Origin of the sequence: Oerskovia jenensis (assembly GCF_016907235.1) — a bacterium.
GTDB classification, from domain to species: Bacteria; Actinomycetota; Actinomycetes; order Actinomycetales; family Cellulomonadaceae; genus Oerskovia; species Oerskovia jenensis.
The window spans coordinates 1,092,784-1,148,943 of the sequence record NZ_JAFBBO010000001.1 but is presented as its reverse complement, the minus strand read 5'-3'; the positions used below and the strand labels follow the sequence as shown (position 1 = coordinate 1,148,943).

Sequence of the window (56,160 nt, the reverse complement as noted above, 5' to 3'; positions counted from 1 at the left end):
CGGCTCGGTCTCCGTGTCGTCCGTCGGTCCGGTCGGCTCCGACGGACCGGGGCCCTGGGAGCCCTCGGCCTCGCTGAAGATGTCGGCCAGCGCCTTGTCGAGGTCGCTCTGCTCCTCCTGGACCTCGGTGCGCCGCGTCTGGTACCCGGCAGGGTCGTCGAGGTCGAGCGGGCTGGGCAGCAGGTCCGGGTGGTCCCACACACCGTCACGGGCGTCGGGTCCGCCCTGCGCCGCGATGAGCGCCCACAGCGTCGCGGCGTCGCGCGAGCGCCGCGGCCGCAGCTCCAGCCCCACGAGCGTCGAGAAGATCTGCTCGGCCGGGCCGCCCGCGGCGCGTCGGCGGCGGAGCATCTCGCGCAGCGGCACGGCGTGCGGGAGGTGGGGGAGCGCCGCCTGCGCGCTGACCTCGTCGACCCACCCCTCGACCAGGGCGAGCGCGGTCTCGAGCCGCAGCAGGGTGGCCTTCTGCTCGTCGGTGTTCTGCAGACCGAACACGCCACCGGACAGTGCCTGCTGGAGTGCTCCCGTGTCCGTCACGTCGATGTCGGAGAGCTGCGACTCGAGCGCGTCGAGGTCGATCGTGATGCCGCGGGCGTACGCCTCGACGAGTCCGAGCAGGTGCGCGCGGAGCCAGCTCACGTGCGTGAAGAGGCGCGCGTGGGCCGCCTCGCGCAGCGCGAGGAAGAGCCGGATCTCCTCGACCGGGGCGTCGAGCCCCTCGGCGAACGCGGCGACGTTCGTGGGCAGGAGGGCCGTCGCGGGCTCGTCGAGCAGAGGCAGGCCGATGTCCGTGACCCCGAAGACCTCGCGGGACATGGTTCCCGTGGCCTGACCGATCTGCATGCCGAACACCGCGGAGCCGAGCCGCCGCATCATCTGCGCGGGGTCGAAGTCCGCCCCGAGCGCACCCGTGGGGAGCCCGGGGAGGCCGAAGCCGGCACCGGGTCCCTCGTCCCCGCCGGGGAGCTGGTCGCGCAGCACGGTCGAGAGCGCGTCCGCGACGGACGCGGCCACGGGGGCCGCGAGCGCGTTCCACGCCGGGAGCGTCTTCTCGACCCACTCGGAGCGGCTCCACGCGTAGCGCTTGCCGCCCGCCGGTGGCAGGTCGGTGACGGCATCGAGCCACAGCTCGGCCACCGACAGGGCCTCGGTCGCGGACCGGACCTGCGCCGGGGTCAGCGACGGGTCGCCCTCGGCGACCGCGACCTGGCGCGCGATGTCGTGCGCGACGTCCGTGTTGACCGGGCCGTCGCCCGAGCTCGCGAGGAGTCGCTGCACCTGCGCGAGGACGTGCTTCATCGTGGCAGGGTCGTTGCTGAGTCCGCTGCCTGCAGCCAGGGCTGCCGGGTCGAGGCCGCGGGCACGCAGCTCGCGCAGGGCCTCGTCGGCGTCCGCGCCGAACATGGAACGCAGGAGCTCTTCCCACTGCGCGTCGGGCTGGTCGCCCGCGCCGGAGGCGAACTCGTCGGGCGGTTGGCTGCTCATCGGGGTCTCCTCGGGATAGCGTCAGGAATCACCGTAACCACATTCGCGGACGGACGAGGGGGGTCGAGGCATGTCGGAGGGCCCGGTTCGCTCACGGCGCAGCGCGGACGACGCTCGCACGCCGACCGAGCCTGTCGAGCGCCACGTACCCGGGGAAGGCTCGGGCGAGGCGGCACCCGGCGCCGTCGTCGTCGTCGGCGAGGGGCGCGTCGCCGCGCTCCTGCGCGCTGCGCTCGGCGGCCGCGGGCCCGAGAACGCGCCCGCCGAGGCCAACGACCTGTCGGCGCCGTGGGTCGAGGGGGCCCGGACGCTCGTGGTCGTCGCGCCCGCCGGGGAGTTCGGCGTCAGGACCGCCAAGGGCGAGACGAGGCGTTCGCACCTGGTCGAGCAGGCGCAGCACGTCGGACGGGCTGCGGTGCGGCACGGGATCGAGCAGGTCGTGGCCGTCACGTCCGCGACGGTGCACGGCGCGAGCGCCGATCGTCCCGACATCGAGGACGACGACCCGGTCTCGCCCGACGCGGCGGGGTTCGTCGCGGACCTGGTGGCGTTCGAGGAGGCCCTGGCCGCGGCCGTCGACGACCAGTCTGCGGAGCACCGCAGCGCGGGGTCGCCGTCGGTCCGTCTCGCGGTGCTGCGGCCCGCGATGGTCGTCGGTCCGGGTGTCGACACGATCCTGACCCGGCACTTCGAGGCCCCGCGGCTCCTGACCGTCAAGGGCAGCGACCGCCCCTGGCAGCTCCTGCACACGGACGACCTGGCCTCGGCGGTCCGGGTCGTCGAGGCGCGCGGCCTGTCCGGGACGTTCACGGTCGGGGCGCTCACGGACGGCGAGCCCGACGTCGTGACGCCCGCCGAGCTCGTCGAGCGCACGGGGCTCGCGAACGTGACGCTGCCCGCGGCGACCGCGTTCGGCGCCGCCGAGCGCCTGCACCGGGTGGGCGTCCTGCCGTCCCCGGCGAGCGACCTGGCCTACGTGGTGCACCCGTGGACCGTCACGGCCAGCGGCCTGCGCGCCGCCGGGTGGAAGCCGACGTGGTCGAGCGCCGAGAGCGTCGACGTCCTCATGGAGGGCGTCCGGGGGCGGATCGCGCTCGTCGGGCGCCGGGTGGGCGGCCGCGACGCGGCCGCGCTCGGGGCCGCGGGAGCCGCGGTCGCGCTGCTGGGCACCGCGGCGATCTGGCGTCAGGCCCGACGGCGGTGAGTCACCGTCCGTCGTGACGTCCCGTCCCGCGCCCGTGCGACGTCGCCACGCGAGGCGGACCGGGCCGCTCGCGGTGAGCGACGCCGTCGGGCCGCGGGCTCCCGACGGACAACCAGCGGACGTCCAGGATTCTCGGGGATGATAGCGACGTGACAGAACCGTTCGCGCCCCGAGACCCGCACGAGCCTGCGGCCGCAGCCGACCCGTTCGGCCCCGCACCGGACGAGGACTACACGCCCCCGCCCGTGACGCGCCGCTCGCTCACGCTCGGCATCTCCGTGCTGGCCACGACCCTCCTGGTCGCTGGCCTGGCCGTCATGCCCGCGCCGTACGTCGTGCGTTCGCCGGGACCCACGCAGGACACGCTCGGCGAGCAGAAGGGCCAGGACCTCATCCAGATCGAGGGCGCCGAGACCTACGACTCGACGGGGGAGCTGCTGCTCACCACGGTCTCGGTCGCGGGCGGACCCGGCTACCCGGCGAACCTCGTCCAGGTCGTCGAGGGGTGGGCCGAGACGTCTCGTTCGGTGCGTCCCGTCGAGGAGACGTTCCCGCGTGACGTGACCAAGGAGCAGAGCGAGCAGGAGAGCCAGCAGGAGATGCTCTCCTCGCAGGAGACGGCGACTGTCGCGGCGTTGACCGAGCTGGGCTACGAGGTGCCGGCGACCCTCACGATCCAGGGCGCCGCGAAGGGCACGGGCGCCGAGGGGGTCGTCGAGGCCGGGGACGTCATCACGACCGTGAACGGCAAGGACGTCGTGACGTACCAGGACCTCATCGACGAGCTCGCGACCGTGACGCCGGGGGACGACGTCGTGCTCGGCGTCGAGCGGGGCGGCGAGAGCGAGGACCTCACGATCACCACGCAGGACGTCGACGGCAAGGCGGTCCTCGGGGTCTTCATCGACCCGGCGTTCGAGCTGCCGATCGACGTCACGATCCAGATCGAGGACATCGGTGGTCCCAGCGCGGGGACCATGTTCGCGCTCGGGATCATCGACCGGCTCACGCCCGAGGACGAGGCCGACGGCACCGTGATCGCGGGGACCGGGACCATGAGCGTCGAGGGGAACGTGGGTCCCATCGGCGGCATCCAGCAGAAGCTCTACGGCGCCGTGCGCGACAAGGCCACGTGGTTCCTCGCGCCCGCGGCGAACTGCGACGAGGTCGTGGGCAACGTGCCCGAGGGGCTCAACGTCGTCAAGGTCTCGACGCTCTCCGAGGCCCGCGACGCGATGGTCGCGATCGGTGCGGGCGAGGGCGAGAGCCTGCCGACGTGCTCGTGACGCGGCGGTCGCCGGTCCGCCGGGGTGCGCCCGGGCGCTGAGCCCGGCCCCGGACCACCGGGCGACCGACCCCGCGACCACCTCACGACGCTGCACGACCCGAGGGCCGGACGACCACGTCGTCCGGCCCTCGGGCATCTCCCTCGTGCACGCTCCGCGCGCCGCACGCGCTCCCGCGCACGGCGCCGGGCGCCTACTCGAACGTCGCACGCAGCCCGTCGACGAGGCCCGGCACCAGGTCCGGGCCGAACGCGACGTCGTCGCCGTCGTCGTTCGCCCGCGTGCGGACCGCGCACCACGGGGTGCCGTCGCGCAGGACGCCGACCGCGAGGCGCACGTCCTGGCGGTCCGGGTGCGACGACAGGTACGCGAGGGCTGCGGCGGGGTCGGTGGGCAGCCCCTCCTCGGCCGACGGCGGCAGGATGACCCGCTCGGCGACGATCGCGGCGCCGTCGACCGTGTCGGGCCACGAGATGCCCGCGAGCAGGTCCTCGAGCGTCTCGACGTCGGGCAGACCCTCCTGCTCGACCGAGACGAGATGGTCCGGGATGCCGCGCGCCGCGGTCACGACCTCGGGCGGGAGGCGGTCGGCCAGGCCGGGGTCGGCGGCCATCGCGTCGGCCGTGCGGACGAGCGCGAACACGCGCGGGGGAGCGTCCCAGCCGTCGGCGGCGACGTGCGCCTCGACGTCGCGCACGGCGTCGGCGAGCGCGAGCTGCGCGAGGGGGACGATGGGGGCGGGGGCGTCGTCGGGGACGCCGTCGGCGGATCGGGACGTGCTCGGGGCGGGCTGGTCGGGCGCGGGGGAGGTCGTGTCTGCCATGTGCCCAGCATCGCAGGCCCGACGGCGTCGGCGCAGTCGGCGGGTCCGGGTCGGGTACGTGTGGGAACCTGGAACCGCTGTGGGCCGTTGACGAGATGGACGGCCTGTGGCCTGACCCTGTCGAGACCGTGGACCACCTGTGAATCGGGTGGTCGTGGGCTCGGCCCGGACAGGTTCCGACGCCCGACGACCTGACGCTCGACCGAACGCAAAGAGGTAAGCCCACCGTGTCATTCGCCGCAGCGCCACGACGCCCTTCGGGGTCCGAGGCCGGCTCCCGCAGACGACGCAGCCCGCTCGGCATCGCCGTTGCCGTCGTGGCTGCCCTCGTCCTCCTGCTGTTCCTGCTCGCGCAGTTCTGGACCGAGGTCCTCTGGTTCACCCAGCTGGGCTTCGCCGACGTCCTGTGGACCGAGTGGGGGACCCGCGCAGCGCTGTTCGTGGGCGGCTTCCTGGTGATGGGTGGACTCGTCTTCCTGTCGCTGTCGCTCGCCTACAGGTCGCGCCCCATCTACGCGCCCTCGACGCCCGAGCAGGCCACGCTCGACCAGTACCGCGAGGCGATCGAGCCGCTGCGCAAGGTCGTGACGATCGCGGGCCCCGCACTCATCGGCTTCTTCGCCGGCGCGGCGGCGTCGTCGCAGTGGAGCACGGTGCTCCTGGCCCTCAACTCGGTGCCGTTCGGCACCAAGGACCCGCAGTGGGGCCTGGACATCTCGTTCTTCGTCTTCACGCTGCCCGTGCTGCGCTTCGCCGTGGGCTTCCTCATGGCCGCGGTCATCATCGCGGGTATCGGCGCGCTGGCGACCCACTACCTGTACGGCGGGCTGCGCATCGGTGGCGGCGCGGGCAGCGGCCCGCGCACGACCAAGGCGGCGCGCGTGCAGCTCTCGGTCACGGCCGCGGTGCTCATGCTGCTCATCGGTGCCAACTACTGGCTCGACCGGTACTCGCTCCTGACCACGACCGGTGACAAGTTCGACGGCGCCTCGTACGCCGACGTCAACGCCGTCATCCCGTCCAAGGCGATCCTGACGGGGGTCGCGATCCTCGTCGCGCTGCTGTTCGTGGCGACCGCGGTCCGCGGCAACTGGCGGCTGCCCGCGATCGGCGTGGGACTCATGGTCGTCTCCGCGATCGCGATCGGCGGGATCTACCCGGCCGTCGTCCAGCGCTTCCAGGTCAACCCGAACGCGCAGGAGTTCGAGGCCGAGTACATCCAGCGGAACATCGACGCGACCAAGACGGCCTTCGGGCTCGACGGGGTCGAGGCGGCCAACTACGACGCGAAGACCCAGGCGGAGGCCGGTGCCCTGCGGGCCGACGCCGACACCACGGCGTCCATCCGCCTGCTCGACCCGCAGATCGTCAGCCCGACGTTCCGCCAGCTCCAGCAGAACAAGCAGTACTACAACTTCCAGGAGACCCTCTCGGTCGACCGGTACATGATCGACGGCCAGAGCCGCGACACCGTGATCGCGGTCCGCGAGCTCAACCTCGAGGGCCTCGGTGCGAGCCAGCGCAACTGGGTCAACGACCACACGGTGTACACGCACGGGTACGGCGTCGTGGCCGCGTACGGCAACCAGATCGGCCCGGGCGGCCAGCCCGCGTTCTACGAGGGCGACATCCCCTCGGTCGGTTCGCTGCCCGAGTACGAGCCGCGCATCTACTTCAGCCCGGACTCGACCCAGTACTCGATCGTCGGCGCCCCCGAGGGCACCAAGCCCTGGGAGTTCGACTACCCGGACGACGACGCCGGCGGCCAGGTCAACAACACGTTCGGCGCGGAGGACGGGGCCGTCGCGGGCCCCAGCGTCGGCTCGTTCGGCAACAAGCTGCTCTACGCCCTGAAGTTCGGCTCCGAGCAGATCCTGTTCTCCGACCGCGTGACGACCGACTCCCAGATCCTGTACGACCGGTCGCCGCGTGACCGCGTCGCCAAGGTCGCCCCGTACCTGACGCTCGACGGCAAGGTCTACCCCGCTGTCGTGGACGGCCGGGTCAAGTGGATCGTCGACGGGTACACCACGACGAACTCCTACCCGTACTCGGCCTCGCGCCCGCTCGACGAGGCGACGCAGGACACCCTGACGGTCAACTCGCAGTCGGTCGCGGCGCTCGCGCCCCAGCAGGTCAACTACATCCGCAACTCGGTCAAGGCCACGGTCGACGCCTACGACGGCTCGGTCGACCTCTACGCGTGGGACACCGAGGACCCCATCCTCCAGGCGTGGGACAACGTGTTCCCGACGTCGCTCAAGCCGATCTCCGAGATCAGCGGCGACCTCATGAGCCACCTGCGCTACCCCGAGGACATGTTCAAGGTCCAGCGTGCGCTGCTCACGAGCTACCACGTCGACGACGCCCGCGAGTTCTTCTCCGGTCAGGACTTCTGGAACGTCCCGCGCGACCCCACGGTGCGTGGGACCGGCACCAAGCCGTACCAGCCGCCGTACTACCTGACGCTGCAGATGCCCGGTCAGGAGAACCCCGCGTTCTCCCTCATGACGACGTTCATCCCGGGTGGCAACTCCGACCGAGAGATCCTCACCGGGTTCCTCGCGGTCGATGCCGAGGCAGGGAGTACCGCCGGCGTGAAGGCCGAGTCGTACGGCAAGCTCAGGCTCCTCGAGCTGCCACGCAACGCCACGGTCCCCGGACCGGGGCAGGTGCAGAACACGTTCGACTCGGACCCGACGGTGTCCAACGAGCTGAACATCCTCAGCCGTGGCAACTCGACCGTGATCCACGGCAACCTGCTCACGCTCCCCGTGGGCGGCGGACTGCTCTACGTGCAGCCCGTGTACGTGCAGGCGTCCGAGGGCACCAAGTTCCCGCTGCTGCGCAAGGTGCTGGTCAGCTTCGGCGACCAGGTCGGCTTCGCCGACACGCTCGACGAGGCCCTCAACCAGGTCTTCGGCGGCGAGTCGGGTGCCTCGGCCGGTGACGCCGGTGGTGAGGTCGCGCCGGTCATCCCGACCGACGGCGAGACGCCGCCGCCCACGGACGGCACCGACACCGGGACGGGCACCACGCCGCCCGTCACGGAGAACCCCGAGGCGCGCGCCCAGCTCGACCAGGCGCTCCAGGCCGCCAACCAGGCGATCAAGGACGGTCAGGCCGCGCTCGCCGAGGGCGACTTCGCCGCCTACGGCGAGTCGCAGGAACGCCTGCAGACCGCGCTCGAGTCGGCCATCGCCGCCGAGGAGTCGCTGGGCACCGAGACGCCGTGACGCGGGGGTGACCGCTCACCTCCAGAGGTGAGCGAGGAGACGACGGACGCCGCTCCTGACCTGAGGGTCGGGGGCGGCGTCCGTCGTCCGTGCCGAGGCCGAGAGACGCGCTCGCCGGGGTCGCTGCGCGCGCCCACCACGACGACGGCTTGTCATTTCTGGTACATCAGACGAACATGGGTCCTCATGACCAGTGCAACCGTTTGCAGCAACGCTTACATCGTCGAGGGAACGCTCGGCGCACTGCCGACGGTGACGCTCGTCCACCCCTCCGGAGCGGAGCTCACGGTCGCCCTGCGCGGCGCGACCGTCCTCGCCTGGCGGGCCCCCTGGAGCCGGTCGTCTGCGGCGTCGCGCGACCTCGCCGACCTCGTCGACGGCTACGCGACCGAGCAGGCGCTCCTCGCCCAGGACGCGACGCGGTCCGGCCTGATGTTCCCCTTCGCGAACCGCATCGCGGACGGCACCTACGTGTTCGACGGCGCCACGCACCACGTCCCGCCGGTCGCCCCGGGAGAGATCCAGACCATGCACGGGTTCGCGCGCGTGCTCGACTGGGAGGTCGTTCCGGACGACGAGGGTGCCCCGCACGGCACCGATGGCGTCGACGGGACAGGCGCCCCCGGTGCCGCGCGCAGCCCGGGCGACGCGACCGAGGCGGAGCCCGTGGTCCTGACCCTCTCGACCGAGGTCCGAGGCGCCGACGTCGCCGGCTACCCGTTCGACCTCGAGACCAGGATCCGCTTCGCGCTGACCGAGCGCACGCTCGACGTCACGTGGACGTACCGCAACACCGGGAGGCGCGCGGCGCCCGTCACGGCCGGATGGCACCCCTACTTCCGCGTCCCCGGCCACGACACGATCGACGGCCTGGAGCTGTACGTCCCGGCTCGCGCGACGGTCGCGACCGACGCGGGCCTGCTCCCGCTCGACGGTGAGGCGGCCCGGGTGGTGCGTGACGCCGTCGGGCCGGTGGCTCTTGCCGGGACGTGTCTCGACACCGCCTTCACCGACCTCGTGACCGACGCGGACGGGCGCGCGAGGACGCGCGTCCTCGACCCGTCGACCGGCGAGGGCCTCGAGCTGTGGCAGGAGCGCGGCAACATGCACGTGTACACGGGCGACGGGCTCGACGAGCGGGCGCGCGCCTCGATCGCGCTCGAACCCGTCGAGAGCCTGACGAACGCGTTCAACCGCGAGGACTGCGCGCAGGACGTGCGCCTCGCGCCGGGGGAGGAGCGCGTGTTCCGTTTCGGGGTCGGGATCGTCGCTCCGCACCGCTCCTGACCGCGCCAGGGCGCCCGATTTGGCGCCCTGGCTCCCGTCCCGTAAGGTTGTGTTTACCGACGCGGGGTGGAGCAGCTCGGTAGCTCGCTGGGCTCATAACCCAGAGGTCGCAGGTTCAAATCCTGCCCCCGCTACAAGGGAAGGCCCGGTTCAGCAGAAATGCTGAACCGGGCCTTCGTCATTCCCTGGGAGAGGCCTGTTCCGACGCCGGCCGGTCAGGCGGGTGGACGGTCCGCGCGAGGCGGAGCGGCACGGGACCGGGCTGCCAGGACGGCGCTCCGCCCGGACAGGTGTGACGTGCCCGACAGGCGTCCTGGTCAAGGCTCGGGCGAAACGTCGCGTAGAGTGGTGTTCACCGACGCGGGGTGGAGCAGCTCGGTAGCTCGCTGGGCTCATAACCCAGAGGTCGCAGGTTCAAATCCTGCCCCCGCTACAAAGGAAGGCCCGGTTCAGCAGGAATGCTGAACCGGGCCTTCGTCATTCCCGGGACCACGCCGAGGGCGCAGGGCGCACGGGGCCGCGTCAGTCGGCGAGAGCGAAGCCCGTCGTCCACTGGGTCGCGCCGGAGCCTGCGAGCGTCATCTGGACGAAGCCGAGGGCCTCGAGCTCGCGGGCGCGCTTGAGCGACCCGGCGTCGACGCCCTTGAGGCCGCCCGCGCGGACGAGCTCGACGAGCGTGGCCTTGGCGTCGTTGTCGTCGCCCGCGACGAGCACGGTGGTCGACTGGTCGGCGACCTTGCCGCTCGCGAGGGTCGAGGCGAAGTTCGTGTTGAACGCCTTGACGACCGTGGCGGTAGGGGCGAGCGCGGCGATCTGGGCGGCGGCCGAGGAGTCGGCGGGCACGACGAGCGAGTCGAACGTCGCGAAGTCGACGGGGTTGGTCGGGTCGACGAGGACCTTGCCGTCGAGCCGGCCGGCGTACTGCGCGAGGACCTCGGGAACGGCCGGGTAGGGGAGCGCGAGGACCACGAGGTCGCCCGTGATCTCGTCGCCGACGACGCCCGAGGTGAACGTGTCGCCGCTGCCGAGCGCGGCGGCCTTCTCGGCGTCGCGCGCCAGGACCTGGACCTGTGCGCCGGCGTCGAGGCCGATGCGCGCCACGCCTGCTGCGATGTTCCCTGCGCCGATGATCGTGATGCTGGTCATGAAGTCCTCCGGGGCTGCGACGCCGGTACCGGACCGGCGCGATTGGTTGTCGATACAACTAACGTAGACCCGCTTAGTTGTCGTGTCAACCATTGTCGGTAGACTGGTCCCATGACCGACGACGTGCGATGGCTCTCCCCCCGCGAGCTGCGGACCTGGATGCGCCTCCAGGCCGTCTCCGAGCTCCTCCCCGGCGTGCTCGACGCGCAGCTCCAGCGCGACGCGCAGCTCACCCACTTCGAGTACCTCGTGCTCGCGATGCTCTCCGAGGCGCCCGACCGCACGCTGCGCATGACGGACCTCGCGCTCAAGACCAACGCGACCCTGCCCCGCCTGTCGCACGTCGTGAAGCGCCTCGAGGGTCGCGGCTACGTCGAGCGCTCGCCCTGCCCCGAGGACCGCCGGGCCACGCTCGCGGTCCTGACCGACGCCGGGTGGGACAAGGTCGTCGCGACGGCCCCCGGCCACGTCGACACGGTGCGCGAGCACATCATCGACCGCCTCACCCCGGAGCAGGTCGACCAGCTCGACCAGATCGCGCGCTCGATCCTCGAGTCGCTCGACACCGAGGGGCGCCTCGACGCCCTCCATCTGCCCGAGGACTGAGCGTCGGCGCGACGCTGCGACGGTGTGACGCGCCCCACCGTCTCACCCTGCGTCCCGCCCATGTCTCACCGCATGGGACCGGCGTAGAGTCGACCTCCGGCGAGTCCCGGCAGCACGCGTCACCCGCGGCCGTCCGGAGCCGCCTCGTCACCCTCCTGACCCCGGAAGGTCCTCATGCGCCGCCTGAACGCCGTGCTGCCCGTCGCAGCCGTCTCGACCGCCCTGCTCCTCGCGGGCTGCTCCGCCGACGACTCCTCGAACGACGCCGGATCGGCCGGCTCGACGCCCACGTGCGAGCCGGGCGCGCTGCCCACGCACACCGACGGCAAGCTCACGGTCGCCGCGGGCGAGGCGTACTCGCCCTGGTACATCGGTGAGCACGACAGCGGCGAGGGCTTCGAGTCCGCGCTCGTCTACGAGGTCGCCGACCGGCTCGGGTACGCCGCGGACGACGTCGAGTGGGAGCTCGTGACGTTCGAGCAGATCGTCAGCCCCAGCATCAAGGAGTTCGACTTCGCGGCCTGGCAGACGTCCGTCTCGGACGAGCGCCGCAAGGCCGTCGACTTCTCGAGCCCCTACCTCACGACGCGCCAGGGCGTGATCGTGCAGGAGGCCGGCCCGTACGCCTCGGCCACGACGCTCGACGAGCTCAAGGACCTGCGCATCGGCGTCACGGCCGCCCAGACGAGCCTCACGCTCGCGAAGGCCGCGTTCGGCGACGACGCGAACATCGTCCCGTTCAACGGTGCGGGCGACGGCATGACGGCCCTGCAGTCGGGCACGATCGACGTCATGGTCATGGACGTCGACCAGGGCGTCGCGGCCTCGACCGAGTACTTCCCCGACTCCGTCGTCATCGGCACCCTGCCGGACCAGGGCACGGTCGAGCAGTACGGCCTGGTCCTGGACCTGGGCTCGGTGCTCACCGACTGCGTCTCGGCCGCGGTCGACTCGCTCGAGGAGGACGGCACGCTCGCCGAGCTGCGCACCACGTGGCTCAAGTCGGACGACATCCCCGAGCTGGGCTGAGGTGAGCGGGGGCGCGTCGGGCGTCGCACCGCCCGAGGACAGCAAGCCCGACGGCGGCGCTCACCCCGGGACCGCAGCCTGGACCCCGTCCCCGCTCGCGGTGGCGAGGGACTCCTATCGGCGCGCGCGGCGCCGTCGGGCAGCGTGGGTGTCCACGGTCTCGACCGTGGTCGTGGTCGCGGTCCTGTACGTCGTGGTGACCACGGCCCCCGGGTGGGAGCGCACGCGCGACGCGTTCTTCTCCCCGGCCAGCGCGTGGGACTCGCTGCCCGCGATCGCCGAGGGGCTGTGGCTCAACCTGCGGGTGTGGGTCGTGGCGTCGGTCGTCGGGATGGTGCTGGGGATGACGCTCGCCGTGATCCGCACGAGCCGCATCCCGGCGCTGTTCCCGCTGCGCGCGTTCGCGGTCGCGTACGTCGACGTGTTCCGCGGGGTGCCGCTGCTGCTCGTGCTGCTGCTCGTCGGGTTCGGGCTGCCGGCGCTGCGCCTCGAGTGGCTCCCGACGTCGGGGGCGTTCCTCGGCGCGCTCGCGATCATCCTCACCTACACCGCGTACCTCGCCGAGGTGTTCCGCGCCGGGATCGAGTCGGTGCACCCGTCCCAGGTCTCGGCCGCACGCTCGCTCGGGCTGACCCGCGCGCAGACGACCCGCACGGTCGTGCTGCCGCAGGCCGTGCGCCACGTGACCGCGCCGCTCGCGAGCAACCTCGTCTCGCTCCAGAAGGACTCGGGGCTCATCTCGATCCTGGGCGCCGTGGACGCGATCCGGGCCGCGCAGATCGCGGCGTCGGGCAGCTACAACTTCACGCCCTACGTCGTGGCGGGCGTCCTGTTCCTGCTCGTCTCGATCCCGCTCACGCGCGTCGTCGACGTCTACTCGGCGCGCCAGGGCTGGCGCGGGTCGCTCGCGACCGTGAGCGGGGCGGGGGCCATCCGATGAGCCACCTGCTGTCCCTGCGCGGGATCCGCAAGACGTACGGCGAGCGCCTCGTGCTCGACGGGATCGACCTCGACGTCGACGAGCACCGCTGCGTCGTGCTCGTCGGGGCGTCCGGGTCGGGCAAGTCGACGCTGCTGCGCGTCGTGAACCTCCTGGAGGAGATCGATGACGGCGAGATCCTGCTCGACGGGCAGGACGTCGCCGACCCGCGCCTCGACGCGAACGCCGTCCGGGCGCGCATGGGCCTGGTCTTCCAGTCGTACAACCTGTTCCCGCACATGAAGGTCATCGACAACGTGACCCTCGCCCCGCGCCTCGTGCACAAGCGGGGTCGCGCCGAGGCGGAGGCCGCGGCCGAGGTCATGCTGCGCCGCGTCGGGCTCGCGCACCGCATGACGGCCTACCCCGACCAGCTCAGCGGCGGGGAGCAGCAGCGCGCGGCGATCGCGCGGGCGCTCGTGTCCTCGCCCGAGCTCCTGCTGCTCGACGAGGTCACCTCGGCGCTCGACCCCGAGCTCGTGGGCGAGGTCCTGGACCTGCTCGCGGACCTGCGCGCCGAGGGTGTGACCATGCTCGTCGCGACCCACGAGATGGGCTTCGCGCGCGAGGTCGCCGACGAGGTCTGCTTCCTGCACCAGGGCCGTGTGCACGAGCGCGGCACGCCCGAGCAGGTCCTGGGCGACCCGCAGCGCGGACGGACCCGGGAGTTCCTGCGCCGGTTGCGCTGACCGGGCCGCGGAGACGCCGCCCTTCCGTGCGGGCCGCACGGCGCGCATCATGGAAGCAGGTTCCTCAGCGGGGAGGCACGACATGTTGGCAGCGGTCGGAGACAGGATCATCCGGGCCTCGGGGGTCGTCGGCGGTGCGGTCCGCGACGGCATGGTCGTCGAGGTCCAGCACGAGGACGGCTCACCGCCCTACCTGGTCGAGTGGGCCGACACGGGCGAACGGACGCTCGTCTACCCGGGCCCCGACACCATGGTCCGCGCCCCCGTCGAGGGCGCCGAGGCGCACGAGGTCGCCGTCCCGGTGCACGCGAAGTCCTGGCACGTCCAGGTGAGCCTCGTCGAGAGCGAAGGACGCACGACGGCGGAGGCCATCCTGGTCGGCGACGTCCCGTCCGAGCTCCACGCCGTGGGCAGGGCCCGCAAGGACCCCGGGGACGTCGAGATCGAGGCCATCGGCGACCACGTCGCCGCGGCCCGCGCGCTGCGCGCGCTCGCGGACCGGTTGCTCGGCATCGCGGAGACGGAGATCGAGGGGTCGACGGGAGTACCCGCGCACGTGCACCACTGAGCGCGCAGTCCTCGGGCCGTCGCCCCCGGCCCTGCGTCCCGCGACCTCGCATCAGCGGGGCCGCTGCGCGCTCCCTCCAGGTAGGCCCGCCGACGGCGACGGGAGGGTTCGAGGAGGAACCATGAAGCGCCTGGTGCTCTGCTGCGACGGCACGTGGAACTCGCCCGTCCGCGCGAGCGTGTCGAACATCGAGAAGATCGCCCGGTCGGTCCACACGGGGATCGGGCCCGACGGGGTCCAGCAGATGGTGTTCTCGGTCGAGGGCGTCGGTGCCCGGGGCTACCGGGTCGACGCGCTGCTGGGCGGGGCGTTCGGCTACGGGCTCACCCGGAACGTCGTCGCGAGCTACCGCGACCTCGCACTGAACTACGAGCCCGACGACGAGGTCTACGTCTTCGGGTTCAGCCGCGGTGCGTACACGGCCCGCAGCGTCGCCGGGATGATCGCGAGCGTCGGCCTGCTCACCGCGGACGCCCTCGCCGACCGCGGCGCGGGCAACCTGCTGGCGGACGCCGAGTCGCTGTATCGCGACCACTCGCCCGGCAGGCGTGCCCGGGTCTCGCAGTTCCGCGAGAAGTACTGCTACCCCCAGGTGCCCATCACGTTCCTCGGGGTCTTCGACACGGTCGGTGCCCTCGGTGTCCCGGGGATCACCCGCCGCAAGAGCCGGTTCCACGACGTGCGCCTGTCGAGCATGGTGCAGTGCGCGCGTCAGGCGCTGGCCATCGACGAACGGCGGCTCACGTTCGAGCCGTGCCTGTGGGACGTCCCGGCCGACGACGACCGGCCGGGCGGCGTCAAGCAGGTCTGGTTCCCGGGCGCGCACAGCGACGTGGGTGGTGGGAACGCCTCGCCCGGGCTGTCCGACGTCGCGCTCCTGTGGATGATGGGCGAGGCCGCGGCGTGCGGGCTCACGTTCTACCCCGACCGGGTCCTCGCGCAGCTCGGCGACGACTCCGAGCTCGTCGGCAGCTTCACGCCACGGACGGTGTACCGCCTGCTCAACACCGCCAAGCGATGGAAGCACCGCCCCCGGTTCAGGGGGACCCGCCGACTGCTCGCCGGCGTCCCCCTCGCGGCGGGCTACGTCGACGACGTGCGGATCTCCGACTTCGCCCTCGCGCTCAGCGCCGACCCCACGTCCACCTACGCGGAGCACGCCGTGAACATCGCCTGGTGGAAGGAGGCGGCGGGCGGCGACCTCGCCGTCGAGCCCGTGCCGACGCTCACGGACGTCCCCCGGCGGCTCGTGCTGACCTGACGGGTGGCGCGTGCAGCACTGCCGGGTCAGCCTGGAGACGGTGACGCGTCGCGCCGCCGGTCGTCGTCGCCCCACGGGGCGCTCGCGGAAGGAGCGAGACATGGCATGGCTGGACGCGATCGGAGACCTCAACTGGTGGGCCGTGCTCGTGGCCACGCTCTCGACGTTCGTCGTCGGGTTCCTGTTCTACTCGACCGGGGCGCTGGGCTGGCAGTGGGCGAGCCTCGTCGGGCTGACCGAGGAGGAGATGAACAGCAGCGCGGGCGCCGGACCGCGGTTCGCCGCCACGGGCGTCGCCTCGCTCCTCACGGCGATCCTGCTGGGGGCGCTGATCCTCGCGACCGGCCTCGACGGGCTGTGGGAAGGACTGCTGTTCGGCGCGGTGGTCGGCGTGGTGTTCCGCGCCGGGGCCCACGTGATCCACAACGGGTTCGCGCGCCTGCCCGCGCGGCTGACCCTGATCGACGGCTTGCACGACGTGGTCGCGCTCGCGGTCATGGGCGCGATCCTGGGGCTGTGGCAGTAGGCGTGGCGGGCACCGACGAGCAGGCCACGGGTGACCGGACCACGGGCGAGGAGGTGGCCGCCCACGCAGCGGAAGCACACGACGCGGCACCCGCCCGACCCGAGGAGGCCGGGTTCCGCGCGATCGTGCACGGGCACGTCCAGGGCGTCGGCTTCCGGTGGGCGACGACCCGCCAGGCCGCCGCGCTGGGGCTGGCGTGCGACGCGCAGAACCTTCCCGACGGGACCGTGCTCGTGACGGCGCGCGGCGAGGCCGCTGCCGTCGCGACGCTGCGGGACTGGCTCCGCGGCGGCCGGACGCCCGGAGAGGTGACGCGCATCGACGAGGACCCGGTGTGATGCTGGGGGACATGACCTCGCCCGCAGAACGTCCTGATCCGACGACCCGCCCCGGAGCAGAGCTCGTCCCGCCCGACGCGCACGTCTTCGGTGACCCCGACGCCCCCGTGACGATCGTCGAGTTCGGCGACTTCGAGTGCCCCTACTGCCACGACGCGGCCCCCGTCCTGCGGACGGTCGTCGAGGAGTCCGGCGGCCAGGTCCGGCTCGTCTTCCGCCACTTCCCGCTGTTCGAGGTCCACCCCTACGCGCTCACGGCGGCGCTCGCGGCCGAGGCAGCCGGTGCGCAGGGCAGGTTCTGGGACATGCACGACCTCCTGTTCGCGCACCAGGACCGGCTCGACGACGTTGGGCTCGCGCACTGGGCGCAGAAGCTGGGGCTGGACGGCGCGAGCGTCGTCGGCGACGCGGCCCAGCAGCACGGTGACGTGGTCGAGCGCGACTACCTGGCGGGGGGCGCGCTGGGAGTGCGCGGGACCCCGACGGTGTACGTCGACGGCGAGCGGTACCGCGGCCGGGTCACCGAGGACGGCGTCCGGGCGGCGGTCGCCGCCGCGCTCGCGGACGCGGGACGGGCGGCGGGTTCGGCGACCGGTCAGGGCGCCTGAGCCGAAGGGGCGTCCGAGTCCTTCCTCGGGGCTGCCGGGCCACCCACGGGCACGGTCGGGATCAGCCGCGCGAAGAACAGCGCCGTCAGTGCCACGAGGGCGAGCACCGCGAGGCTCGTCCGCAGGCCCGTGATGCGTGCGGTCTCGTTCTCCTCGGTCAGGGCGGTGACCTCCTCGGGCGGGAGCCCTGCGCTCGTGAGCGCCTCCTCGACCTGCGCGTCGGAGATGAACGGGACGCCGCCCGCGAGCTCGACCTGGGCCGTCGCGGCGATCTCGGTCCGCACCGCGGGGTTGTTCGCGACCCCGGTGAGGAAGGTCGCCGTGAGGCCCGCGATGAGGACGGACCCGGCGAGCGCCGTCCCGAGCGACGCCCCCAGGTTGGTCAGGGTGTTCTGCAGGCCGCCGACGTCGCCGCTCTCCTCGTCGGGCACGGCCGAGACGGTCACGGCCCCGAGCTGCGAGGCCAGCGCCCCGACCCCGAGCCCCGCGAGGGCGAGCGGGACCGTGACGACCTCGGGCCCGGCACCGACCTCGAGCCCGGCGAGCAGGCTCACGATCCCGGCGAGCAGGGCTGCCACGCCCCACCGCACGACCGTGCGGGGCGAGGCGCGCGGGAAGAAGCGGGGGATCCCCACCGCCGCGAGCAGGAGCGTCACGGACAGGGGCAGGAGCCGGATGCCGGTGTCCAGCGCGGAGAGCCCGAGGGCGACCGACAGGTACAGGGGGACCGTGAAGAACAGCCCCGCCTGGAGCATGAACTGGAAGAAGAACATCGTCAGCCCGCCGTTGAGCTGGGCGTTGCGCAGCATGTCGGGCCGCACGAGCGGTTCCTTGCCCGCTGCGACGACGCGGTGCTCCCACGCGAAGAACAGTCGCACGATCAGCATCCCGGCCAGGATCAGCCAGATGGTCGGGGACAGGCCGAGCCACGACGGCCCGCCCGGCCGGGTCTGGACCCAGCCCCACTCGCCCGAGCGCAGCACGCCGAACACCGCGATGCCGAGCCCGACCGCGGACAGCGCCGCGCCGACCAGGTCGAGCCGGAACCGCGGCCCGAGCGGCGCGTCGGCGATCCGGCGCGTGAGCAGCAGGATCACGGCGACGATCACGACCTCGCCGACGAACACGTAGCGCCACGTCCAGTACGTCGTGACGAGCCCGCCCACGAGCGGCCCGGCGGCCACCGCGATGGCCCCCGCGGACGCGACCAGCCCGTAGGCGCGCGGCCGGTCGGGGGCCGCGAAGTTGGAGGCGACGAGCGCGACGATCGCGGGCATGATGAGCGCCGCGCCGATCCCCTCGAGCACGGACCAGCCGAGGATCAGCACCCCGAGGTTCGGCGCGAGGGCGGTCGTGAAGGACCCGCACGCGTAGATGATGCACCCGAGCACGAACGCCCGACGGCGCCCGATCAGCCCGCCGACCTTGCCGCCCGGGATCATGAGCGTGGCCATGACGAGCGTGTAGAGCGTGATGGCGGTCTGGATGCCCGTGACCGTGGTGCCCACGTCCTGCGCGACCTGGGCGATCGACACGTTCATGACCGAGCTGTCGAGCGTCATGACGAACTGGCCCGAGGCGAGCGTCAGCAGGACGATTCCCGTGGCGCGCTCAGCGGTACGAGCCACGGCCTGCTCCGGTGCTGCACGAGCCCATGGTCGCCCCCGGTCGTCTGCGTCGCGGCGGCGGGTCGTCGTCGGCCCGCCGTGAGTCTCAGTGTGTCGCCCGAGGGGCGGACGGGCCACCGCACGGCGGAGCCACCGCACGAGGACCTGCGCGCGAGGGGCCTACACCCCGCCGTCCTCGATCGCCTCGGGTGCGCGCCACGGCCGGGGTGGCAGCCCGGGCGGCGGCCCGGGGGACTCGGGCGAGCACAGGGGCAGGCGTTCGCCCAGGATGCGCAGCGTCACGGACCCGGCGACGGCCGCGACGAGCGACCCCGCGAGGATCCCGATCTTTGCCTGCTCGATGAGCGCCTCGTCGTCGAACGCGAGCTCGGCGATGAACAACGAGATGGTGAACCCGATCCCCGCGAGCATCGCGCCGCCCAGCAGGTGCGAGTAGCGCACCCGGCCGGGCAGGTCGCCCAGGTTCAGCCGCAGGGCCAGGGCCGAGGCACCGAAGATCCCGACGGCGTTGCCCACCACGAGCGCGACCGCGACCCCGATCGTCAGCCGCGACGTCATCGCGGCCGACAGCGACTCGGCGTCGAGCTGCACGCCCGCGTTCGCCAGCCCGAACACGGGCACCACGACGTAGGCGCTCCACGGGTGCAGGACGCGCTGGAGCCGGTCGCTCGCGGGCACGGCCGCGCGTGCGGCGAGCTCGGTCAGGTGCTCGCGCTCCGCCGTCGTCTCCTCACGCAGGCGCTGGGCGTACCCCGGGACGTCGTCGACCTGGTCCGGGCGGGCCCGGCGCGAGGGGACGAGCAGCCCGACCAGGACGCCCGCGAGCGTCGCGTGGACGCCCGAGGCGTACACCGCGAGCCACAGCGCGATGCCCACGCCCACGTAGGGCGCGAGGCGCCAGACCCCGAGCCAGCGCATCACGAGCATGCCCGCGACGAGGGCGCCCGCGATCGCGAGGCCGGGCAGCCACACACCGTCGTTGTAGAAGACGGCCATGACCGTGATGGCGCCGATGTCGTCGACGACCGCGAGGGTCAGCAGGAACAGCCGCAGCCGGTCGGGGCAGCGCGGGCCGAACAGCGCGAGGACCCCCACGAGGAACGCCGTGTCGGTCGACATGACCACGCCCCAGCCGTGCTGCGCGTCGGTGCCCGCGTTGAACGCGAGATAGACGAGCGCGGGGACGAGCAGCCCGCCCAGCGCGCCGAGCGCGGGCACCGCGACGGTCCGCCGGTTGCGGAGCTCGCCGCTCGTGACCTCACGGTTGATCTCGAGCCCGATCACGAGGAAGAAGACGGCCATCGCGGCGTCGTTGACCCAGTGGTGCAGGTCCATGTCGAGCGACCAGTCGCCCAGGTGGATCCCGGCCGTGGTGGCCCACAGGTCGTCGTACGCGGCCGACCACGCCGAGTTCGCCCAGACGAGCGCGATCACCGTCGCGGCGAGCAGCAGGACCGCGCCGCCCGCCTCGGTCGCGAGGAACTGCCGGACCGCGGGCGCGACCGGTCTCACGGGGAAGCGCAGCGGTGGTCCCGGTCGCTGGTCGAGCGTCGGGAGGAGCGGACGCCCGCCGGGCTGCGCCGGCGGGACCGGGGGAGTGGACGTCACCGCTCCAAGGTCGCAGCGCGCGACGCGCGGCGCAACCGTCGGACCGGCACGCTCGTGACCCGCGGATCGTGACAGGCTGGGTCCCGTGGCCGCCGGCGGGTGGTCCGCCCCGGGCGTCGTGAGGAGCAGAAGTGACGGCAGAGCAGGCAGTGCCGAACGCAGAGGCGAGGAGCGGCCCGACGGCGCCGCCCACCGCCGCGCCGACCGCACCCGGGGCGCAGCACCAGCAGGCAGCGACGGCCCGCCGCGTGAGCGTCGAGCAGCACCGCCGCGAGGTCGAGGCGCTGCTCGGTCCGGCGCTCGCGGACAGGCGCGTCGAGCACGTGGCGCTGGTCGACGCGCTCGACCGGGTGCTCGCGGCGGACCTGCTCGCGCCGGTCGACCTGCCCGCGTTCCGCAGCTCGCAGATGGACGGCTACGCGGTGCGGTCGGCGGACGTCGCCGGGGCCTCGGACGGGTCGCCCGTGGTGCTGCCCGTCGTGGCCGAGATCCCCGCGGGCCCCGGCACGCCGGCGGTGCTCGCCCCAGGGACGGCGGCCCGGATCATGACGGGCGCCGTCGTGCCCGAGGGGAGCGACGCCGTCGTGCCCGTGGAGGACACCGACGCCGTCCGCTTCGGTGCGCCCGCGACCGGTGCCGTGCGCGGGTCGGTCGGGACGGAGGTCGGGGTGCTGGCGCCGCGTGGCACGGGGGAGTTCGTGCGGGACGTCGGGACGGACGTGCGCGGCGGTGGGCCGGTGCTGGCGGCCGGGACGCTGCTCGGGCCGCAGCACCTGGCCGCCGCCGCGTCGTGCGGTGTGCCTGCGCTGGACGTCCGGGCGCGCGTGCGGGTCGCGGTGGTCTCGACCGGCACGGAGGTCGTCGAGCCCGGCCAGGTCGCCGCCATCGGTCAGGTCTACGACGCGAACCTGCACGGGCTCGCGGCGGCCGCCCGCCGGGCCGGGGCCGACGTCGTGCTCACCGGACGGACGGGCGACGACCCGCGCGACCTGGCGGCCCTGCTGGCTCGGGCCGCCGAGGAGGCCGACGTGGTGCTCACGTCGGGTGGAGTGAGCCAGGGTGCCTACGAGGTCGTCAAGGACACCCTGGGGGAGGACGTCGTGTTCCGGTCGGTCGCGATGCAGCCCGGTGGGCCGCAAGGGTTCGGGACCCGTCACGGCACCCCGGTCCTCACCTTCCCCGGGAACCCCGTGAGCGCCCAGGTCTCGTTCGCGGTCTTCGCGCGGCCGGCCCTCGAACGTGCCGCGGGACGGCCCGAGCGTGAGGTCGAGTGGCGCCGCCTGGCCGGTGCGATCGACTCTCCGCCCGCCAAGGCCCAGATGCTCCGTGGACGGCTGGGGCCCGGTGGCACGGTCGAGGTCGTGGGCGGCGCGGGGTCGCACCTCGTGGCGACCATGGCGGCCGCCGACGTGCTGATCGAGGTGCCCGAGGGCGTGGCCAGGGTCGAGGAGGGCGAGAGCGTGCGGGTGGTGCGGCTGTGAGCGGCACTCCGAGAGCCGAGGACGGCAAGACGACGGCCGGCGACCCCCACGGTGCGCCCGCGCCGGGCGACGTGTCCCGCGTGACGAGCGACGTGCTCGACGACGCCGTGGTGCGGTCCGTGGAGGGGGCGGTGTCCTCGCGAGAGTGCGGCGCCGTCGTGACCTTCCGCGGGGTCGTGCGTGACGTCGACGGCGGGCGCGACGTCACGGGCCTCGACTACGAGGCGCACCCCGACGCGACCCAGGTGCTCCGGCGCTGCTGCGCTGCGGTGTCCGCCGAGACGGGACTGCGCGTCGCGGCGGTCCACCGGTACGGCGTGCTGACGATCGGGGACGTGGCGCTCGTCGCGAGCGTCGCCTCGGGACACCGGGCCGAGGCGTTCGCGGTGTGCTCGCTGCTCGTCGAGCGCATCAAGGCCGAGGTGCCGATCTGGAAGCGGCAGCACTTCACCGACGGCGACTCGGAGTGGGTCGGGCTGTAGCGGCGGCGCTGCGGCGGGGGCGCCTGTGCCCACGCACCGACCCGCGACGTCGGCGGGTGTGTCAGTCGCGCGGGTTGTCCTTGAGGAGGCCGAACCCGATGCCGACGAGCGCGCCCAGGATCAGGCCGGGGCCGGCGAGCAGGGACGTGCCCACGGTGACACCGATCAGGGTGCCCAGGACGGTGCTCGGGCCGGCGGTCAGGCGGCTCGGCCCGGGCCGGTGGACGGGGAGTGCGTCGGTCCGTGGAGCGGGCGGGTCGGAGGGACGGGTGTCGCGGGGAAGGTCGAGGAGGGCCACTCGTCCATGGTAGGTCCCGAGGGGCTCTGAGGCCCGAGATCCTGCGGCTGACGGGGCCGGGTGGACGATGATCTTGGACACGTCCGTGGGCTGCTCCGCGGGCTGCTCCGCGGGTTGCTCCGCGGGTGGGCCGACGACCGGACGACCGGTCGCGGCCGGGCCGGTCAGCCCCCGATGGCCCCCATGCTGCGCTCGGTCCTGGCGAAGGCCCCCGGGTCGGCGGCTCGACCGCCGATCGCCCCCGTGTCGGGGGCGCCACGGTCGAGGCCGTGCGCGTACGGCTTGGCCCACATGGCGCCCTGCCAGGCCGCGACGATCGCGGCGTCCGTGGCGGCGACGCGTGCTGCGTCGTCGGTCGTGTCGCCGCGCGCCTCGCCGGGCGGGCCGGCGGCGTGACCGGACCGCAGCAGCGAGCGCAGGTCCACCTCCTCGTTCCCGAACAGGCACGAGCGCACGGTGCCCTCGGCGGTCAGCCGGGTGCGGTCGCAGTCGCCGCAGAACGAACGCGTGACCGAGGCGATGATCCCGACCGTGGCGGGGCCGCCGTCGACGGCCCACTCCTCGGCCGGGGCCGACGGGTCCTCACGGCCCACGGGAGCCAGGACGAAGCGCTCGCCCAGGACGTCGAGCAGCCGCTCGGCCGAGACGAGCTGGTCGCGGGCCCAGTTCTGGTCCGCGTCGAGGGGCATCTGCTCGATGAAGCGCAGCCGGCACCCGTGCTCGACGGCCCACGCGAGCAGGTCCGTCGCTCCCGCGAGGGTCTCGGGCATGAGGACCGCGTTGAGCTTGACGGGGGACAGGCCCGCGTCGAGCGCGGCCCGGATGCCCGCGAGGACCTGGGGGAGCCGGTCGCGGCGCGTGAGCTCGGCGAAGTGCGTGCGGTCGACCGTGTCGAGCGAGACGTTGACCCGGTCGAGCCCGGCCTCGACGAGCTCGCCGACGCGCTTGTCGAGACCGATCGCGTTGGTCGTCATCGAGATCCGGACGCCGGGGGCCGCCGCGCGCGTGCGCCGGAAGATCTCGGCGAGGTCGGGGCGCATGAGCGGCTCGCCGCCCGTGAAGCGCACGTCGCGGATCCCGAGCCGGTAGCCGATCCCGACGAGCCGCCCGATCTCGGCCGGCGTCAGGAGGTCGTCGCGCGGGATGGCGGGGAGCCCCTCGGCGGGCATGCAGTACGTGCAGCGCAGCGAGCACTTCTCCGTGACGGACACGCGCAGGTCGTGGGCGACGCGCCCGTAGCGGTCGACGAGCGCCTCGGTGTCCGGGCGCCCCAGGGTGCTCGGCGCCCCGGTCGGGCGCACGCGCGGGAGCCCGAGGGCGACGGCGGTCATGCTCGCGAGTCTACGCAGCGTGGGCCGCCGGGGCGGGGGCGGCCCAGCGGCGAGTGCGTGGTTCGGCTGCGACGCGCCGGGCGTGTCGCAGCGCCCTCATGCACTCGGCGACGGCCCCGACGGACCCTGGCACGGGTCAGCGTGCAGCGCGTGCGTCGTACGCCTCCTGGGCGGCGGCGACCTGGGGGACCGCCGCTTCGAGCACGTCCAGGAGGCCGACGAGCTTGTCGGCCACGACCTGCCCGAGCTCGGTGAGCGAGTACTCGACGTGCGGGGGGATGGTCGCGCGGACCTCGCGCACGACCAGTCCGTCGCGTTCGAGTCCCTGGAGCGTCTGGGCGAGCATCTTCTCGCTCACGCCGTCGATGCGTCGGCGCAGGGCGTTGAAGCGGACGGCCCCGTCGCGCAGGCCCGCGACGGTCAGGACTCCCCAGCGGCCGGTCACGGTCTCGAGCGCGTGGCGGGACGTGCAGCCGCGCTGGAACACGTCGGCGATCATCTCGTCGGACGGTCCCGTGGCGTCGAGGGCGGCGGAGAGGTCGGTCACGACGCCAGCCTAGCGTGCAGGCCGATCGCGAGCACTGTGATGTATGCCGCACTGCAGAATGGATTGCACTGACGAAAAGTTAGTGCCAGGCTGTCGCGGTACCCACCACCCCCAGGAGGACCCCATGATCGCCGTCACCGCCGCCACCGGACACCTCGGACACCTCGTCGTCGACTCGCTCCTCGAGCGCGGTGTCGCCCCCGAGCGGATCGTCGCCGCCGTCCGCACCCCGGCCAAGGCCGTCGACCTCGCCGAGCGCGGCGTCGTCGTCCGCGAGGCCGACTACTCGCGCCCCGAGACCTTGGCGACGGCGCTCGACGGGGTCGACGTGCTCCTGCTGGTCTCCGGCTCCGAGGTCGGGCAGCGTGTCCAGCAGCACGCCAACGTGGTCGAGGCCGCCCGTGCCGCCGGCGTCCGCCACCTCGTCTACACGAGCGCGCCGCAGGCCACCACGTCCGCACTGGTCCTCGCCCCCGAGCACAAGGCCACCGAGGAGCTCATCGCGGCCTCGGGGCTGCCCGCCACGATCCTGCGCAACGGCTGGTACACCGAGAACTACCTCGGAGTGGTCGAGCAGGCGCGCGAGACCGGCGTCGTGCTCGGCAGCGTCGGCGAGGGTCTCGTCGCGTCGGCGAGCCGCAGGGACTACGCCGAGGCCGCTGCCGTCGTCCTCGCGGCAGCCGACGTCGACCCCTCGTTCGAGGGTGGCGTCCGCGAGCTCTCGGGCGACGTCGCGTGGGACCACCCGTTCCTCGCCGCGACCATCGCGGAGATCGTCGGTCGCGAGGTCGTCTACCAGGACGTGACCCCCGAGGTGCACACCCAGGTCCTCCTCGACGCGGGCCTCGACGAGGGGACCGCAGGCTTCGTGGTCGCGCTCGACGGCAACACGCGTGACGGTCTGCTCGCCGCGACGTCGGACGAGCTGTCGCGCCTCATCGGCCGCCCGACGACGCCGCTCGCCGAGGGCCTGCGGGCGGCGGTGGGCGTGACGTCGGCCGCGTGACGAGCTCGACCCGGCGCTGAGTGCGTGATTCCGCCGCGAAACACGCCCGGTGTGTCGCAGCGGAATCACGCACTCAGCGTCCGCTGGTCGGTCGGCCGGCCGGTCGGCCGACCGGTGCCGGGACCGCCCGGGCTTCCTTTTAGTTGAAGCATCAACTATTCTGGTCGGCAGAGGTCGGGACCCGACCCTGGACGGAGGACACCATGACTGACCGCACGATGAAGGTTCCCGGCTCCGACGCCACCGGCCTCGCGACCAAGGACCTGCTCTCGGCCGACACCTCGATGGACGCCGTGACGCTGCACGTCGCCGACCTCGACCTGATGACCCGCTACTACCGCGACGCGCTCTCCCTGGCCGTGCTGACGCCGTCGGACGCCCTGCTCGCGGCGATCCCCGGCGCCGGGACCGGCTCGCGCGACGAGACCGTGGTCCTCGGGCGCGGCGCGACCCCGCTCGTCGTCCTGCGCCGCGGCAAGGACCTGCCGCGTGCCCGCCGCGGCGAGGCCGGCCTGTTCCACACGGCCCTGCTGTTCGACGACGCCCCCGCGCTCGCCGCGGCCGTCGCGTCGGTCGCGCGCACCGCTCCCAGCACGTTCGTCGGCAGCGGCGACCACCTGGTGTCCGAGGCGTTCTACTTCACCGACCCCGAGGGCAACGGCGTCGAGCTCTACCACGACCGCCCGCGCGAGACCTGGAGCTGGCAGGACGGCCAGGTCGCGATGGACACGCTCTACATCGACCCCAACGCGTTCATGCAGCAGCACCTCACGGACGCGGCGCTCGAGCGTGCGCTCTCGACCGACGTCGTCGGACCCGACGACACGGTCGTGGGGCACGTGCACCTCCAGGTGGGCGACATCCCCACGGCCCGCGCGTTCTACGTCGACACCCTGGGTTTCGAGGCCACGGCCTCGCTGCCCAGCGCACTGTTCGTCTCGGCGGGCGGGTACCACCACCACATGGCCATGAACACGTGGAACAGCCAGGGGGCCGGTCCGCGCGCCTCGACGCTGGGCCTGGGGCAGGTGGCCATCTCGGTGCCTTCCGAGGACGACGTCACGGCGCTGGCCGACCGCCTGTCCCGGCGCGGGATCCAGATGCGTCACGACGGCGCGACCCTGCGCTTCGACGACCCGTGGAAGAACCTCATCGAGGTCGCGGTGCGCTAGGCCGCCCAGCCTCGACCGCTGAGTGCGGAGCAGTCGTCGTGCCGAGTCCGTCCGGGCGACAGCTGCTCCGCACTCAGCGCGTCGAGGGCTGCTCGTCGCGCTCGATGCCCAGGCGCTTGGCGAACAGCCGTCGCTGGACGAGCCAGCCGGCGAGGGCCAGCGCGGCCCACGCGAGGAACGACACGACCTGCTCCCAGCCCGGCGACGGGTCGCGCAGGAAACCCAGGGGGTCGGGGGCCACGCGCGCGAGCCCGCCGAGCACGATGCCCGCACCGCCGATCGTCGTGAGCCACAGCAGGGCCCGGCGCCGGTACCTGTCCGCGAGGAAGCCGCAGGCCGCCGCGACCGCGATGACGATGATCGCCGCGAGGACCCAGTTCCCCGAGTCGCCCGAGACCGTGCCGTAGAGCTTGGCCCCGATGACCGCACCGGTCACGATCCCGATGAAGAACGCCGCGAGCTTGAACACGAACGCCACGGCGATCCACGCGACGAGCGCCCCCAGGACGCCGACCAGCAGCGCGGTCGACTGGCTCGCGCCGAACAGGTCGCCCAGCATCCAGCCGAGACCGAAACCGGACGCGATGACCGCGAGGTGGACCGAGCCGACGCCCAGGAAGCACAGGAGCAACCCGACGGCGACGATGACGAGACCAGCGACGACCGGGTCCATGAGGACCTCCTGGCGTGAGGTGGGCTAGTGCTTGGCCTTGATGACGAGCACAGGAGCGTGTGCATCGAGCAGGACGCGCTGGGTGGTGCTGCCGAGCAGGAACTTGCCGACGGGGGAGCGTTTGCGCGAGCCGATCACGACGAGGCTCGCGGCGAGGCGCTCGGCCTCGTCGAGGATCGCGACGGGCGGGTCGACCCGAGCCTCGCGGTAGGTCACGGTCGCGACCGGGGTGCCTGCGGGCAGGGCGTCGAGCAGGTGCGCGAGGTCCGGCGGGAGGGGCGGGTCGTCCTGCGGCGGGCCTTCGAGCGGGGTGAGCACGAAGACGGCGAGGGGAAGTGCTCGGCGGAGCGCCTCGGCGGCTCCGGCTCGCAGTGCCGCCTCACCCTGTGGCGAGTCGTTGTAGGCCACAAGTACGGTCATCGCCGCGGTGCTCCTCGTTCGTCGTGCCCGCTCGGGGTGGGCAGATCGCGTGTGTTCTGAACTCTCTCACACCGCAGGTGGCTGTGCAGCGAACGGGGGAGCGCGTCGCGGGCCCGTGCCCGACGGCGGCGCTCACCCCTCGCGCCCGGGCTCGGCCCGGTCTGCGGCCCCGCGGCGAGACCGGCGCCTGGTGCGGACGGCGTGCGCGTCGGGCGCGCTCTCACGGGTCAGCGGCCCGGGGACGCGATCTCGGCGGGCAGGGTCAGCGACGCGGGGAGCAGCGGGCGGGCGACGGTGTCGATCGTCCGGGCGAGCTCGACGTGCCGGGTCTCGTCCATGCGGTCCGCCGGGGCGGTCACCGAGAGCGCCGCCACGGCCTGGCCTGCGCGCAGCAGCGGGACGGCCAAGCAGCTGATGCCCGGTTCGTTCTCCTCGGTCTCGGTCGCGTACCCGCGGGCGCGCGTCGTGCGCAGGGTCTCCCACAGCGAGTCCTGCGCCCCGGGGCTGGTGTCGCTCGCCGCGGCCGTGTACCAGCCCATCGCGGAGCGGTCGGTCGCGCGGTGTGCGAGCAGGGCCCGCCCGAGGGCCGTGGTGGCGGCCGGGCGGCGGCGTCCGATCGCGGACCACACGCGGACGGCTCGCGCGGGCTCGACCTTGTCGAGGTAGACGATCTCCGGCCCGGACAGCACGCCCAGGTGGGTGAGCTCGCCCGTCGCCTCGCACACCGCGGTGAGAGCGGGGGTCAGCAGGGCGGGCAGGTGCTCCTCGCCGAGGAAGACGTTCCCGAGCGCGGTCGCGGCAGGCCCGAGGCGGTAGCTGCCGGTCGCCGGGTCCTGCTCGGCGTAGCCGCGGAAGCGCAGCGCGGCGAGCGTGCGGTGCAGCGAGGTCTTGTTCAGTCCGAGGTCGGCCGCGAGGGTCCCCAGCGGAACGCCGCGCGGGCCCGCGGCGGCGAGGTGCTCGAGCGCGAGCAGCGCCTTGTCGACCGAGCCGAGCGGGCTCGGGGCAGGGCCGACCCCGGGGGCGTCCGTCTCGGTGCCGGGCAGGACTACCACGGGCTGGGGCCGTTCGCGTAGAGTGATTTCGCAATCCAGAACATCCGTTCACTATAACGAAACGCGAGGCCTCATGTCACCCGCTGCGCCCCCGACCGACCTGCACGAGCTCTTCGCCAGGGTCCGGGTCGTCCCCGTGGTCGTCGTGGAGGACGAGGCCCAGGCGCTCGCCCTCGGTGCCGCCCTCCTGGACGGCGGACTGCCCCTCGCCGAGATCACCTTCCGCACCCCAGGCGCTCGCGCCGCCATCGCGGCCGTCACGCGCGAGCTCCCCGAGCTCGTGACCGGGGCAGGGACCGTGATCAACGCCGCCCAGGTCGACCAGGCCGTCGACGCCGGCGCCCGCTTCGTCGTCTCGCCCGGACTGAGCGCCGACGTCGTGCGCCGCGCCCAGCACCACGGCCTGCCGATCTTCCCGGGGGTCGCGACGCCGTCGGACATCATGGCCGCCCTCGCCCTGGGTCTCGACGTCGTGAAGTTCTTCCCCGCCGGGATCAACGGGGGAGTGCCGGCGATCACGGCCCTGTCGGCGCCGTTCCCCGGCCTGCGCTTCGTCCCCACGGGCGGCGTGAGCGCCGGCAACGCGACCGAGTACCTCTCGGTGCCCTCCGTCCTCGCGGTGGGCGGCTCGTGGATGGTCGACAAGGCTCTCGTCGAGGCCGGTGACTTCGCGGAGATCACGCGCCGCTCCGCGCAGGCCGTCGAGCTCGCGGCGTCCACCGGGACCGCAGTGCCCGCCGCCGCCTCCGCTGCCGCAGGGAAGTGAGCTGACATGACCGACAGCACCCAGGCACCCCTGGACCTCCGGCCGGCCGCGGCCTGCACCTACGACGTCGTCTCCCTCGGCGAGGTCATGCTCCGCCTCGACCCGGGCGAGCGACGCATCAAGACCACGCGCTCGTTCGACGCCTGGGAGGGCGGCGGCGAGTACAACGTCGCACGCGGCCTGCGCCGCTGCTTCGGCCTGCGCGGAGCGATCGTCACGGCGCTCGCGGACAACGAGGTCGGCCGGCTGGTCGAGGACCTCATGCTCACGGGCGGCCTCGACACGAGCTACGTGCAGTGGGTGCCGTACGACGGCATCGGCCGCACGGTCCGCAACGGTCTCAACTTCACCGAGCGCGGCTACGGCGTACGGGGCGCGGTGGGCGTGAGCGACCGCGGCAACACCGCGATCGCGCAGATGCGGCCGGACGACGTCGACTGGGACGAGCTGTTCGGTCGCGGCGTGCGCTGGTTGCACACGGGCGGGATCTTCGCGGCCCTGTCGGAGTCGTCCGCGGACGTCGCGGAGGCCGCGATGAAGGCCGCGCGCAAGCACGGCACGATCGTGTCCTACGACCTCAACTACCGGCCGTCGCTGTGGCAGGGCATCGGCGGCCCGGCGCGCGCGCAGGAGGTCAACCGTCACCTCGCGCAGTACGTCGACGTCATGATCGGCAACGAGGAGGACTTCACCGCGAGCCTCGGGTTCGAGATCGAGGGCGTCGACGAGAACTTGACCGACCTCGACACCGCGGCGTTCCGCGCCATGATCGAGACCGCCGCGGCCGCGTACCCGAACTTCCAGGTCATCGGCACCACGCTGCGCGCCGTGCACTCCGCGACCCGCAACGACTGGGGCGCCATCGCGTGGTCCCGCGTCCAGGGGTTCGCCGAGGCCACGCACCGCGCGGACCTCGAGATCCTCGACCGCGTGGGCGGCGGCGACTCGTTCGCCTCGGGCCTCGCGTACGGCCTCATGGAGCTCGGCTCGATCCAGGAGGCCGTCGAGTACGGCGCCGCGCACGGCGCCCTCGCGATGACCACGCCCGGCGACACGTCGACGGCGTCGCTCGCCGAGGTCCGCAAGCTCGCCGCGGGCGGGAGCGCGCGCGTCCAGCGCTGAGGTGCTCGTCGAGAGGCGGCGAACGGGGGTCCGGGAACGTTCCGGGCCCCCGTTCGCCGCGTCTCGGGACGGTTCGCGACCGGCCGTCGTCCGACCTCCGGCGGGCGGGTGGATCTCGGCGGCACGCCGGGCGGTATCCCGAGCGCTCCCCGGGGGTCGCGGCTAGGGTGGACGAGGACGGACAGATCGGACACAGCCTGTCGGCGGAGCACGTGGCTCACGTGGACCGACGGGCGCAAGGAGGCTCACGTGGCGCAGCGTGGTGAGGTGCCGCTGGGGCGCCTCCCGCGACGCACCGTCGACGCCCCGTCCGACATCGCCCGCGCCGTCGAGCACGCGCGCATCCTGCGCGGAGCGGGCGACCCCACGGGCGCGGCCCGCATCCTCGACCGGGCCTTCGACGCCGAGGGAGTCCGGACCCGGACCGTGTCCGAACGCCTGCGCTTCCGGGCCCTCGTCCTGCGGGCGGACCTCGCGCTCCAGCTGCACGACGACGCCGCAGCCGCCCGGTTCCTCGCGGGCGCCGAGTCGCTGCCCCTGCTCGCGGACGCCCTCGCGGCCCTCGACGACGACCTGCACCTGGCCGAGGAGCTGCGCGAGCGCCTCGACGCCGACTGACCCGCCGCTCACCCCCTGCCGTCAGGGTTGCGTCAACACGCGACCGGCCCCCGTCAAGAACCCGTCAACGCCGCGGCCCGCACCACCCACGACGCAATAGACCTGGGGGTGTGCGCAGGAGCTGCGCACCGGCACCGCGTCACCGCGTCGACCACGAGCACCGCTCGCGATCCCCGCAGACGCCCGCCGCACGACGTTCGAAGGCAGAGCTCAGATGGCCGACCTGGCCTACATCCTGCTGACCGTGGTGTTCTTCACCGCCGTCGGCCTCGTGGCACGCCGCCACGGCTCCTCCGGGGGGTCCTCGTCATGACGGTCCTCGACTGGGTCGGGCTCGGCACCGTCGTGGTGCTCCTCGGCTACCTGTTCGTCGCCCTGCTCCGCAGCGACAAGGTCCGGTGAGCGCGACCGTGCTGACCCAGACCGGAGCGGGCCTCGCCGCTCCCAGCGTGTGGCTCGCCGTCGGGCAGCTCGTCCTGCTGCTCCTCGCGCTCGCCGCGGTGCACGCACCGCTCGGCGCCTACATGGCGCGCGTCTTCACCTCGCCGCGCCACCTGCGCGTCGAGAAGGCCGGCTATCGGATCATGCGCGTCGACCCCGACGCCGAGCAGAAGTGGAGCACCTACCTGCTCTCGCTCCTCGGCTTCTCGATGGCCTCGCTCCTGCTCCTCTACGGGCTCGCCCGGCTCCAGCAGCACCTGCCCATGAACCTCGGGTTCTCGGCGTTCGACCCGGCCGGAGCCTGGAACACCGCCGTCTCGTTCGTGGCCAACACCAACTGGCAGTGGTACTCGGGCGAGGCCGCCGCGGGGCACCTGCTGCAGATGAGCGGGCTCGCGGTGCAGAACTTCGTGTCCGCGGCCGTCGGCATCTCCGTCGCGGTCGCACTGATCCGCGGCTTCATGCGCTCGGGCACCGACGGACGCGTCGGCAACTTCTGGTCCGACCTGACCCGCACGTGCGTGCGCATCCTGCTGCCCCTGGCGTTCGTCGGGGCGCTCGTGCTGCTCGCCACGGGCGTCATCCAGAACTTCGACGCACACACCGCGATCGACACCGTCGCGGGAGGCACGCAGCACGTGCTCGGCGGCCCGGTCGCGTCGCAGGAGGTCATCAAGGAGCTCGGCACCAACGGCGGCGGGTTCTTCAACGCCAACTCGGCGCACCCCCTCGAGAACCCCAGCCCGTTCTCCAACCTGTTCGAGATCTTCCTCATCCTCGTCATCCCCTTCACCCTGCCCCGCACGTTCGGCCTCATGGTCGGCGACAAGCGCCAGGGCTGGGCGATCCTCGGGGCCATGGGCGCGCTCTGGTTCGTCTCCGTCGCGCTCATCACCTGGGCCGAGATGGCAGGACCCGGGGCCGCGCCCCTCGCCGCGGGCGGCGCCATGGAGGGCAAGGAGACCCGCTTCGGCCTCGCCGCGAGCGCCCTGTTCGCCGCGTCCACCACGGGCACCTCGACCGGCGCCGTCAACGCGATGCACGACTCCCTGACCGCGCCGGGCGGCGGCGTCACGATGTTCACCATGATGCTCGGCGAGATCGCGCCGGGCGGCGTGGGCTCGGGCCTGTACGGGATGCTCATGCTCGCGATCGTCGCGGTCTTCGTCTCGGGCCTCATGGTCGGGCGCACGCCCGAGTACCTGGGCAAGAAGATCGGCCGCCAGGAGATCACGCTCGTCGCGCTCTACATCCTCACGGTCCCGTTCCTCGTGCTCGTCGGCACGGCGCTCGCGATCGCGCTGCCCGCCGGGCAGGTAGGCATCCAGGAGGCGGGCCCGCACGGGCTCTCCGAGGTCCTGTACGCCTTCACGTCCGCGGCCAACAACAACGGCTCGGCGTTCGGCGGCCTCACGTCCGGCACGCCCTTCTACAACACGGCCCTGGGCATCGCGATGCTCGCCGGCCGGTTCATCCCCATGGCCCTCGTCCTGGCGCTCGCCGGACGCTTCGCCTCCCAGAAGACGGTCCCCGCCACCGCGGGCACCCTCCCGACGCACCAGCCGCTCTTCGTGGGCGTCCTGGGAACCGTCGCCCTGGTCGTCGTCGGGCTCACCTTCGTCCCCGTGCTGTCGCTCGGTCCCATCGTGGAGTCGCTCTCATGAACTCTTCCTCTCGTTCTCTTCCGGCGGGGCGCACCGCCCCCGACGGGGCGGCGGGTCTTCCAGAGGACCTCGTTCCTCGGTCCTCCGCCAGGCCCGCCACGACCCGCCCCGCCCCCCGTGGGGACGCTCCTGCTGGTGCGTCCGACGCGGTCCTGCTTCCTGTCGCTGGGGGCTCAGCAGGTGCTGTCAGTGAAGGTGCGGTCGGCGTGGCCGGTTCGTCGGCGTCTGCTGGCTCGGCCGGCAGCTCCGGCGGTCGCAAGCCCGGGGCCGGGCGTGGGGCGTCGCTCTCGGGGGCACAGGTCCGGGCCGCGCTGCCCGGGGCGTTCCGCAAGCTCGACCCGCGCGAGCTGTACACGTCGCCCGTGCTGTTCGTCGTCGAGCTCGGGGCCGTGGCCACGACGCTCCTCGCCGCGTTCGAGCCCAGCGTGTTCGCGTGGGCCATCGCGGTGTGGTTGTGGGCGACCGTGCTGTTCGCGACGCTCGCCGAGTCGATCGCGGAGAGCCGCGGCAAGGCGCAGGCGTCGAGCCTGCGCGCGACCCAGCAGCAGACGACCGCGCGGCGCGTCCTGGCTCCGTCCGACACCCTGGCGACGGGGACCGGTCTCGCGTCGCTCCCGACGGCGGAGGTCCCCTCCTCGACGCTGGGCGTCGGGGACGTGGTGGTCGTCCGGGCGGGCGAGATCATCCCCGGGGACGGCGACGTGATCGAGGGCGTCGCGTCGGTCGACGAGTCCGCGATCACGGGCGAGTCGGCTCCGGTGATCCGCGAGTCGGGCGGCGACCGGTCGGCCGTCACGGGCGGGACCGTCGTCCTGTCCGACACGATCGTCGTGCGGATCACGGCTCCCGCTGGCCACACGTTCGTCGACCGGATGATCGCGCTCGTCGAGGGGTCGGAGCGCCAGCGCACGCCCAACGAGATCGCGCTCAACATCCTGCTGACCTCGCTCACGATCATCTTCCTGCTGGCGGTCGTGACGCTCCAGCCGTTCGCGGTGTACTCGGGCTCCAAGCAGTCGATGATCGTCCTGATCTCCCTGCTCGTGTGCCTCATCCCCACGACCATCGGGGCGCTGCTGTCCGCGATCGGCATCGCGGGCATGGACCGGCTCGTCCAGCGCAACGTGCTCGCGATGTCGGGACGTGCGGTCGAGGCGGCGGGCGACGTGGACGTCCTGCTGCTCGACAAGACCGGCACCATCACGTACGGCAACCGGCAGGCGGCCGACCTCCTCACGGTCCAGGACGTCACGACCCGGCAGCTCGCCGAGGCCGCGCGTCTGTCCTCGCTCGCGGACGAGACGCCCGAGGGCAAGAGCATCGTCGTGCTCGTGCGCGAGCGGTACGGCGTGGAGGACGCACCGGCCGCGCAGTCCGACGGCCTGCCAGGTGCCGAGATGGTGCCCTTCACCGCGCAGACCCGCATGAGCGGGATCGACCTGCCCCTGCCGGACGGGCGCGTGCGACGCATCCGCAAGGGCGCCGGCAGCGCGGTCCAGCGCTGGGTCCACTCGACCGGCGCCCCGGCCCGGGGCGCGGCCGGCATCGTGGCAGACCAGCTCGCGGCCCACGTCGACGCCGTGAGCTCCTCGGGCGGCACGCCGCTCGTCGTGGCCGAGCAGGTCGGTGAGGGACCGGCGCGCGTGCTCGGCGTCGTCCACCTCAAGGACGTCGTCAAGGCGGGCATGCGCGAACGGTTCGACGAGCTGCGCGCCATGGGCATCCGCACCGTCATGGTCACGGGCGACAACGCCGTGACCGCGCGGGCCATCGCCGCCGAGGCGGGCGTCGACGACGTCCTGGCCGAGGCGACGCCCGAGGACAAGCTCGCGCTCATCCGGCGCGAGCAGGCCGGCGGGCGGCTCGTCGCCATGGCGGGCGACGGTACCAACGACGCCCCCGCGCTGGCGCAGGCCGACGTGGGCGTCGCGATGAACACCGGGACCACCGCCGCCAAGGAGGCGGGCAACATGGTGGACCTCGACTCCGACCCGACCAAGCTCATCGAGATCGTCGAGATCGGCAAGCAGCTCCTCATCACGCGCGGGGCCCTGACGACCTTCTCGATCGCGAACGACATCGCGAAGTACTTCGCGATCCTGCCCGCGATGTTCATGGTCGTGTTCCCGCAGCTCGCGGTGCTCAACGTCATGCGTCTGTCGAGCCCCGAGTCGGCCATCCTGTCGGCCGTCGTGTTCAACGCGCTCATCATCCTGGTGCTCATCCCGCTCTCGCTCAAGGGCGTGCGGTACCGGCCGTCGTCGGCGTCGGCCATGCTGCGCCGCAACCTCCTGGTCTACGGCGTGGGCGGGCTCGTGGCCCCGTTCGTCGGGATCAAGCTCATCGACCTCGTGATCTCCCTCATCCCCGGGATTGGCTGACATGCCTGGAACTCTCTCGACCCCCGCGGGCGTCCCCGGACGCCCCGCCCCCCTCGCGCGCCCCTCGGCCTCGGCCGGTGCGGCCTCGCTGTTCCGCCAGACGCTCGCGGGCTTGCGCGTCCTGCTCGTCCTGACGCTGCTCCTCGGTGTGGCGTACCCGCTCGCGGTGTGGGGCGTCGGGCAGCTCGCCCTGCCGTGGCAGGCGAACGGCTCGCTCGTGCGCAGCGACGGCACGCACGCCACGTCGATCACCGACACCGGGACGGACGGGGCCCCCGTCGTCGGGTCCGCCCTGATCGGGCAGGACTTCGCCGCGGCCGACGACGCCGAGCGCTGGTTCCACGGCCGTCCCTCGGCCGCGGGCGACGGGTACGACACGCTCGCCTCCGCGGGCACCAACCTCGGGCCGCTCAACCCCGAGCTGGTCGCCTCGATCGAGGAGCGCCGGGCGGCGCTCGCGGACCTCAACGGCGTGGACCCCGCGTCGCTGCCGGCCGATGCGCTCACGGCGTCGGCGTCGGGCCTCGACCCGCAGATCAGCCCCGCGTACGCGGCGCTGCAGGTCGCGCGGGTCGCCGAGGCGAGGGGCCTCGACGAGTCCGTCGTGGCGGACCTCGTGGCCAGGCACACCGCGGGCCGCGACCTCGGGGTCCTGGGCGAACCGCGGGTCAACGTGCTCGAGCTCAACCTCGCGCTCGAGAACTCGGAGAAGATGAACCCATGACGACGAGCGCGAGGCACCGGCCCGCCCAGGAGAGGGCGCGGGTGCCCCGTGCCTGAGCCACGCGGCGGCCACGAGGTCGCAGGGTCCGGGAGTCCCTCCGAGGGGCGCCCGGACCCGGGCACGTCCCCGGCGGCGACGGGCGCCACGGCGAGCACATCCCGGCCCGACGGCGCAGCCCGCCGCCCGGGAGCTCTCACCGTGTATCTCGGCGCCGCCCCGGGCGTGGGCAAGACGTACGCGATGCTCGGCGAGGCGCAGCGGCGGCGAGCACGCGGCACGGACGTGGTCGTGGGGCTGGTCGAGACCCACGGGCGCGCCGCCACGATCACGCAGATCGGTGACCTCGAGGTCGTCCCGCGCCGCGTCGTGAGCCATCGTGACGTCGAGCTGACCGAGCTCGACGTCGACGCGGTGATCGCCCGCGCGCCCCAGGTGGCCCTGGTCGACGAGCTCGCGCACACCAACGCGCCCGGCTCGCGCCACCGCAAGCGCTGGCAGGACGTGGCCGACCTCCTGGCCGCGGGCATCGACGTGGTGACCACGGTCAACGTGCAGCACCTCGAGTCGCTCACGGCCGACGTCGAGGCCATCACGGGCGTGCGCCAGCGCGAGACCGTGCCCGACCAGGTCGTGCGCGACGCCGACCAGATCCAGCTCGTCGACCTCTCGCCCCAGGCGCTGCGCCGCCGCCTCGCGCACGGCAACGTGTACCGCGCCGAGCAGATCGACGCCTCCCTCTCGTCGTACTTCCGCACGGGCAACCTCACGGCGCTGCGCGAGCTCGCGCTCCTGTGGCTCGCCGACCGCGTCGACGACGCCCTGACCCGTTACCGGGCCGACCACGCGATCGTCGGCACGTGGCCCGCGCGCGAGCGCATCGTCGTGGCCGTCACGGGCGGCCCCGAGGGCGAGACGCTGCTGCGCCGAGGGGCCCGGATCGCCCAGCGGGCCGCGGGCTCCGAGCTCGTCGCGGTGCACGTGCTCGCGACCGACGGGCTGCCCAGTGCGCCGCCCGCGGCCATCGCGGCGTCGCGCGAGCTCGTCGAGTCGCTCGGCGGGACGTTCCACACGGTCGTGGGGGAGGACGTCGCGTCGGCCGTCGTCGACTTCGCGCAGGGCGTCAACGCGACCATGATCGTCGTGGGCGTCTCGCGGCACTCGCGGTGGCGCGAGGCGCTGCTGGGCTCGTCGAGCACCGAGATCGCACGGCTCGCCGGGACGATCGACGTGCACCTCGTGACGCACGAGAAGGCGCGGGCAGGGCGGCTCCTGCGCGGTCGGTGGTCGGCGCTGTCCCGACGGCGCCGGGTCGCCGGGTGGCTCCTGGCGTTCGTGGTCCCGGCCGTCCTGACCGGGATCTTCTGGCTGCTGCGCGACGACGTGTCCCTCTCGACCGAGCTCATGCTGTTCCTCGCCGGGTCGGTGGGCGTCGCGCTCGTGGGCGGGCTCTGGCCCGCGGTGGCCGCGGCAGTGCTCTCCTTCCTGTGCCTCAACTGGTTCTTCACGCCCCCGACCGGGTTCCTCACGGTCCAGGATCCCGAGAACCTCCTGGCGCTCCTGGTGTTCGTGCTCGTCGCGGCCGCCGTCGCGTCGGTCGTGGACCTCGCGGCGCGGCGGACCGTGCAGGCGTACCGGGCGCGGGCCGAGGCCTCGACGCTCGCCGCGCTCTCGCGGTCCGTGCTCTCGGGCGAGGACACCGCGCAGGCCATCGTCACTCGCCTCGCCGAGACGTTCGGCCTGTCGCGGGTCGAGCTCGAGACACGGGCGGGGGAGCGCGCCCCGTGGCGGACCGTCGCGACGACCGGCCGTGCCGGGGGTGACGTGCTCCCCGCCGAGGGTGACCGGCCTCCGGCCGCGGCGGACGCACTCCCCGTCCACGGTGACCGGTCCGCCCGGCCGCGCCCCGCCGTCGGGCACGGGGACGAGCCCGGGCGCACCGAGCTGCGCGTCGACGACCACCACCGCCTCTCGCTGTGGGGCCGGGCGCTGCCCGCGAGCGACCGGCAGGTCCTCGAGGCGTTCGCCGCGCAGGCCGGGCTCGTCCTGGAGTACCGGCGACTGCGCGAGCAGGCCGCCCAGGCCGCCGTCCTCGAGGAGGCCGACGCGACGCGCACCGCGCTCCTCGCGGCCGTCTCGCACGACCTGCGCACCCCGCTCGCCTCGATCCGCACGGCGGTCGACGGGCTGGCCTCCCCGGACGTCGACCTCGACGCCGAGGACACCGAGACCCTGACCCGGACCATCCAGGACTCGACCGGGCGGCTCGAGAAGCTCATCGACAACCTGCTCGACCTCTCACGCCTCCAGACGGGCAGCGTGCGTCCGGTTCTGCGCGCGGCGTCGGTCGACGAGATCGTGCCGCTCGCGGTCGAGCCCTACGGGCCGGGCGTCGTGCGTCTCGACGTGCCCGACGACCTCCCGCTCGTGCGCACCGACCCCGGGCTGCTCGAACGCGCGGTCGCCAACCTCACGTCGAACGCCGTGCGGCACAGCCCGCCCGGCGAACCCGTCCGGATCACGGCCTCGGCCGGGCCGCGCGAGATCGAGCTGCGGATCGTCGACACGGGGCATGGCCTGTCCGACGAGTCCAAGGTCCGCATGTTCGAGCCCTTCCAACGCCTCGGCGACACGACCGGTGAGGGGCTGGGACTGGGCCTGGCCGTCGCGGACGGGCTCGCGCGGGCCGTGGGTGCCACCATCACGCCCGAGGACACGCCGGGCGGCGGACTGACCATGGTCGTCACCGTCCCGCGCGAGGCACGGGAGGATGACGGTGTGAGCACGGACAGCGCGGCAGCCGGCGCCCCGGCAGGTACGGCGGGCACAGCACGTACCGCGGGCACAGCAGGTCAGGGCACGGACGAGAAGGACGAGGTGCGCGGATGAGCGCGGACGGCAACCGGGTGCTCGTCGTCGACGACGACGCGGGGCTCGTGCGCGCCCTCGCGATCAACCTGCGCGCGCACGGCTGGGACGTGACCGTCGCCACGACCGGTGCGGAGGCGCTCGACGCCGCCGCGAGCGCCCGCCCCGACGTGATCCTGCTCGACCTGGGCCTGCCCGACCTCTCGGGCTTCGAGGTCATCGAGGGGGTCCGCGGCTGGAGTGCCGTGCCCATCGTGGTGCTCTCGGCGCGCCAGCTCGGCGACGACAAGGTCGACGCGCTCGACGCGGGTGCGGACGACTACGTGACCAAGCCGTTCGCGATGAACGAGCTGCTCGCGCGGCTGCGGGCCGCGGTCCGCCGCGCCCAGCCCGCCGAGGCGTCGGAGCCCGTCGTGGAGGCGGGCGACCTGCGGATCGACCTCGCGCGTCGCCGGGTGCTGCGAGCCGGGCAGGAGGTGCGCCTGAGCCCGACCGAGTGGTCGCTGCTCGAGGTGCTCGTGCGTCATCGCGGCCGCATGGTCGGGAGGCTCCAGCTCCTGCACGACGTGTGGGGACCCGCGTACTCGGCCGAGACCAACTACCTGCGCGTCTACACGGCGCAGCTGCGGCGCAAGCTCGAGGACGACCCCGCGAACCCGCGGCACATCATCACCCAGCCGGGCATGGGCTACCTCTTCGAGGTCTGACCCGCCCGTCGTACCCTGTGGCACGGCCCCGCGGCCCGCCACGATCCGGGCGAGCGGGAACCACCGCCGCGCGCCGACCGTTGAGCGTTCGACCCGACGAAGGAGACCCGTCATGCTGTGCCCTCTCGACCAGACCGTGCTCGTGATGACCGACCGCAAGGGCGTGGAGATCGACTACTGCCCCACGTGCCGCGGAGTGTGGCTCGACCGGGGTGAGCTCGACAAGATCATCGACCGCAGCCTCGAGGCCGAGATCGCCGCCGAGGTCGGTGGCCCGGCCGCTGCCGCGCCGCACGCCCCGACGCCCGTGCAGTACCCGCCGACGCAGCAGCTCCCCGTCCCGCCGCAGCCCGCGCCCTACGGGTACGCGGACGACCGCCGCCGCGACGACCACCGGGGCGACGACCGTCGCCGTGACGAGTACCGCGGGGACGACCGGTATCGCGGCCCGGACCGTGGCAGCGACCCGTACCGCGGCTCCGAGCAGTACCGCAGCGACGACCCGCGCTACCGCAAGCGCAAGAAGAAGGAGTCCTGGCTCGAGGACCTGTTCGACTTCTGAGCCGCGACGGCGCCGGCCCCAGGCGGGGTCGGCGCCGTCGTCGTACCCCTGGACCGCGCCCGCGCGCCCTGCCCGCACTCTCCCCGCTGCTGAACGGAAAGCCTCATGCCCGTCCTCGACTCGTTCTCGCTCGCCGGCCGCACGGCGCTGATCACGGGCGGGAGCCGGGGCATCGGCCGCGGCCTCGCCCAGGCGCTGGGGGAGGCGGGCGCGCGCGTCGCGCTGACCGCGACCACGATCGAGGCCGCGCGGGCCGCGGCCGACGACCTGCGCGCGCTGGGCCTCGACGCGCACGGCTACGAGCTCGACGTGACGGACCGCGAGCAGGTGGACGACGTCGTCGAGCAGGTCGGGCGCGAGGGCGGTGGGGTCGACGTGCTCGTCAACAACGCGGGCATCTCGATCGGGGGCGCGGCCCTGGAGATCGAGGACGACGTGTGGCACCGCACGCTCGCGACCAACCTCGACGGCGTCTGGTACTGCTCGCGGGCCGTGGCCCGGGCGATGGTCGCGGACGGGCGGGGCGGGACGATCGTCAACGTGGGCTCGATGTCCGCGCAGATCGTGAACCGTCCACGCTGGCAGCCCGCGTACCTCGCGTCGAAGGCCGCGGTGCACCAGCTCACCAAGGGGCTCGCCGCGGAGTGGGCGCCGCACGGGATCCGGGTCAACGCGATCGCACCGGGCTACATCCTCACCGAGGCGTCGCCGGTGGACCAGCCCGAGTACTACGACGACTGCGTCGCGCCCGCCGCGATGAAGCGGTGGGGGACGCCGGCCGAGCTGGGGCCGGTCGTGGTCCTGCTCGCGAGCGAGGCGTCGAGCTTCATGACGGGGGCGGTCGTGACGGTCGACGGCGGGTACACGCTGTTCTGACCCGCCGACGTGTCAGAACGAGCGTGACCCCGAGGGCTCGCTGGTTCTGACACGTGCTGGCCCGGCGGGGCCCGTAGCACCGGGCGGCACCTAGACTCGGGTCCCGTGCGCCAGGTTCTCAAGCAGTGGGTCGACCCGTTCATCGTGGCGCTGGTCGCGACCATGGTCCTGGGGCTCGTGGTCCCGGTCCCCGCGGAGGCCCAGCGCGTCGTGGACGCGGTCGCGGACGTCGCGGTCGCGGTCCTGTTCCTGGTCTACGGCATGCGCCTGTCGACGACCGAGGTCTGGTCAGGACTGAGGAACGTCCGACTCCAGGGCGGCATCCTCGCCTCGACCTACGTGGTCTTCCCGCTCGTGGGGCTCGCGGTGTCGTGGGCCGTGACCCCGCTGGTCGGCGCCCCGCTCGCGGCGGGCATCCTGTTCCTGTCGCTGCTGCCCTCGACCGTCCAGTCGTCGGTCGCGTTCACGTCGGTCGCGCGCGGGAACATCGCGGGCGCGATCTGCGGGGCGACGGTCTCGAACGTCGTGGGCATGGTCGTGACGCCGCTGCTGGTCCTGTGGTTCATGTCGTCGAGCGGCGCGACCGGCGGACTGAGCGGTCTGCGGGACGTCCTGGCGCACCTGCTCGCCCCGTTCGTCGTGGGCCAGCTCCTGCAGCCGTTCGTGGGCCGATGGATCCGGGCGCGGAGGTGGCTCACGCTGTCCGTGGACCGCGGCACGATCCTGATCGTGGTGTTCGGCGCGGTCGCCGCCGCGACGAGCGCGGGCGTGTGGGCCGGGATCTCGGGCTGGACGATCCTCGCGCTGGTCGGGATCAGCGCGGTGATCCTCGCGGTCCTGCTCGCGGTGACCTGGTGGGGCGGGGCGGTGCTTCGCCTCGGTGTCGAGGACCGCATCGCCCTGCTCATGTGCGGGTCCAAGAAGAGCCTGGCCACGGGGCTGCCCATGGCCGCGGTGCTCTTCCCGGTCGCGGTCGCGGGCACGATCGCCGTCCCGGTCATCGTCTTCCACCAGCTCCAGCTCATCGTGTGCGCGGTGCTGGCGCGAAGGCTGGCGCTGCGCGACGGGGCGTGATCGTCGGGTCTGGCCCGGGCGCGTGCGCCGAGCGTGCGTGTCGGGCTGTCCCGGGAGGTCCCGGGACAGCCCGACCGTCACGCTCGACGCGCGTCTCAGCGGCCCGACGGCGTCACTCGCCCCAGCCGGCGAAGCGCCCCACGGCGACGAACACCGCGAGCAGCAGCAGGACGGTGTTGACCGGCACGGACTGCTTCTCGCCGAGGCGGACGTGCAGCGGGATGGCGCCGAGCTGCGTGATCGCGAGGCCGACCGCCGCGATCGGGGTCAGGATCGGCGCGACGCCGGTCACGAGCGGCAGGATCAGGCCGACGGCGCCGAGGATCTCGAGCGCCCCGAGCACACGGACGGCCGTGAGGCGGCCGGGCGTGACCCAGCGCATCTGCTCCATGAGCTTGCCGGCCGGGGTGGTGAGCTTCATGAAGCCCGCGCCGGCGAAGGCGACGGCGAGCAGACCTGCGGCGATCCAGAGGGCGATGTTCATGGGGTTCCTTCGATGTCGCGGCGCGAGGTGCGCCGAAGAGGGTGGGTCGGTGACCGTCCGTAGGGTCAGTCACCTTTTGTGCCGGAGGACATCATGGGTAACCTGAGAGCGGTCTACAAAAGGCACACCGGTGTTCCCGGTGCGTCCAGGAACGGAGAACCCATGTCCGCAACGGCCAGCGGTACCGACCGGTCGCCCGCTCCCGACGCCCTGCACGTGCCCGTCCCCGACGGCGGCGGCTGCGGTGCCGACCACGCGAGCAGCGAGGTCCGGCGCGTCCTGGACCGGGTCGGGGACAAGTGGAGCGCACTCATCCTCGGCACGCTCTCGAGCGGCCCGCTGCGCTTCACCGAGCTGCTGCACGGCATCAGCGGGATCTCCCAGCGCATGCTCACGCTCAACCTGCGCCAGCTCGAGCGCGACGGGCTCGTGAGCCGCACGGTCCACGCGGTCGTCCCGCCGCGCGTCGACTACGAGCTCACCGACCTGGGGCGCACGTTGCTGCCGCCGGTCCTGGCGCTCGTGGAGTGGGCCATGGAGAACACCGACGCGATCCAGGGGCACCGGGAGCGCTTCGACACCCGGGCCGCGGGCGCACAGGGCTGACGCACGAGGAGGTGGTCCCGCGGGATCCCCGTCCGAGCAGGGGCCCGGGATCGGCGCGGGCCGTCCACGCCTCCGAGCCGGTCGGCCGTCTCTTCTGCGGCGTCAGCCTGCCGCGACCTGCTCGCGGATCTGGCGCTTGGCACGCAGCAGGATGCCCGTCATGCCGTTGAGCCGCAGGGGGCTCACCGCGTTGGTCAGCCCGATCATGAAGGGGTAGTCGTCGGGCACGGCGAGCGCCTGCTCGGGGGTCAGCCCGTCGAGCCCCTGCGCCAGGATCGACGCGAAACCGCGCGTGGTCGGGGCCTCGGCGGGGGCCGTCGCGTACAGGTGCACGCCGTCGGCCTCGACCTCGGCGAACGCCCGGACGGGCGACTGGCACTCCTCGACGCGCTCGAGCAGCCCGGGGGCGTTCTGGTAGCGCGCGGGCAGGTCCGGGAGCTCGCGCGAGAACTCGAGGAGGAGCTGGAGGCGGTCGCGCTCGCCGAGCGCGAGGAAGTCGTCGCGGATCTCGGTGAGGACCGGGGGCAGCTCGGTCGCGGCGTCGTCAGTCATGCGTCGATCCTCCCACCCGTGGCGTGCGCGGGCCGTGCCGGACCGCCCAGCGGACGGGCTCGCCGTCGGGCCGGGGGCGGGTGCGGGTGGCCGTCCGGTGAGCCGACCCCGGGCCCGGGGCCCGGGCTCGACGCGCACGGCCCGCTCCCCGTGGATACGTTGAGCCACGAGTGCGCCGACGCACGGCGCGGACGGACGGAGCGTCATGGGAACCCTGTCGAACGACCTGCGCACGCTGAGCCACGAGGCGTACCTCTACCTGTACCCGCTCGTGACCATGGACCTCAGCCGGCGTCAGGCCACGAACCTGGAGGCGGGGGTCCGCCCCGGGTTCGGGCCGCCCAACGTGTTCCACCACCTGCGGGAGTTCCCGCCCGCGGACTTCCGGGCGGTGGTCCGGCCCAACTTCGACACGCTGTACGCGAACCTGTGGCTCGACCTGACCGACGGCCCCGTGCTGCTCCACGTCCCCGACACCGACGACCGCTACTACATGCTGCCCCTGCTGGACATGTGGACCGAGGTGTTCGCGACGATCGGCAAGCGGACCACGGGGACGGGCGCGGGGGACTACCTGATCGTCGGACCGGACTACGAGGGCGACCTCACGGAGTTCTACGACGACCTCCCGGAGGACGCCGCGCTGATCGTCGCGCCCACCCCGCACGTGTGGGTCATCGGGCGCATCCAGACCAACGGCGTCGCGGACTACCCGGCGGTCCACGCGGTGCAGGACGGCCTGTCGGTGCAGGAGCTGGGGGAGCGGCCGCCGTTCGAGATCGACCCGACCGCGGACACCCGCACCGAGCCGCTGCACCTCGTGGACTCCCTCAGCGCGGTGGACTTCTTCACGGACGCGACGAGGCTCCTCGACACGAACCCGCCGCACCTGACCGACTTCTCGGTGCTCGCCCGCATCGGTGCGCTGGGCATCGTCCCGGGCGAGGACTTCGACGCCGGGCAGTTCGACGACGCCGAGATCGCGGAGATCGAGGCCGGGGCGGCGAGCGCCCGCGCGCTGCTGGACACGTCGCGCGCGACGCTCGGGACCGTGGCGAACGGCTGGATGCTCTACCGCGACACCATGGGCGTCTACGGGAACTTCTACCTCAAGCGGGCCGTCGTCACGCTCGTGGGGCTGGGAGCCAACCCGGTCGAGGACGCGATCTACCCGCTCCTCGCGACCGACGCGGCCGGTCAGGCCCTGGACGGGGACCACGACTACGTGCTGCACTTCGACGCCGACCAGCTCCCGCCTGCGGCGGCCTTCTGGTCGGTCACGATGTACGACGCCGAGGGCTACCAGGTGGCGAACGCCCTCGACCGGTTCGCGATCGGGGACCGCGACGACCTGCAGTACAGCGAGGACGGGTCGCTCGACCTGTACCTGCAGCACGAGAGCCCGGGCGCGGACCGCGAGTCGAACTGGCTCCCCGCGCCGCGCGGTCCGCTGGGCGTGACGACGCGGCTCTACGCGCCGCTCCCCGACGCGCTCGACGGTCGCTGGGTCCCGCCGGTCGTGCGCAGGGTCTGAGCCGGCGCACGTCCGCGCCCGCGGCGCCGTGGTGACACGACGGAGGCCCGACGGCGGTGGGCCGGGTACGTGACCCGGCCCACCGCCGTCGGGCCTCCGCGGGAGACGGCGGACGTCAGAGGCGCGCGGGGACCTCGCCCGGCTCGGCTCCCTTGACGATCGGGACGCGGACCGCGTTGCCCCACTCGGTCCACGAGCCGTCGTAGTTGCGGACCTTGTCGAAGCCCAGCAGGTACGTCAGCGCGAACCACGTGTGGCTCGACCGCTCGCCGATGCGGCAGTACGTGATGACGTCGTCGTCGGTCGACAGGCCCAGGCCGCCCTCCTGGTAGATCGCCTCGAGCTCCTCGCGCGACTTGTACGTGCCGTCGGCTGCGACCGCGGTCGCCCACGGGACGTTGCGCGCCGTGGGGATGTGGCCCCCGCGCAGCACGCCCTCCTCGGGGTAGTCCGGGATGTGCAGGCGCTCGCCCGTGAACTCCTGGGGCGAACGGATGTCGACGAGCGGGCCGTTGCCGAGGTGCGCGAGCACGTCCTCCTTGAAGGCGCGGATCGTCTCGTCGTCGCGCTCGACCACCGGGTACTCGACGGGCTCGGGCGTGGGGACGTCGGTCGTGGTCTCGCGGCCCTCGGCGATCCACTTGCCACGACCGCCGTCGAGGAGACGGACGTCCTCGTGGCCGAACAGCGTGAAGACCCACGCCGAGTACGCGGCCCACCAGTTGTTCTTGTCGCCGTACAGGACGACCGTGGTGTCGCGCGAGATGCCCTTGGAGCCCAGGAGCTGGGCGAAGCCCTTGCCGTCGAGGTAGTCGCGCAGGTCGGGGTCGTTGAGGTCGGTGTGCCAGTCGACCTTGACCGCGCCCGGGATGTGACCCGTCTCGTAGAGCAGCACGTCCTCGTCGGACTCGACGACGACCACGTTCTCGTCGTGCAGGTGCTCGGCGAGCCAGTCGGTGGAGACCAGGCGGTCGGGGTGGGCGTAGGCGGCGATCTTCTCGGTCGTGTCGAGGGGAGCGGACATGATGTCCTCCAGGTGCGTGACGGGTGCTGCGGGCGGGACGGCGCGGGCGGGATCGGGCTGAGGCGTGCCGCGCGGTCGGTACCGCTCGGGCACGTTCGTCACTCTAGGAACGCCGTCCACGGACCGGAAGGGCCGTCGCACATGCTGAGACAGTGTTACCCGGCTGGTGCCGCGCAGCGGTAGCGGTGGGGGAGTCAGTCCCGCGAGATCGGCGCCGTCACCGCGCCCGTGAGCGAGACCAGGTCGGCGGGCGACAGGCCCACGTCGAGCCCGCGGCGCCCGCCCGAGACGTAGACCGCGTCGAACGCGAGCGCCGACTCGTCGACCACGGTGCGCAGCCGCTGGCGCTGGCCGAGCGGCGAGATGCCACCCACCACGTACCCGGTCGCGCGCTCGGCCGCGGCCTGCTCGGCCATCGCGGCCTTCTTGCCGCCCGCCGCGTGCGCGAGAGCCTTGAGGTCGAGCTTGCGGTCCACGGGGACGACGCCCACGACGAGCGCCCCGTCGACCGACGTCACCAGGGTCTTGAACACCTGCTCGGCCGGGATGCCGATCGCCGCGGCGGCCTCGAGCCCGTAGCTCAGGTCGGAGGACGGGTCGTGCTCGTAGGGGTGCACGGTGTGCGGCACCCCGGCCTTCTCGAGCGCGACGAGTGCGGGGGTGCCGGCGTGGGGCGACTTCTGCTTCTTGGCCACAGGACGATTGTGCCCCTAGACGTTCACGTCGACGAGCGACCCGATCCCGTACGTGACCGCCATGGCGATCGCGCCCCCCAGGACCGTGCGGATCGTCGCGCGCCGGGTCGGCGCCTGCCCCAGGCGTGCGCTGCCCCAGCCCGTGAGGACCAGCGCCAGGACGACCGCGACGAACGTGACCGGGATGCGCGCGGCCGGGGGCGCGAGCAGGATCGCCGCCATGGGCAGCAGACCGCCGACCGTGAACGACACGATCGAGGCGACCGCTGCCTCCCACGGCGACGTCAGGTCGTCGGGGTCGATGTTCAGCTCGGCGTCCGCATGGGCCGCGAGCGGGTCGTTGGCGGTGAGCTGGACCGCGACCTCGTGCGCGAGCTCGGGCGTGAGCCCCTTGGCGCGGTAGATCCCCGCGAGCTCGGCGAGCTCCTCGTCGGGCATGGTCGCGAGCTCCTGGCGCTCCTTGGCGAGCATGGCCTCCTCGGTGTCGCGCTGCGTGCTCACCGAGACGTACTCGCCCGCGGCCATCGACAGCGCTCCGGCGAGCAGCGCCGCGGCGCCCGCGGTCGCGATGACCGGGATCGACGTGCTGGTCGCGGCGACGCCCACCACGACGCCCGCGGTCGACACGATGCCGTCGTTCGCGCCGAGGACGCCGGCGCGGAGGCGGTTGAGCCGTGCACCGGTCCCTTCGCTCCGGTGCTGCTCGCCCTCGTGCGGAGTCCTCTGCCGTCCCGGTGTGCTCATGTGGCCACCGTAGGACGGGGGAGCGGGCCTGTCGTGGCGAGCCCTGACGGGCCTGTGACCTGCACCTCAGGCCTGCGAGGACCTTCGTCCCTGGCCGATCGGTGCTCGTCCTGAGAGGCTCGAGGTGGCAGAGGTGACCGCCGGCAGGGGATGCGTCAGGGGCGCATCGGAAGCAGGGAGAACGCACATGAGCATCGACGACCCCCGAATCGAACGGATCCTCGCGGCCGCTTCCCGGGCCCCCAGCGTGCACAACACCCAGCCGTGGTCCGTCCACGTGCACGGCACGACGCTCGACGTGCGGGCCGACGACTCGCGCCGTCTGACCCACGCGGACCCGGCAGGACGCGAGATGTTCATCAGCTGCGGAGCGTTCCTCGCGAACCTGCGCGTCGCGGCACGCCGCGAGTCCTTCCGTCCGGTGCTGTCCGTGCTCCCGGACGACGGCGATCCAGCGCTCGTCGCCCGCGTCGACCTGGTCCCCGGTGTCCTGCCCGACGCCGACGAGCTCGACCTCGCGGTCGCGATCGAGCGTCGCGCCACCTCCCGTGTGCCGTTCGAGGACCAGCCGCTCGACGCCGACGTGGTCGACGACCTCGACAAGGCAGCCACGTCCGAGGGGGCGCGGTTCGTGAGCCTCGCGCCGCAGGCCCCCGAGCGGACCGTCCTGCTGGACCTCGTCCGGCGGGCCGAGGAGGAGGCCGGGCGGGACCACTCGGGCCGGGTCGAGGAGGCCCGCTGGGTCACGAACGACCCCGACCGCCCCGACGGGATCCCGGTCGCCGCGCTCGGACCTCGCAGCGAGGACGCCCTGGCGCCCGTGCGCCACTTCGGCGGCGACTCCACGAGCGACCGGGCCGCGTTCGAGCACCGTTCGACGCTCGCGGTCCTCACGACCCCGGGCGACTCCGTGCGCGACTGGCTCGCGGCCGGCCAGGCCCTCGAGCGGGTCCTGCTGACCGCGACGACCTACTTCGTGCACGCCTCGTTCGCGACGACCGTCCTCGAGAACCCGACCACGCGGGCCGAGCTCACCACGGCGCTCGACGCGGGCGTCCCGCAGATGGTCATGCGGCTGGGCTACAGCGCGACGTCTCCCCGGACGCCCCGCCGCCCGGCCGACGACGTCGTCCGGTAGGCAGCGTCAGATCGTCCCGACCGCCACGACGCTCAGCACCACGGCCCCGGCCTCGTCGCTCGCCGCGAGGTCGACGACGGCGCTGATCGCCCAGTCGTGGTCGCCGGCCGGGTCGTCGAGCACCTGGCGGACGAACCACGTGCCCGGCTCGACGCGCTCGCCGTCGGGCCGCACGCCGTTCTCGAAGATCTGCACGAGGGCCGACGAGCGCGCCGCGGCGTCCACGCCGATCGCGTCGTTGCCGTGCAGCTCGAACATCGGGTCGAGGGCGTCGGCCCACGCGTCGCCGTCCCAGCCGCTCGCCTTGTCGAGCGCCTCGAGCGCGTCGTAGTTCTCGCGCGCCGCGAGCTCGACCCGACGGAACAGGGCGTTGCGGACCAGGACGCGGAACGAGCGCGGGTTGCCCGTGACGGGACGGACCGGGGCCTCGGCGCCCGTGCCGGACAGCGGGCCGTCGCCGACCTCGTCGTCCGCGTCGTCGTCGACGGGGTTGGCCAGGCGCTCCCACTCGTCGAGCAGCGACGAGTCGGTACCGCGCACCAGCTCGCCCAGCCACTCGGTGATGTCCTGGACCTCCTCGGTGCGGTGCTCCTCGGAGATCGTCTGGCGCATCGAACGGTACGCGTCGGCGAGGTAGCGCAGCACCACACCCTCGGTGCGGTCCAGGCCGTACACCGAGACGAACTCGGCGAACGTCATGGCCCGCTCGACCATGTCGCGCACGACCGACTTGGGCGAGAGCTCGGCGTCGGAGACCCACGGGTTCGAGTGCTTGTACGTCACGAACGCGGGCTCGAGCAGGTCCGCGAGGGGCTTGGGCCACGTGATGGTCTCGAGCAGCGCCATGCGCTCCTCGTACTCGTACCCCTCGGCCTTCATGGCCGCCACGGCCTCGCCGCGGGCCCGGTGCTGCTGCGCGACGAGCACCTGGCGCGGGTCGGACAGCGTAGCCTCCAGGACCGAGACGACGTCGAGCGCGTGCGTGGGCGACTCGACGTCGAGCAGGTCGAGCGCCGCGAGCGCGAAGGGCGACAACGGCTGGTTGAGCGCGAACTCGCGCGGCAGGTCGACCGTGAGGCGCACGGTGGGGCGCTGCCCGCTCGGGTACGTCGGGTCGGGCACGCGCACGCGCTCGACGATGCCCGCGACGCGCAGCGAGCGGTAGATGCGGAACACCTGGCGCACGTGGCGCTCGCGCTGGGCGTCGGTGTCGTGGTTCGCGGTGAGCAGGTGCTTCATGGCGCGCACCGGGTCCTCGCCCTTGTCACCGCGCGCGAGCACGTTGAGCACCATGGCGTGGTTGACCGTGAAGTGGCTGGTCAGGGCCTCGGGGTCGGCGTCGCGCAGGCGCTCGAACGTCGCGTCGGTCCAGTTGACCGCACCGGCGGGAGCCTTCTTGCGGACGATCTTCTTGAGCTTCTTGGGGTCGTCCCCGGCCTTGGCGAGCAGCTTGCGGTTCTCGATCACGTGCTCGGGGGCCATGACGAGGACCTCGCCGAGCGTGTCGTAGCCCGCCCGGCCCGCGCGGCCCGCGATCTGGTGGAACTCGCGCGCCGTGAGGTGGCGCATGCGCTCGCCGTCGAACTTCACGAGGCTCGTCATGAGGACCGTGCGGATGGGGACGTTGATGCCCACGCCCAGGGTGTCGGTGCCGCACACGACCTTGAGCAGCCCCGCCTGGGTCAGGCGCTCGACCACGCGCCGGTACTTGGGCAGCATGCCCGCGTGGTGCACGCCCACGCCGTGCCGCAGGAACTTGCTGAGCGTCCTGCCGAACCCCGAGGTGAAGCGGAAGTCGCCCAGCTCGGCCGCGATCGCGTCCTTCTCGGAGCGGCTCGCGACGTTGATGCTCAGCAGGGCCTGGGCGCGGTCGACCGCGTCCTTCTGCGTGAAGTGCACGACGTACACGGGAGCACGGTGCGTCGTGACGAGCTCCTCGATCACCTCGCCCAGCGGCTCGACGACGTAGGCGAACGTGAGCGGCACGGGGCGCTCGGCGCTCGTGACCTCGGCGACGGGACGTCCCGTGCGGGACTCGAGGTCCTCGGTGAACGTCGAGGTGTCGCCCAGCGTCGCGGACATCAGCACGAACTGCGCCTGCGGCAGCTCGAGCAGCGGGACCTGCCACGCCCAGCCGCGCTGCGGGTCCGCGTAGTAGTGGAACTCGTCCATGACGACCTGCGCGACGTCCGCGTCGGCACCGTCGCGCAGCGCGATGTTCGCGAGGATCTCCGCGGTGCAGCAGATGATGGGCGCGGTCGGGTTGACCGACGAGTCGCCCGTCATCATGCCCACGTTCGCGGACCCGAACACCGCGACGAGCGCGAAGAACTTCTCGCTCACGAGCGCCTTGAGCGGGGCCGTGTAGTAGCTGCGGCCGGGGACTCCTGCGCGGTGCGCGGCGAGGGCCGCGTAGTGCGCGCCGACCGCCACGAGCGACTTCCCCGAGCCCGTGGGCGTGGCCAGGATGACGTGCGCGCCCGAGAAGATCTCGATGACGGCCTCGTCCTGGTGCGCGTAGAGGTCGATCCCCGTCTCGGTGGCCCACTCGGTGAACCCTTCGTAGAGGGCGTCAGGGTCCGGGGTGCCCGAGCCGTCCGGTGCCGGCAGGTGACGAACCAGGCCGGGCTCGGGACGGGTGGTGGGGGTCGTGGTGCTCATCGTGGCCATTGTCGCAGAGGCGTTGTCCCCCGGGGGTTCCCGGGCCTCGGGAGCCCTCGCCGCGCGCGTCTGCGGCTGCCCGTGGAAGTCTGTGCGGATGGTGACCGACCGGCGCGCGGACGCGCCCCGCTTCCACCCCGAGACCGCGGCGCAGTGGCGTGCGTGGCTCGCCGAGCACCACGACGACGAGGTGCCCGGCGTCTGGGTCGTGCAGTGGCGGCGGGCGAGCGGCCGCGCCCCGATCGACTACGACGAGCTCATCGAGGAGGCGTTGAGCTTCGGGTGGATCGACGGGACCGTCCAGACGATCGACGACGAGCGCTCCATGATGTGGCTCACACGGCGGCGGCCGGGCAGCCGGTGGACGCGGCTGAGCAAGGAACGGGTCGCGCGCGCCGAGGCGGACGGCAGGATGACCGACGCGGGTCGCGCGGTGATCGACGCGGCCCGCGCCGACGGCTCGTGGACGAGGTACGACGACGCCGAGGCGCTCGTCGTCCCCGACGACCTGGCCTCGGCGTTCGCCGCCGCACCGCCCGCTCGTGAGCACTGGGACGCCTTCCCGCCGGGCGTGCGCCGGCTGATCCTGGGGTGGGTCGCGGACGCCAAGCGGGCCCCGACGCGCGCGGCCCGGATCGCCGAGACGGCCGAGAAGGCGCAGCGCGGGGAGCGCGCGCACTCCCAGCCCCGCTGAGGGGCCGCCGCGACACGAGGCGCCGTGGGAGGTTAGCGTCCTCCGGACGGCTGCACCGCCGTCGGGCTGGAGGAATGAAGCATGGACGTCTTGCAAGAGGCGCTGATCGACCCGTTGAGCAACGCCCTGTACTCGTACGTCCTGATCTACGTCCTCATCGGCGCGGGGATCTGGTTCACGGTCCGCACGCGCGCCGTCCAGGTGCGGCTGTTCGGGCTCATGTTCCGGCTCGTGGGCGGCTCGACCGGCTCGGCCGAGGGCGGCATCTCGTCGTTCCAGGCGTTCTGCGTGGGGCTCGCGTCCCGGGTGGGGACGGGCAACATCGCGGGCGTCGCGATCGCGCTGACGCTCGGCGGCCCGGGGGCCATCTTCTGGATGTGGTGCGTCGCGCTCCTCGGCATGGCCACGGCGTTCGTCGAGGCGACGCTGGGGCAGATCTTCAAGGTCCGCGCGGACGACGGTTCCTACCGCGGCGGCCCCGCGTACTACATCCAGCGCGGCCTGGGCTCGCGGCGGTGGGGAATCGTGTTCGCGATCCTGCTGATCTTCGCGTTCGGGTTCGCGTTCAACATGGTCCAGGCCAACACGATCAGCGAGGCGCTCGACAACGGCCACGCGGTCTCGCCCGGCTGGACCGCGGTGCTCCTCATGGTGCTCGCGGCCCCCGTGCTGTTCGGCGGGGTCAAGCGCGTCGCGAAGGTCGCAGGGATCGTGCTGCCGATCATGGCGGGCGTCTACGTCCTGCTCGCGGCGACCATCATCCTCATGAACCTCGGCGCCGTGCCGGGCGTGGTCCGGCAGATCGTCGAGGGCGCGTTCGGGCTCGACCAGGCCGTCGCCGGCACCGCGGGCGGCATCCTCGCGGCGCTGCTCAACGGGGTCAAGCGCGGACTGTTCTCGAACGAGGCGGGCATGGGCAGCGCCCCGAACGCGGCCGCGACCGCGACGGTCTCGCACCCCGCCAAGCAGGGGCTCATCCAGTCGCTCGGGGTGTTCGTCGACACGATCGTGGTGTGCTCGGCGACCGCGTTCATCATCCTCATGGCCGGGCCCGAGGTCTTCGACCCGGGGACCACGACCGACGCCGCGGGGGCCTCGCTCACGCAGGCGGCCGTCGCGGCCCAGCTCGGGACGTGGACCGTGTGGCCCATGACCATCCTGGTGTTCGTCTTCGCGTTCTCCTCGGTGCTCGGCAACTACTCGTACGCCGAGGTCAACCTGACGTTCCTCGGCATCCGCGCCAAGGCGCTCACGGCGCTGCGCACGCTCGTGCTCGCCGCGATCGGCATCGGGTCCCTCATCGAGCTCGAGGCCGTGTGGGCCGTGGCGGACGTCGCGATGGCGCTCATGGCGCTCGTGAACCTCGTCGCGATCACGCTGCTGGGGCGCTGGGCGTTCGGGGCGCTCAAGGACTACGAGAGACTGCGCAGGGCCGGGGGTGGTGACCGGTTCGTCGGGACCGGGAACCCCGACCTGCCCGGGGACGTCCCGGGCGACGTGTGGGCGCCGGTCCAGCAGGGCTCGAAGGCGTAAGACCGGGCCGCGGCGCCGAGCAGGGGAGACGTCAGCCCAGGTCCCAGAGCAGGCGGTAGTAGGCGATGCGTTCCTTGTCGGGCTCGATGCCGTAGGACTCGTACACGATCCCGTCGTAGCCGGGCCCGTAGTTCCACTCGGTGCTCCACGCCGCGACCGCGAGGTCTGCCCAGCGGTCCGCCACCCCGAGCGACCCGAGGTCGACGTGCGCCGCGAACGTGCCGTCGGCGGCCAGCAGGGTGTTGGGTGCGCACGCGTCGCCGTGGCACACCACGAGCCGGTCCACGGGGGGCGTCAGGTCGAGGAGCGGACGCGCCTCGGCGACAGAGAGCTGCGCGTGCTCGGGGAACCAGTCGGACGGGCCCTCGCCGTCGGCGATCCGCTCGTCGGCGCGCGCGATGCGCTGCTCGACGCTCCACGTGCGGCGCCGAACGCTCCGCCGATCATCACGAGACCGATCGAGGCCCAGCGCAGGTAGCTGGGCCTGCTCGTGGCGGCCATCAGCGCGTCACCCAGGGCAGCGGCGACTCGACGCCGGGGGCCCGCGCGGGGACGACGACCACGGGGCGGTTCTGCCGGTGCGCGAGGTGGACCGCGATCGAGCGGTTGAAGAACTCCTGGACACCGCCGCCGAACCCGCGCTCGTGCGTCCCGACCACGATCATCGCGGCGTCGACCGTCTCGGCGAGGTGGCCCAGGGCGTCGGCCGTGTCCCCGACGAGGAGCCGCGTGCTCCACCGCACCCCGCTCGGGTCGAGCACCGCGGCGAGGCGCGCCGCGAGCGCGGGGTCGAACTCGTCCTCGCGCTCGTCGTGGTAGTCCGGGTCGATCGGGGCGGACGTCACCGTCCCGGCCGAGTCCTCCGCGACCGCGAAGCGGCCCGCGTTCACGTGCGCGCAGATCAGCTCGGCGCCGAACTGGGTCGCGAAGCGGGCCGCGTCGTGGACGATGTGGTCCGGCTGGCCGGGGGCCACGCCCAGGACGACGGGTTGCGGGTCGAGCCCTCTGTTCTCTCCCATGCTTCGAGGGTAGGACGCAACCCGGGGCCGTGCCCGGCGGTCCGGGTCGGGCCCGGTCAGGCCATGCCCGGTCAGGCCAGGCCAGGCCAGGCCCGGTCAGGCCAGGCGAGGTCCGGTCAGGCCAGGCCAGGCGAGGTCCGGTCAGGTCAGAACGGGGCGACCTTGCGTGCCGGCGGGAAGATCTCGTCCAGGGCGGCGAGGTCTGCGGCCGTCGGGACCCAGGCCCCGGCCGCGGCGTTCTGGGTGACCTGCTCGGGCCGGGTGGCGCCCGCGATGACGCTCGACACCTGCGGCTGGGCGAGCAGCCACCCGAACGCGACCTCGACCTCGGTCACCCCGCGCTCGCGCGCGAACGTGTGGAGCGCCTTGAGCGCGTGCCAGGGCGCGGACTCGAGCAGGTGCGGCTTGGAGTGGACCAGGCGGCCGTCGTCGGGCCCCGTGCCGTCCGCGTACTTGCCCGTCAGCAGGCCGTTCGCGAGCGGGAAGAACGGCAGCACGCCCAGCCCGTAGGCCTTCGCCGCGGGCAGGACCTCGAGTTCGGCCTCGCGGTCGATCAGGTTGTACTGGTTCTGCGCCGACACGAAGCGGACAGTGCCGCTCAGGCGCGCCTGGTACTCGGCGTCGGCGATCTGCCACCCCGCACGGTTCGAGTGCCCCACGTAGCGGACCTTGCCCGCGCGGACCAGGTCGTCGAGCGCGGACAGCGTCTCCTCGACCGGGGTGCGCTTGTCCGGGGTGTGGAACTGGTAGAGGTCGATCCAGTCGGTCCCGAGGCGCCGCAGCGACGCCTCGACCGCCTTGACGACGTAGCGGCGCGAGCCGCGCGCCCGGAAGTCCTCGCCGTTCGCGCCGTGCATGGGCATGCCGAACTTCGTGGCCACCACGACGTCGTCGCGGCGTGAGCCCA

General features: G+C 73.2%; 54 protein-coding genes and 2 tRNA genes (2 of these 56 cut by a window edge). 36 read left to right on the top strand and 20 right to left on the bottom strand.

The window, feature by feature from the left end; all coding sequences use genetic code 11:
- Positions 1-1,485, bottom strand: the 5' portion of a protein-coding gene (locus JOD49_RS05240) for a zinc-dependent metalloprotease (RefSeq protein ID WP_205306256.1). The gene continues 21 nt to the left of window position 1, outside the view; the window shows 1,485 of its 1,506 coding nt (coding positions 1-1,485); the start codon lies at positions 1,483-1,485; its stop codon lies off the left edge, out of view.
- Between the two features lie 70 nt (positions 1,486-1,555).
- Here JOD49_RS05240 and JOD49_RS05235 point away from each other — a divergent pair, with 70 nt between their 5' ends.
- Together JOD49_RS05235 and JOD49_RS05230 are read left to right on the top strand one after the other, a co-directional pair.
- Positions 1,556-2,689, top strand: coding sequence for a Rossmann-fold NAD(P)-binding domain-containing protein (locus JOD49_RS05235; protein WP_205306255.1), 1,134 nt, complete (start codon positions 1,556-1,558; stop codon positions 2,687-2,689).
- A 149-nt stretch (positions 2,690-2,838) separates the two neighbouring features.
- Complete coding sequence (locus JOD49_RS05230; protein ID WP_307822404.1) at positions 2,839-3,975, top strand: YlbL family protein; 1,137 nt, start codon at positions 2,839-2,841, stop codon at positions 3,973-3,975.
- 193 nt (positions 3,976-4,168) lie between these two features.
- Here JOD49_RS05230 and JOD49_RS05225 read toward each other — a convergent pair whose 3' ends face one another.
- Positions 4,169-4,798, bottom strand: coding sequence for a PPA1309 family protein (locus JOD49_RS05225; protein WP_239525145.1), 630 nt, complete (start codon positions 4,796-4,798; stop codon positions 4,169-4,171).
- Positions 4,799-5,025: 227 nt separating this feature from the next.
- On the opposite strand from JOD49_RS05225, the gene JOD49_RS05220 reads away from it, so the two are divergent.
- The 4 genes from JOD49_RS05220 to JOD49_RS05205 all read left to right on the top strand — a co-directional run bounded on the left by JOD49_RS05220 (position 5,026) and on the right by JOD49_RS05205 (position 9,754).
- A complete protein-coding gene (locus JOD49_RS05220) occupies positions 5,026-8,034 on the top strand; it encodes a UPF0182 family membrane protein (protein WP_205306254.1) in 3,009 nt (1,002 codons plus the stop codon).
- Between the two features lie 186 nt (positions 8,035-8,220).
- Positions 8,221-9,321: an aldose 1-epimerase gene (locus JOD49_RS05215; protein WP_205306253.1), complete on the top strand. Its 1,101-nt coding sequence runs from the start codon at positions 8,221-8,223 to the stop codon at positions 9,319-9,321.
- Between the two features lie 60 nt (positions 9,322-9,381).
- Positions 9,382-9,455, top strand: a tRNA-Met gene (locus JOD49_RS05210).
- A 225-nt stretch (positions 9,456-9,680) separates the two neighbouring features.
- Positions 9,681-9,754 (top strand) — tRNA-Met (locus JOD49_RS05205).
- Positions 9,755-9,843: 89 nt separating this feature from the next.
- Here JOD49_RS05205 and JOD49_RS05200 read toward each other — a convergent pair.
- Positions 9,844-10,467, bottom strand: coding sequence for an NADPH-dependent F420 reductase (locus tag JOD49_RS05200; RefSeq protein WP_205306252.1), 624 nt, complete (start codon positions 10,465-10,467; stop codon positions 9,844-9,846).
- Positions 10,468-10,578: 111 nt separating this feature from the next.
- On the opposite strand from JOD49_RS05200, the gene JOD49_RS05195 reads away from it, so the two are divergent.
- The 9 genes from JOD49_RS05195 to JOD49_RS05155 all read left to right on the top strand — a co-directional run bounded on the left by JOD49_RS05195 (position 10,579) and on the right by JOD49_RS05155 (position 17,071).
- On the top strand, positions 10,579-11,073 hold the full coding sequence (locus JOD49_RS05195) for a MarR family winged helix-turn-helix transcriptional regulator (protein ID WP_205306251.1): 495 nt from the start codon (positions 10,579-10,581) through the stop codon (positions 11,071-11,073).
- A gap of 174 nt (positions 11,074-11,247) precedes the next feature.
- Complete coding sequence (locus JOD49_RS05190) at positions 11,248-12,102, top strand: ABC transporter substrate-binding protein (RefSeq protein ID WP_205306250.1); 855 nt, start codon at positions 11,248-11,250, stop codon at positions 12,100-12,102.
- A 1-nt stretch (position 12,103) separates the two neighbouring features.
- A complete protein-coding gene (locus JOD49_RS05185) occupies positions 12,104-13,042 on the top strand; it encodes an amino acid ABC transporter permease (protein ID WP_205306249.1) in 939 nt (312 codons plus the stop codon).
- Positions 13,039-13,770, top strand: coding sequence for an amino acid ABC transporter ATP-binding protein (locus tag JOD49_RS05180; RefSeq protein WP_205306248.1), 732 nt, complete (start codon positions 13,039-13,041; stop codon positions 13,768-13,770). Before JOD49_RS05185 ends, JOD49_RS05180 begins: the two co-directional genes overlap by 4 nt.
- 82 nt (positions 13,771-13,852) lie before the next feature.
- On the top strand, positions 13,853-14,338 hold the full coding sequence (locus JOD49_RS05175; protein ID WP_205306247.1) for a dsRBD fold-containing protein: 486 nt from the start codon (positions 13,853-13,855) through the stop codon (positions 14,336-14,338).
- Between the two features lie 121 nt (positions 14,339-14,459).
- Positions 14,460-15,599, top strand: coding sequence for a T6SS phospholipase effector Tle1-like catalytic domain-containing protein (locus JOD49_RS05170; protein WP_205306246.1), 1,140 nt, complete (start codon positions 14,460-14,462; stop codon positions 15,597-15,599).
- Positions 15,600-15,699: 100 nt separating this feature from the next.
- On the top strand, positions 15,700-16,125 hold the full coding sequence (locus tag JOD49_RS05165; RefSeq protein ID WP_205306245.1) for a DUF1761 domain-containing protein: 426 nt from the start codon (positions 15,700-15,702) through the stop codon (positions 16,123-16,125).
- Entirely contained in the window at positions 16,116-16,463 is a 348-nt protein-coding gene (locus JOD49_RS20675; protein ID WP_307822403.1) for an acylphosphatase, read from the top strand. The genes JOD49_RS05165 and JOD49_RS20675 overlap by 10 nt, the downstream gene beginning before the upstream one ends.
- 11 nt (positions 16,464-16,474) lie before the next feature.
- Positions 16,475-17,071, top strand: a complete 597-nt coding sequence (locus JOD49_RS05155; RefSeq protein WP_205306244.1) for a DsbA family protein — start codon at positions 16,475-16,477, stop codon at positions 17,069-17,071.
- Here JOD49_RS05155 and JOD49_RS05150 read toward each other — a convergent pair.
- Entirely contained in the window at positions 17,059-18,699 is a 1,641-nt protein-coding gene (locus JOD49_RS05150) for an MFS transporter (protein WP_307822402.1), read from the bottom strand. The two genes, JOD49_RS05155 and JOD49_RS05150, sit on opposite strands and share 13 nt — an antisense overlap.
- Before the next feature lie 159 nt (positions 18,700-18,858).
- Positions 18,859-20,307, bottom strand: coding sequence for a Na+/H+ antiporter NhaA (gene nhaA / locus JOD49_RS05145; protein WP_205306243.1), 1,449 nt, complete (start codon positions 20,305-20,307; stop codon positions 18,859-18,861).
- A gap of 131 nt (positions 20,308-20,438) precedes the next feature.
- Between nhaA and JOD49_RS20670 the strand changes: the two genes are divergently transcribed.
- Positions 20,439-21,788, top strand: a complete 1,350-nt coding sequence (locus tag JOD49_RS20670; RefSeq protein ID WP_307822401.1) for a molybdopterin molybdotransferase MoeA — start codon at positions 20,439-20,441, stop codon at positions 21,786-21,788.
- 92 nt (positions 21,789-21,880) lie between these two features.
- Positions 21,881-22,270, top strand: a complete 390-nt coding sequence (locus JOD49_RS05135) for a molybdenum cofactor biosynthesis protein MoaE (protein WP_372441353.1) — start codon at positions 21,881-21,883, stop codon at positions 22,268-22,270.
- A gap of 61 nt (positions 22,271-22,331) precedes the next feature.
- On the opposite strand, the gene JOD49_RS05130 is transcribed toward JOD49_RS05135, so the two are convergent.
- The 3 genes from JOD49_RS05130 to JOD49_RS05120 all read right to left on the bottom strand — a co-directional run bounded on the left by JOD49_RS05130 (position 22,332) and on the right by JOD49_RS05120 (position 24,446).
- The gene (locus JOD49_RS05130) at positions 22,332-22,568 is read right to left on the bottom strand and encodes a hypothetical protein (RefSeq protein WP_205306242.1); all 237 of its coding nucleotides are present in this window, start codon (positions 22,566-22,568) and stop codon (positions 22,332-22,334) included.
- A 164-nt stretch (positions 22,569-22,732) separates the two neighbouring features.
- Positions 22,733-23,899, bottom strand: a complete 1,167-nt coding sequence (gene moaA, locus JOD49_RS05125; protein ID WP_205306241.1) for a GTP 3',8-cyclase MoaA — start codon at positions 23,897-23,899, stop codon at positions 22,733-22,735.
- A gap of 136 nt (positions 23,900-24,035) precedes the next feature.
- Complete coding sequence (locus JOD49_RS05120) at positions 24,036-24,446, bottom strand: winged helix-turn-helix transcriptional regulator (protein ID WP_307822399.1); 411 nt, start codon at positions 24,444-24,446, stop codon at positions 24,036-24,038.
- Between the two features lie 124 nt (positions 24,447-24,570).
- Here JOD49_RS05120 and JOD49_RS05115 point away from each other — a divergent pair, with 124 nt between their 5' ends.
- Together JOD49_RS05115 and JOD49_RS05110 are read left to right on the top strand one after the other, a co-directional pair.
- Positions 24,571-25,452 carry an SDR family oxidoreductase gene (locus tag JOD49_RS05115; RefSeq protein ID WP_205306240.1) on the top strand — a complete coding sequence of 294 codons (882 nt, stop codon included), beginning with the start codon at positions 24,571-24,573 and terminating at the stop codon, positions 25,450-25,452.
- Between the two features lie 203 nt (positions 25,453-25,655).
- Entirely contained in the window at positions 25,656-26,624 is a 969-nt protein-coding gene (locus JOD49_RS05110) for a VOC family protein (RefSeq protein WP_205306239.1), read from the top strand.
- Between the two features lie 73 nt (positions 26,625-26,697).
- On the opposite strand, the gene JOD49_RS05105 is transcribed toward JOD49_RS05110, so the two are convergent.
- From JOD49_RS05105 to JOD49_RS05095, 3 genes are all read right to left on the bottom strand, one after another.
- Positions 26,698-27,297 carry a DUF4203 domain-containing protein gene (locus tag JOD49_RS05105; protein ID WP_205306238.1) on the bottom strand — a complete coding sequence of 200 codons (600 nt, stop codon included), beginning with the start codon at positions 27,295-27,297 and terminating at the stop codon, positions 26,698-26,700.
- 24 nt (positions 27,298-27,321) lie between these two features.
- Positions 27,322-27,717 (bottom strand): universal stress protein, encoded by a 396-nt coding sequence (locus tag JOD49_RS05100; RefSeq protein WP_205306237.1) that lies wholly within the window; start codon positions 27,715-27,717, stop codon positions 27,322-27,324.
- Positions 27,718-27,944: 227 nt separating this feature from the next.
- A complete protein-coding gene (locus tag JOD49_RS05095) occupies positions 27,945-28,769 on the bottom strand; it encodes an IclR family transcriptional regulator (RefSeq protein WP_307822398.1) in 825 nt (274 codons plus the stop codon).
- 73 nt (positions 28,770-28,842) lie between these two features.
- On the opposite strand from JOD49_RS05095, the gene eda reads away from it, so the two are divergent.
- From eda to JOD49_RS05035, 12 genes are all read left to right on the top strand, one after another.
- Positions 28,843-29,535: a bifunctional 4-hydroxy-2-oxoglutarate aldolase/2-dehydro-3-deoxy-phosphogluconate aldolase gene (gene eda, locus JOD49_RS05090; RefSeq protein WP_205306236.1), complete on the top strand. Its 693-nt coding sequence runs from the start codon at positions 28,843-28,845 to the stop codon at positions 29,533-29,535.
- A gap of 6 nt (positions 29,536-29,541) precedes the next feature.
- Positions 29,542-30,657 (top strand): sugar kinase, encoded by a 1,116-nt coding sequence (locus tag JOD49_RS05085; protein WP_205306235.1) that lies wholly within the window; start codon positions 29,542-29,544, stop codon positions 30,655-30,657.
- Between the two features lie 249 nt (positions 30,658-30,906).
- Positions 30,907-31,275 carry a DUF8817 family protein gene (locus JOD49_RS05080; protein WP_205306234.1) on the top strand — a complete coding sequence of 123 codons (369 nt, stop codon included), beginning with the start codon at positions 30,907-30,909 and terminating at the stop codon, positions 31,273-31,275.
- A gap of 309 nt (positions 31,276-31,584) precedes the next feature.
- The gene (locus tag JOD49_RS05075) at positions 31,585-31,677 is read left to right on the top strand and encodes a potassium-transporting ATPase subunit F (RefSeq protein WP_129429396.1); all 93 of its coding nucleotides are present in this window, start codon (positions 31,585-31,587) and stop codon (positions 31,675-31,677) included.
- Complete coding sequence (gene kdpA / locus JOD49_RS05070; RefSeq protein WP_372441222.1) at positions 31,674-33,380, top strand: potassium-transporting ATPase subunit KdpA; 1,707 nt, start codon at positions 31,674-31,676, stop codon at positions 33,378-33,380. The genes JOD49_RS05075 and kdpA overlap by 4 nt, the downstream gene beginning before the upstream one ends.
- A 206-nt stretch (positions 33,381-33,586) precedes the next feature.
- A complete protein-coding gene (gene kdpB / locus JOD49_RS05065) occupies positions 33,587-35,761 on the top strand; it encodes a potassium-transporting ATPase subunit KdpB (RefSeq protein WP_205306233.1) in 2,175 nt (724 codons plus the stop codon).
- Position 35,762: 1 nt separating this feature from the next.
- Positions 35,763-36,485, top strand: coding sequence for a potassium-transporting ATPase subunit KdpC (kdpC, locus tag JOD49_RS05060; RefSeq protein ID WP_205306232.1), 723 nt, complete (start codon positions 35,763-35,765; stop codon positions 36,483-36,485).
- A gap of 240 nt (positions 36,486-36,725) precedes the next feature.
- Entirely contained in the window at positions 36,726-39,371 is a 2,646-nt protein-coding gene (locus JOD49_RS05055; RefSeq protein ID WP_239525833.1) for a DUF4118 domain-containing protein, read from the top strand.
- A complete protein-coding gene (locus JOD49_RS05050) occupies positions 39,368-40,057 on the top strand; it encodes a response regulator (RefSeq protein ID WP_205306231.1) in 690 nt (229 codons plus the stop codon). Before JOD49_RS05055 ends, JOD49_RS05050 begins: the two co-directional genes overlap by 4 nt.
- A 112-nt stretch (positions 40,058-40,169) precedes the next feature.
- Positions 40,170-40,619, top strand: a complete 450-nt coding sequence (locus JOD49_RS05045) for a TFIIB-type zinc ribbon-containing protein (RefSeq protein ID WP_205306230.1) — start codon at positions 40,170-40,172, stop codon at positions 40,617-40,619.
- A 105-nt stretch (positions 40,620-40,724) separates the two neighbouring features.
- A complete protein-coding gene (locus JOD49_RS05040; protein ID WP_205306229.1) occupies positions 40,725-41,495 on the top strand; it encodes an SDR family NAD(P)-dependent oxidoreductase in 771 nt (256 codons plus the stop codon).
- Positions 41,496-41,600: 105 nt separating this feature from the next.
- Entirely contained in the window at positions 41,601-42,569 is a 969-nt protein-coding gene (locus tag JOD49_RS05035; protein ID WP_205306228.1) for a bile acid:sodium symporter family protein, read from the top strand.
- A gap of 112 nt (positions 42,570-42,681) precedes the next feature.
- Here JOD49_RS05035 and JOD49_RS05030 read toward each other — a convergent pair whose 3' ends face one another.
- Positions 42,682-43,053 (bottom strand): DoxX family protein, encoded by a 372-nt coding sequence (locus tag JOD49_RS05030; RefSeq protein ID WP_205306227.1) that lies wholly within the window; start codon positions 43,051-43,053, stop codon positions 42,682-42,684.
- 162 nt (positions 43,054-43,215) lie between these two features.
- Between JOD49_RS05030 and JOD49_RS05025 the strand changes: the two genes are divergently transcribed.
- The gene (locus JOD49_RS05025; RefSeq protein WP_205306226.1) at positions 43,216-43,659 is read left to right on the top strand and encodes a winged helix-turn-helix transcriptional regulator; all 444 of its coding nucleotides are present in this window, start codon (positions 43,216-43,218) and stop codon (positions 43,657-43,659) included.
- Between the two features lie 102 nt (positions 43,660-43,761).
- Here the strand turns inward: JOD49_RS05025 and JOD49_RS05020 are convergent, their stop codons facing one another.
- Entirely contained in the window at positions 43,762-44,211 is a 450-nt protein-coding gene (locus tag JOD49_RS05020; RefSeq protein WP_205306225.1) for a SufE family protein, read from the bottom strand.
- Positions 44,212-44,416: 205 nt separating this feature from the next.
- Here JOD49_RS05020 and JOD49_RS05015 point away from each other — a divergent pair, with 205 nt between their 5' ends.
- On the top strand, positions 44,417-45,745 hold the full coding sequence (locus tag JOD49_RS05015; protein WP_205306224.1) for a DUF1254 domain-containing protein: 1,329 nt from the start codon (positions 44,417-44,419) through the stop codon (positions 45,743-45,745).
- A 115-nt stretch (positions 45,746-45,860) separates the two neighbouring features.
- On the opposite strand, the gene JOD49_RS05010 is transcribed toward JOD49_RS05015, so the two are convergent.
- The 3 genes from JOD49_RS05010 to JOD49_RS05000 all read right to left on the bottom strand — a co-directional run bounded on the left by JOD49_RS05010 (position 45,861) and on the right by JOD49_RS05000 (position 48,208).
- On the bottom strand, positions 45,861-46,769 hold the full coding sequence (locus JOD49_RS05010; protein ID WP_205308818.1) for a sulfurtransferase: 909 nt from the start codon (positions 46,767-46,769) through the stop codon (positions 45,861-45,863).
- A 194-nt stretch (positions 46,770-46,963) separates the two neighbouring features.
- Positions 46,964-47,464 (bottom strand): Cys-tRNA(Pro) deacylase, encoded by a 501-nt coding sequence (gene ybaK / locus JOD49_RS05005; RefSeq protein ID WP_205306223.1) that lies wholly within the window; start codon positions 47,462-47,464, stop codon positions 46,964-46,966.
- Positions 47,465-47,479: 15 nt separating this feature from the next.
- The gene (locus JOD49_RS05000; protein ID WP_205306222.1) at positions 47,480-48,208 is read right to left on the bottom strand and encodes a VIT1/CCC1 transporter family protein; all 729 of its coding nucleotides are present in this window, start codon (positions 48,206-48,208) and stop codon (positions 47,480-47,482) included.
- Between the two features lie 187 nt (positions 48,209-48,395).
- Here JOD49_RS05000 and JOD49_RS04995 point away from each other — a divergent pair, with 187 nt between their 5' ends.
- Positions 48,396-49,346, top strand: a complete 951-nt coding sequence (locus tag JOD49_RS04995; protein ID WP_205306221.1) for an Acg family FMN-binding oxidoreductase — start codon at positions 48,396-48,398, stop codon at positions 49,344-49,346.
- 6 nt (positions 49,347-49,352) lie between these two features.
- Here the strand turns inward: JOD49_RS04995 and JOD49_RS04990 are convergent, their stop codons facing one another.
- Positions 49,353-52,007: a DEAD/DEAH box helicase gene (locus JOD49_RS04990; RefSeq protein ID WP_205306220.1), complete on the bottom strand. Its 2,655-nt coding sequence runs from the start codon at positions 52,005-52,007 to the stop codon at positions 49,353-49,355.
- 97 nt (positions 52,008-52,104) lie between these two features.
- Here JOD49_RS04990 and JOD49_RS04985 point away from each other — a divergent pair, with 97 nt between their 5' ends.
- Both JOD49_RS04985 and JOD49_RS04980 read left to right on the top strand, forming a co-directional pair.
- On the top strand, positions 52,105-52,701 hold the full coding sequence (locus JOD49_RS04985; protein WP_205306219.1) for a YdeI/OmpD-associated family protein: 597 nt from the start codon (positions 52,105-52,107) through the stop codon (positions 52,699-52,701).
- A gap of 81 nt (positions 52,702-52,782) precedes the next feature.
- On the top strand, positions 52,783-54,234 hold the full coding sequence (locus tag JOD49_RS04980; RefSeq protein WP_205306218.1) for an alanine/glycine:cation symporter family protein: 1,452 nt from the start codon (positions 52,783-52,785) through the stop codon (positions 54,232-54,234).
- A 31-nt stretch (positions 54,235-54,265) separates the two neighbouring features.
- On the opposite strand, the gene JOD49_RS04975 is transcribed toward JOD49_RS04980, so the two are convergent.
- The 3 genes from JOD49_RS04975 to JOD49_RS04965 all read right to left on the bottom strand — a co-directional run.
- Complete coding sequence (locus JOD49_RS04975; RefSeq protein ID WP_372441352.1) at positions 54,266-54,634, bottom strand: phosphotransferase; 369 nt, start codon at positions 54,632-54,634, stop codon at positions 54,266-54,268.
- Between the two features lie 100 nt (positions 54,635-54,734).
- Positions 54,735-55,253: a universal stress protein gene (locus JOD49_RS04970; protein ID WP_205306217.1), complete on the bottom strand. Its 519-nt coding sequence runs from the start codon at positions 55,251-55,253 to the stop codon at positions 54,735-54,737.
- Between the two features lie 146 nt (positions 55,254-55,399).
- Positions 55,400-56,160, bottom strand: partial view of an aldo/keto reductase gene (locus JOD49_RS04965; RefSeq protein WP_205306216.1) — the 3' portion only. Its footprint extends 247 nt past the window's final position; the window shows 761 of its 1,008 coding nt (coding positions 248-1,008); the start codon falls outside the window, past its right edge; the stop codon is at positions 55,400-55,402.

Bases quoted from the DNA above. Each gene is read 5' to 3' on its own strand.
- JOD49_RS05235 (WP_205306255.1), top strand. From the start codon at position 1,556: ATGTCGGAGGGCCCGGTTCGCTCACGGCGCAGCGCGGACGACGCTCGC.
- JOD49_RS05225 (WP_239525145.1), bottom strand. From the start codon at position 4,798: ATGGCAGACACGACCTCCCCCGCGCCCGACCAGCCCGCCCCGAGCACG.
- JOD49_RS05215 (WP_205306253.1), top strand. From the start codon at position 8,221: ATGACCAGTGCAACCGTTTGCAGCAACGCTTACATCGTCGAGGGAACG.
- JOD49_RS05200 (WP_205306252.1), bottom strand. From the start codon at position 10,467: ATGACCAGCATCACGATCATCGGCGCAGGGAACATCGCAGCAGGCGTG.
- JOD49_RS05195 (WP_205306251.1), top strand. From the start codon at position 10,579: ATGACCGACGACGTGCGATGGCTCTCCCCCCGCGAGCTGCGGACCTGG.
- JOD49_RS05190 (WP_205306250.1), top strand. From the start codon at position 11,248: ATGCGCCGCCTGAACGCCGTGCTGCCCGTCGCAGCCGTCTCGACCGCC.
- JOD49_RS05180 (WP_205306248.1), top strand. From the start codon at position 13,039: ATGAGCCACCTGCTGTCCCTGCGCGGGATCCGCAAGACGTACGGCGAG.
- JOD49_RS05175 (WP_205306247.1), top strand. From the start codon at position 13,853: ATGTTGGCAGCGGTCGGAGACAGGATCATCCGGGCCTCGGGGGTCGTC.
- JOD49_RS05170 (WP_205306246.1), top strand. From the start codon at position 14,460: ATGAAGCGCCTGGTGCTCTGCTGCGACGGCACGTGGAACTCGCCCGTC.
- JOD49_RS05165 (WP_205306245.1), top strand. From the start codon at position 15,700: ATGGCATGGCTGGACGCGATCGGAGACCTCAACTGGTGGGCCGTGCTC.
- JOD49_RS05155 (WP_205306244.1), top strand. From the start codon at position 16,475: ATGACCTCGCCCGCAGAACGTCCTGATCCGACGACCCGCCCCGGAGCA.
- moaA (WP_205306241.1), bottom strand. From the start codon at position 23,899: ATGACCGCCGTCGCCCTCGGGCTCCCGCGCGTGCGCCCGACCGGGGCG.
- JOD49_RS05115 (WP_205306240.1), top strand. From the start codon at position 24,571: ATGATCGCCGTCACCGCCGCCACCGGACACCTCGGACACCTCGTCGTC.
- JOD49_RS05110 (WP_205306239.1), top strand. From the start codon at position 25,656: ATGACTGACCGCACGATGAAGGTTCCCGGCTCCGACGCCACCGGCCTC.
- JOD49_RS05105 (WP_205306238.1), bottom strand. From the start codon at position 27,297: ATGGACCCGGTCGTCGCTGGTCTCGTCATCGTCGCCGTCGGGTTGCTC.
- JOD49_RS05100 (WP_205306237.1), bottom strand. From the start codon at position 27,717: ATGACCGTACTTGTGGCCTACAACGACTCGCCACAGGGTGAGGCGGCA.
- eda (WP_205306236.1), top strand. From the start codon at position 28,843: ATGTCACCCGCTGCGCCCCCGACCGACCTGCACGAGCTCTTCGCCAGG.
- JOD49_RS05085 (WP_205306235.1), top strand. From the start codon at position 29,542: ATGACCGACAGCACCCAGGCACCCCTGGACCTCCGGCCGGCCGCGGCC.
- JOD49_RS05075 (WP_129429396.1), top strand. From the start codon at position 31,585: ATGACGGTCCTCGACTGGGTCGGGCTCGGCACCGTCGTGGTGCTCCTC.
- kdpC (WP_205306232.1), top strand. From the start codon at position 35,763: ATGCCTGGAACTCTCTCGACCCCCGCGGGCGTCCCCGGACGCCCCGCC.
- JOD49_RS05055 (WP_239525833.1), top strand. From the start codon at position 36,726: ATGCTCGGCGAGGCGCAGCGGCGGCGAGCACGCGGCACGGACGTGGTC.
- JOD49_RS05050 (WP_205306231.1), top strand. From the start codon at position 39,368: ATGAGCGCGGACGGCAACCGGGTGCTCGTCGTCGACGACGACGCGGGG.
- JOD49_RS05045 (WP_205306230.1), top strand. From the start codon at position 40,170: ATGCTGTGCCCTCTCGACCAGACCGTGCTCGTGATGACCGACCGCAAG.
- JOD49_RS05040 (WP_205306229.1), top strand. From the start codon at position 40,725: ATGCCCGTCCTCGACTCGTTCTCGCTCGCCGGCCGCACGGCGCTGATC.
- JOD49_RS05030 (WP_205306227.1), bottom strand. From the start codon at position 43,053: ATGAACATCGCCCTCTGGATCGCCGCAGGTCTGCTCGCCGTCGCCTTC.
- JOD49_RS05025 (WP_205306226.1), top strand. From the start codon at position 43,216: ATGTCCGCAACGGCCAGCGGTACCGACCGGTCGCCCGCTCCCGACGCC.
- JOD49_RS05020 (WP_205306225.1), bottom strand. From the start codon at position 44,211: ATGACTGACGACGCCGCGACCGAGCTGCCCCCGGTCCTCACCGAGATC.
- JOD49_RS05015 (WP_205306224.1), top strand. From the start codon at position 44,417: ATGGGAACCCTGTCGAACGACCTGCGCACGCTGAGCCACGAGGCGTAC.
- JOD49_RS05010 (WP_205308818.1), bottom strand. From the start codon at position 46,769: ATGTCCGCTCCCCTCGACACGACCGAGAAGATCGCCGCCTACGCCCAC.
- JOD49_RS05000 (WP_205306222.1), bottom strand. From the start codon at position 48,208: ATGAGCACACCGGGACGGCAGAGGACTCCGCACGAGGGCGAGCAGCAC.
- JOD49_RS04995 (WP_205306221.1), top strand. From the start codon at position 48,396: ATGAGCATCGACGACCCCCGAATCGAACGGATCCTCGCGGCCGCTTCC.
- JOD49_RS04990 (WP_205306220.1), bottom strand. From the start codon at position 52,007: ATGAGCACCACGACCCCCACCACCCGTCCCGAGCCCGGCCTGGTTCGT.
- JOD49_RS04985 (WP_205306219.1), top strand. From the start codon at position 52,105: ATGGTGACCGACCGGCGCGCGGACGCGCCCCGCTTCCACCCCGAGACC.
- JOD49_RS04980 (WP_205306218.1), top strand. From the start codon at position 52,783: ATGGACGTCTTGCAAGAGGCGCTGATCGACCCGTTGAGCAACGCCCTG.
- JOD49_RS04970 (WP_205306217.1), bottom strand. From the start codon at position 55,253: ATGGGAGAGAACAGAGGGCTCGACCCGCAACCCGTCGTCCTGGGCGTG.